This window comes from Novosphingobium aquae (genome assembly GCF_037572715.1).
Taxonomy (GTDB): Bacteria; Pseudomonadota; Alphaproteobacteria; order Sphingomonadales; family Sphingomonadaceae; genus Novosphingobium; species Novosphingobium aquae.
The window spans coordinates 671520-727576 of record NZ_JBBHJY010000001.1 but is presented as its reverse complement, the minus strand read 5'-3'; the positions used below and the strand labels follow the sequence as shown (position 1 = coordinate 727576).

Annotated in this window: 54 protein-coding genes and 1 tRNA gene (2 of these 55 cut by a window edge); 26 read left to right on the top strand and 29 right to left on the bottom strand. The window is 63.1% G+C overall.

Features of this window, described 5'->3' with window-relative positions; genetic code table 11:
- On the top strand, positions 1–150 hold the 3' end of the coding sequence (locus WG900_RS03650; protein ID WP_339964735.1) for a CinA family protein. Its footprint begins 357 nt before the window's first position; 150 of the gene's 507 nt are visible here — the last part of the coding sequence; its start codon lies beyond the left edge, outside the window; its stop codon occupies positions 148–150.
- Here the strand turns inward: WG900_RS03650 and WG900_RS03645 are convergent.
- Together WG900_RS03645 and lipA are read right to left on the bottom strand one after the other, a co-directional pair.
- Positions 111–572 carry a type II toxin-antitoxin system RatA family toxin gene (locus WG900_RS03645; protein WP_339964732.1) on the bottom strand — a complete coding sequence of 154 codons (462 nt, stop codon included), beginning with the start codon at positions 570–572 and terminating at the stop codon, positions 111–113. The genes WG900_RS03650 and WG900_RS03645 overlap by 40 nt on opposite strands.
- Positions 572–1528 (bottom strand): lipoyl synthase, encoded by a 957-nt coding sequence (gene lipA, locus WG900_RS03640; RefSeq protein WP_339964730.1) that lies wholly within the window; start codon positions 1526–1528, stop codon positions 572–574. Before lipA ends, WG900_RS03645 begins: the two co-directional genes overlap by 1 nt.
- A 67-nt stretch (positions 1529–1595) precedes the next feature.
- Between lipA and WG900_RS03635 the strand changes: the two genes are divergently transcribed.
- Positions 1596–2249, top strand: coding sequence for a carbonic anhydrase (locus WG900_RS03635; RefSeq protein ID WP_339964727.1), 654 nt, complete (start codon positions 1596–1598; stop codon positions 2247–2249).
- A gap of 60 nt (positions 2250–2309) precedes the next feature.
- On the opposite strand, the gene WG900_RS03630 is transcribed toward WG900_RS03635, so the two are convergent.
- The gene (locus WG900_RS03630) at positions 2310–3728 is read right to left on the bottom strand and encodes a hypothetical protein (RefSeq protein ID WP_339964726.1); all 1419 of its coding nucleotides are present in this window, start codon (positions 3726–3728) and stop codon (positions 2310–2312) included.
- A gap of 272 nt (positions 3729–4000) precedes the next feature.
- On the opposite strand from WG900_RS03630, the gene gyrA reads away from it, so the two are divergent.
- Together gyrA and WG900_RS03620 are read left to right on the top strand one after the other, a co-directional pair.
- A complete protein-coding gene (gene gyrA, locus WG900_RS03625) occupies positions 4001–6754 on the top strand; it encodes a DNA gyrase subunit A (protein WP_417596801.1) in 2754 nt (917 codons plus the stop codon).
- Positions 6751–7104 carry a DUF952 domain-containing protein gene (locus WG900_RS03620; RefSeq protein WP_339964724.1) on the top strand — a complete coding sequence of 118 codons (354 nt, stop codon included), beginning with the start codon at positions 6751–6753 and terminating at the stop codon, positions 7102–7104. The genes gyrA and WG900_RS03620 overlap by 4 nt, the downstream gene beginning before the upstream one ends.
- 192 nt (positions 7105–7296) lie before the next feature.
- Here the strand turns inward: WG900_RS03620 and WG900_RS03615 are convergent, their stop codons facing one another.
- On the bottom strand, positions 7297–7956 hold the full coding sequence (locus WG900_RS03615; protein ID WP_339964723.1) for a lysoplasmalogenase family protein: 660 nt from the start codon (positions 7954–7956) through the stop codon (positions 7297–7299).
- A gap of 53 nt (positions 7957–8009) precedes the next feature.
- Here WG900_RS03615 and trmFO point away from each other — a divergent pair, with 53 nt between their 5' ends.
- Positions 8010–9380, top strand: coding sequence for a methylenetetrahydrofolate--tRNA-(uracil(54)-C(5))-methyltransferase (FADH(2)-oxidizing) TrmFO (gene trmFO, locus WG900_RS03610; RefSeq protein ID WP_339964721.1), 1371 nt, complete (start codon positions 8010–8012; stop codon positions 9378–9380).
- A gap of 101 nt (positions 9381–9481) precedes the next feature.
- Here trmFO and WG900_RS03605 read toward each other — a convergent pair whose 3' ends face one another.
- Together WG900_RS03605 and WG900_RS03600 are read right to left on the bottom strand one after the other, a co-directional pair.
- Positions 9482–10024: an EF-hand domain-containing protein gene (locus tag WG900_RS03605; protein WP_339964720.1), complete on the bottom strand. Its 543-nt coding sequence runs from the start codon at positions 10022–10024 to the stop codon at positions 9482–9484.
- Between the two features lie 36 nt (positions 10025–10060).
- Complete coding sequence (locus WG900_RS03600; protein WP_339964719.1) at positions 10061–10723, bottom strand: hypothetical protein; 663 nt, start codon at positions 10721–10723, stop codon at positions 10061–10063.
- A 188-nt stretch (positions 10724–10911) separates the two neighbouring features.
- On the opposite strand from WG900_RS03600, the gene WG900_RS03595 reads away from it, so the two are divergent.
- From WG900_RS03595 to WG900_RS03570, 6 genes are all read left to right on the top strand, one after another.
- Positions 10912–12522, top strand: a complete 1611-nt coding sequence (locus tag WG900_RS03595) for a pilus assembly protein TadG-related protein (RefSeq protein ID WP_339964718.1) — start codon at positions 10912–10914, stop codon at positions 12520–12522.
- On the top strand, positions 12522–13004 hold the full coding sequence (locus WG900_RS03590) for a TadE/TadG family type IV pilus assembly protein (protein ID WP_339964716.1): 483 nt from the start codon (positions 12522–12524) through the stop codon (positions 13002–13004). The genes WG900_RS03595 and WG900_RS03590 overlap by 1 nt, the downstream gene beginning before the upstream one ends.
- Positions 13001–13435: a TadE family protein gene (locus tag WG900_RS03585; protein WP_339964713.1), complete on the top strand. Its 435-nt coding sequence runs from the start codon at positions 13001–13003 to the stop codon at positions 13433–13435. The genes WG900_RS03590 and WG900_RS03585 overlap by 4 nt, the downstream gene beginning before the upstream one ends.
- Positions 13436–13592: 157 nt before the next feature.
- Positions 13593–15524, top strand: a complete 1932-nt coding sequence (locus WG900_RS03580; protein ID WP_339964712.1) for a TadE/TadG family type IV pilus assembly protein — start codon at positions 13593–13595, stop codon at positions 15522–15524.
- Complete coding sequence (locus tag WG900_RS03575) at positions 15521–16105, top strand: TadE/TadG family type IV pilus assembly protein (protein WP_339964711.1); 585 nt, start codon at positions 15521–15523, stop codon at positions 16103–16105. The genes WG900_RS03580 and WG900_RS03575 overlap by 4 nt, the downstream gene beginning before the upstream one ends.
- The gene (locus WG900_RS03570; protein ID WP_339964709.1) at positions 16105–16758 is read left to right on the top strand and encodes a TadE/TadG family type IV pilus assembly protein; all 654 of its coding nucleotides are present in this window, start codon (positions 16105–16107) and stop codon (positions 16756–16758) included. The genes WG900_RS03575 and WG900_RS03570 overlap by 1 nt, the downstream gene beginning before the upstream one ends.
- On the opposite strand, the gene WG900_RS03565 is transcribed toward WG900_RS03570, so the two are convergent.
- The 7 genes from WG900_RS03565 to grxC form a co-directional block, all read right to left on the bottom strand.
- Positions 16759–18072, bottom strand: coding sequence for a pyruvate dehydrogenase complex E1 component subunit beta (locus tag WG900_RS03565; RefSeq protein ID WP_339964707.1), 1314 nt, complete (start codon positions 18070–18072; stop codon positions 16759–16761).
- On the bottom strand, positions 18072–19136 hold the full coding sequence (pdhA, locus tag WG900_RS03560) for a pyruvate dehydrogenase (acetyl-transferring) E1 component subunit alpha (RefSeq protein ID WP_339964704.1): 1065 nt from the start codon (positions 19134–19136) through the stop codon (positions 18072–18074). Before pdhA ends, WG900_RS03565 begins: the two co-directional genes overlap by 1 nt.
- A 143-nt stretch (positions 19137–19279) precedes the next feature.
- A complete protein-coding gene (locus tag WG900_RS03555; RefSeq protein WP_339964702.1) occupies positions 19280–19591 on the bottom strand; it encodes an FtsB family cell division protein in 312 nt (103 codons plus the stop codon).
- Positions 19592–19777: 186 nt separating this feature from the next.
- Positions 19778–19854: transfer RNA gene (locus WG900_RS03550), tRNA-Arg, on the bottom strand.
- A 218-nt stretch (positions 19855–20072) separates the two neighbouring features.
- The gene (locus tag WG900_RS03545) at positions 20073–20558 is read right to left on the bottom strand and encodes a DUF1178 family protein (protein ID WP_339964699.1); all 486 of its coding nucleotides are present in this window, start codon (positions 20556–20558) and stop codon (positions 20073–20075) included.
- Positions 20555–21385: a carbon-nitrogen hydrolase family protein gene (locus tag WG900_RS03540; protein WP_339964698.1), complete on the bottom strand. Its 831-nt coding sequence runs from the start codon at positions 21383–21385 to the stop codon at positions 20555–20557. The genes WG900_RS03545 and WG900_RS03540 overlap by 4 nt, the downstream gene beginning before the upstream one ends.
- Positions 21385–21642, bottom strand: coding sequence for a glutaredoxin 3 (gene grxC, locus WG900_RS03535; RefSeq protein ID WP_339964695.1), 258 nt, complete (start codon positions 21640–21642; stop codon positions 21385–21387). Before grxC ends, WG900_RS03540 begins: the two co-directional genes overlap by 1 nt.
- Before the next feature lie 152 nt (positions 21643–21794).
- Here grxC and WG900_RS03530 point away from each other — a divergent pair, with 152 nt between their 5' ends.
- Complete coding sequence (locus WG900_RS03530; protein WP_339964692.1) at positions 21795–22265, top strand: Hsp20 family protein; 471 nt, start codon at positions 21795–21797, stop codon at positions 22263–22265.
- A 325-nt stretch (positions 22266–22590) separates the two neighbouring features.
- On the opposite strand, the gene WG900_RS03525 is transcribed toward WG900_RS03530, so the two are convergent.
- The 3 genes from WG900_RS03525 to tpiA form a co-directional block, all read right to left on the bottom strand.
- Positions 22591–24225 carry a CTP synthase gene (locus WG900_RS03525; RefSeq protein WP_339964690.1) on the bottom strand — a complete coding sequence of 545 codons (1635 nt, stop codon included), beginning with the start codon at positions 24223–24225 and terminating at the stop codon, positions 22591–22593.
- Positions 24226–24357: 132 nt separating this feature from the next.
- Positions 24358–24723 carry a preprotein translocase subunit SecG gene (gene secG / locus WG900_RS03520; protein ID WP_339964687.1) on the bottom strand — a complete coding sequence of 122 codons (366 nt, stop codon included), beginning with the start codon at positions 24721–24723 and terminating at the stop codon, positions 24358–24360.
- A gap of 100 nt (positions 24724–24823) precedes the next feature.
- On the bottom strand, positions 24824–25594 hold the full coding sequence (gene tpiA, locus WG900_RS03515) for a triose-phosphate isomerase (protein ID WP_339964685.1): 771 nt from the start codon (positions 25592–25594) through the stop codon (positions 24824–24826).
- A gap of 248 nt (positions 25595–25842) precedes the next feature.
- On the opposite strand from tpiA, the gene WG900_RS03510 reads away from it, so the two are divergent.
- From WG900_RS03510 to lexA, 10 genes are all read left to right on the top strand, one after another.
- Positions 25843–27771, top strand: coding sequence for a peptidylprolyl isomerase (locus tag WG900_RS03510; protein WP_339964683.1), 1929 nt, complete (start codon positions 25843–25845; stop codon positions 27769–27771).
- 17 nt (positions 27772–27788) lie between these two features.
- The gene (locus WG900_RS03505) at positions 27789–29303 is read left to right on the top strand and encodes an anthranilate synthase component I family protein (RefSeq protein ID WP_339964681.1); all 1515 of its coding nucleotides are present in this window, start codon (positions 27789–27791) and stop codon (positions 29301–29303) included.
- The gene (locus tag WG900_RS03500; RefSeq protein ID WP_339964679.1) at positions 29300–29821 is read left to right on the top strand and encodes a YcxB family protein; all 522 of its coding nucleotides are present in this window, start codon (positions 29300–29302) and stop codon (positions 29819–29821) included. Before WG900_RS03505 ends, WG900_RS03500 begins: the two co-directional genes overlap by 4 nt.
- Before the next feature lie 11 nt (positions 29822–29832).
- Positions 29833–30417 carry an anthranilate synthase component II gene (locus tag WG900_RS03495; protein WP_339964678.1) on the top strand — a complete coding sequence of 195 codons (585 nt, stop codon included), beginning with the start codon at positions 29833–29835 and terminating at the stop codon, positions 30415–30417.
- A gap of 24 nt (positions 30418–30441) precedes the next feature.
- Positions 30442–31233: a phosphodiester glycosidase family protein gene (locus WG900_RS03490; RefSeq protein WP_339964676.1), complete on the top strand. Its 792-nt coding sequence runs from the start codon at positions 30442–30444 to the stop codon at positions 31231–31233.
- Positions 31230–32213: an anthranilate phosphoribosyltransferase gene (gene trpD / locus WG900_RS03485; protein WP_339964675.1), complete on the top strand. Its 984-nt coding sequence runs from the start codon at positions 31230–31232 to the stop codon at positions 32211–32213. The genes WG900_RS03490 and trpD overlap by 4 nt, the downstream gene beginning before the upstream one ends.
- Positions 32210–33013: an indole-3-glycerol phosphate synthase TrpC gene (gene trpC / locus WG900_RS03480; RefSeq protein WP_339964673.1), complete on the top strand. Its 804-nt coding sequence runs from the start codon at positions 32210–32212 to the stop codon at positions 33011–33013. Before trpD ends, trpC begins: the two co-directional genes overlap by 4 nt.
- A gap of 146 nt (positions 33014–33159) precedes the next feature.
- Positions 33160–33633, top strand: coding sequence for a cyclic pyranopterin monophosphate synthase MoaC (gene moaC, locus WG900_RS03475; RefSeq protein WP_339964672.1), 474 nt, complete (start codon positions 33160–33162; stop codon positions 33631–33633).
- Positions 33630–34832: a molybdopterin molybdotransferase MoeA gene (locus WG900_RS03470; RefSeq protein ID WP_339964670.1), complete on the top strand. Its 1203-nt coding sequence runs from the start codon at positions 33630–33632 to the stop codon at positions 34830–34832. Before moaC ends, WG900_RS03470 begins: the two co-directional genes overlap by 4 nt.
- A 104-nt stretch (positions 34833–34936) precedes the next feature.
- On the top strand, positions 34937–35623 hold the full coding sequence (lexA, locus tag WG900_RS03465) for a transcriptional repressor LexA (RefSeq protein WP_339964669.1): 687 nt from the start codon (positions 34937–34939) through the stop codon (positions 35621–35623).
- Here the strand turns inward: lexA and WG900_RS03460 are convergent.
- Both WG900_RS03460 and WG900_RS03455 read right to left on the bottom strand, forming a co-directional pair.
- Positions 35617–36546 carry a ComEC/Rec2 family competence protein gene (locus WG900_RS03460; protein WP_339964667.1) on the bottom strand — a complete coding sequence of 310 codons (930 nt, stop codon included), beginning with the start codon at positions 36544–36546 and terminating at the stop codon, positions 35617–35619. The two genes, lexA and WG900_RS03460, sit on opposite strands and share 7 nt — an antisense overlap.
- Positions 36547–36583: 37 nt before the next feature.
- Entirely contained in the window at positions 36584–37867 is a 1284-nt protein-coding gene (locus tag WG900_RS03455) for a ComEC/Rec2 family competence protein (RefSeq protein WP_339964666.1), read from the bottom strand.
- A gap of 28 nt (positions 37868–37895) precedes the next feature.
- On the opposite strand from WG900_RS03455, the gene gltX reads away from it, so the two are divergent.
- The 3 genes from gltX (at position 37896) to WG900_RS03440 (ending at position 41061) form a co-directional block, all read left to right on the top strand.
- Entirely contained in the window at positions 37896–39338 is a 1443-nt protein-coding gene (gene gltX / locus WG900_RS03450) for a glutamate--tRNA ligase (RefSeq protein WP_339964665.1), read from the top strand.
- Positions 39339–39351: 13 nt separating this feature from the next.
- The gene (locus tag WG900_RS03445) at positions 39352–40635 is read left to right on the top strand and encodes a citrate synthase (protein WP_339964663.1); all 1284 of its coding nucleotides are present in this window, start codon (positions 39352–39354) and stop codon (positions 40633–40635) included.
- Between the two features lie 222 nt (positions 40636–40857).
- Entirely contained in the window at positions 40858–41061 is a 204-nt protein-coding gene (locus WG900_RS03440) for a hypothetical protein (protein ID WP_339964661.1), read from the top strand.
- On the opposite strand, the gene WG900_RS03435 is transcribed toward WG900_RS03440, so the two are convergent.
- The 4 genes from WG900_RS03435 to WG900_RS03420 all read right to left on the bottom strand — a co-directional run bounded on the left by WG900_RS03435 (position 41062) and on the right by WG900_RS03420 (position 45018).
- Complete coding sequence (locus WG900_RS03435) at positions 41062–42435, bottom strand: sensor histidine kinase (protein WP_339964659.1); 1374 nt, start codon at positions 42433–42435, stop codon at positions 41062–41064. It abuts the gene before it with no gap.
- 3 nt (positions 42436–42438) lie between these two features.
- Positions 42439–43395, bottom strand: a complete 957-nt coding sequence (locus tag WG900_RS03430; protein ID WP_339964658.1) for a hypothetical protein — start codon at positions 43393–43395, stop codon at positions 42439–42441.
- 24 nt (positions 43396–43419) lie between these two features.
- Complete coding sequence (locus WG900_RS03425) at positions 43420–44607, bottom strand: hypothetical protein (protein WP_339964656.1); 1188 nt, start codon at positions 44605–44607, stop codon at positions 43420–43422.
- A 108-nt stretch (positions 44608–44715) separates the two neighbouring features.
- Positions 44716–45018: an Hpt domain-containing protein gene (locus WG900_RS03420; RefSeq protein ID WP_310530599.1), complete on the bottom strand. Its 303-nt coding sequence runs from the start codon at positions 45016–45018 to the stop codon at positions 44716–44718.
- Between the two features lie 72 nt (positions 45019–45090).
- Here WG900_RS03420 and WG900_RS03415 point away from each other — a divergent pair, with 72 nt between their 5' ends.
- Entirely contained in the window at positions 45091–47718 is a 2628-nt protein-coding gene (locus tag WG900_RS03415; RefSeq protein ID WP_339964654.1) for a coiled-coil domain-containing protein, read from the top strand.
- 31 nt (positions 47719–47749) lie between these two features.
- Here WG900_RS03415 and WG900_RS03410 read toward each other — a convergent pair whose 3' ends face one another.
- The 7 genes in view from WG900_RS03410 to nuoL are tightly spaced (at most 12 nt apart) and all read right to left on the bottom strand, a layout consistent with a single transcriptional unit that may run on beyond the window.
- Entirely contained in the window at positions 47750–48031 is a 282-nt protein-coding gene (locus WG900_RS03410; protein ID WP_339964653.1) for a DUF1467 family protein, read from the bottom strand.
- A complete protein-coding gene (locus WG900_RS03405) occupies positions 48028–49662 on the bottom strand; it encodes a ribonuclease J (RefSeq protein ID WP_339964652.1) in 1635 nt (544 codons plus the stop codon). Before WG900_RS03405 ends, WG900_RS03410 begins: the two co-directional genes overlap by 4 nt.
- Entirely contained in the window at positions 49659–50456 is a 798-nt protein-coding gene (locus tag WG900_RS03400) for a type III pantothenate kinase (protein ID WP_339964651.1), read from the bottom strand. Before WG900_RS03400 ends, WG900_RS03405 begins: the two co-directional genes overlap by 4 nt.
- 12 nt (positions 50457–50468) lie before the next feature.
- On the bottom strand, positions 50469–51230 hold the full coding sequence (locus tag WG900_RS03395) for a biotin--[acetyl-CoA-carboxylase] ligase (RefSeq protein ID WP_339964650.1): 762 nt from the start codon (positions 51228–51230) through the stop codon (positions 50469–50471).
- Entirely contained in the window at positions 51185–52654 is a 1470-nt protein-coding gene (gene nuoN, locus WG900_RS03390; protein WP_339964649.1) for an NADH-quinone oxidoreductase subunit NuoN, read from the bottom strand. Before nuoN ends, WG900_RS03395 begins: the two co-directional genes overlap by 46 nt.
- A complete protein-coding gene (locus tag WG900_RS03385; RefSeq protein ID WP_339964648.1) occupies positions 52654–54219 on the bottom strand; it encodes an NADH-quinone oxidoreductase subunit M in 1566 nt (521 codons plus the stop codon). The genes nuoN and WG900_RS03385 overlap by 1 nt, the downstream gene beginning before the upstream one ends.
- Positions 54220–54223: 4 nt before the next feature.
- A protein-coding gene (gene nuoL / locus WG900_RS03380) for an NADH-quinone oxidoreductase subunit L (RefSeq protein WP_339964647.1) crosses the window boundary here: on the bottom strand, positions 54224–56057 show its 3' portion. It continues 206 nt past the right edge of the window; 1834 of the gene's 2040 nt are visible here — the last part of the coding sequence; the start codon falls outside the window, past its right edge; its stop codon occupies positions 54224–54226.

Genomic DNA, 56057 nt, shown 5'->3' with positions numbered 1-56057 from the left:
CGGGAAAAGCCGGTCGGCACAGTCGTCTTCGCCAGGGCAATTCGCGGCGAAGATGATTCGAACTCGGAGGAAAAGCACTTCGAACCCGGCACCCGGGCGCAGGTGAGGCTTCAGGCGGCGCTGGTGGCGCTGGAATTGCTGTTGCCGTAAAGATGTTCAGCCCGCGTCTCAAAAGCGGTGACCATCTTTCTGAAAGCCTTGTCGAAATATTGGCCGGCAATCTTTTCGAACAGGGCATTGCGAAAGCTGAACTGGACCGAAAAGTCCACTTCGCAACCACCTTCGGGCAGATCGCGGAACTGCCAGCGGTTGTCGAGGTCCTTGAGCGGGCCGTCTTCGTAGATCACCTCGATCGCATCGGGCCGGTGCTTGAGCACGCGTGAGGTGAACTTTTCCCGGATCGCCGAGAAGCCGACGAGCATGTCGGCGATCATTTCCTCTTCAGAATCTGATCGCACGCGCGTGGCGATGACCCAAGGCAGGAACTCGCCATAGCGCGAAACGTCGGCCACCAGATCGAACATCTGCTGGGCGCTCCACGGCAACCGGCGGATTTCGGCAATCCCGGGCATCAGGCCTTCGCCGTTTCCTTGGCCAGCTTGGCTTCGCGCGCGGCGCGCATCGCCTTGAAATCGTCGCCGGCGTGGTACGAGGAACGAGTCAGCGGGGTCGATGCGACCTGCAGGAAACCCTTGGCCCGGGCGATCGCGCCATAGGCGTTGAAGGCCTGCGGGGTGACGAATTCCTTGACCTCGGCATGTTTCGGCGTCGGCCGCAGGTATTGTCCCATTGTGAGGAAATCGATGTCGGCACTGCGCATGTCGTCCATCACTTGATGAACTTCGAGCCGCTGCTCGCCAAGGCCGAGCATGATGCCGCTCTTGGTGAAGATCATCGGGTTGTGGTGCTTCACTTCCTCAAGCAGGCGCAGTGAGGAATAGTAGCGCGCGCCGGGGCGGATCATCGGGTAATTGCGCGGCACCGTTTCAAGGTTGTGGTTATAGACGTCCGGCCCTGCCGCGACGATGGCTTCGACAGCTGCGCGCATCTTGCCGCGAAAATCAGGGGTGAGGATTTCGATCGTCGTCGACGGCGTCATACGGCGCAGCGCCTCGATCACCTTGACAAACTGCCCGGCCCCGCCATCGGCAAGGTCATCGCGGTCGACCGAGGTGATGACGATATGTTCAAGGCCCAGCTTGGCCGCGGCTTCGGCAACGTGTTCGGGTTCGAGCGGATCAACCTTGCGCGGCAGGCCGGTCTTGACGTTACAGAAAGCGCAGGCCCGCGTGCAGACGTCACCCAGGATCATCATCGTGGCGTGCTTTTTCGACCAGCATTCCCCGATGTTCGGACAGGCCGCTTCCTCGCACACCGTGGTGAGCGAGAGGCCGCGCATCAGATCGCGAGTCGCGGCATATTCGCGGCTTGTCGGCGCCTTGACTCGGATCCAGTCCGGCTTGCGCTGGCGTTCGGCCTCACCTTCCCCGGCAGGGGCAGGATTCTTTGGTGATGACATGTCGTTCATTGCCGCCGCCCATAGGCCTCAAAATCCCCTCTTGCCAGAGGCAATCGGCTTGCGCATGGGACTCCGCATGGCCGATGCAAACTCCCCCCAACTCGACCGCCTGCTAGCAGGATACCGCCGCTTTCGTGAATCTGGTTGGAACCCCAACCGCGAACGCTGGGCCGCCCTGCGCGAAGGGCAGGAACCCGAAATCATGGTCATTGCCTGCTCGGACAGCCGCGTTGACCCCTCGCAGATCTTCGACTTCGATCCGGGCGAGGCTTTTGTCGTGCGCAATGTCGCCGCGATGGTTCCTCCGTTCGAGACAACGCCCGGACGTCACGGCGTGTCCGCCGCGCTGGAATTTGCGGTGCAGGTGCTCAAGGTGAAGGAAATCGTCGTCGTCGGTCACGGCATGTGCGGTGGCTGCAAGGCGGCCCTGACTCAGGAACTGCGCGGAACCGAACCGGGCGAAGGCGGCTTCGTGGCCGACTGGATCGCCCTGCTCGACGATGCGCGCGATGAAGTCGCCGCCCGGCATGGCACCGAGGGCCGCGTGGCCGAGCGGGCGATGGAGCAGGCCGGCGTCAAGGTCAGCCTGGAAAACCTGCGCACCTTCCCCTGCATCCAGCGCAAGGAAGCCAAAGGCGAGCTTACATTGCGCGGCGCGTTCTTCGCCATTTCGGACGGGGTGCTCCACGTCCTTAACGAGGCTGACGGCCACTTCCACCCCGCCGATTGAGCGGATACGAAAAGGGCGACGGTTGCCCGCCGCCCTTTCGATTTTGGCAGTGCCCCGTTCTTAGGCGGCGGGCTTCATCTTCTGCACGGCATAGACCGACCACAGGCGTGCCATCGGCTGGCGGATGCCGGTGACCCCGTCAAACATGGCCTTGGCTTCTGCATATTTGCCTTGATCGAACAGGGTGATGCCGATGCGGGTGTTCACGCGCTGAACGTCAACGCCGCCCTTCTGCAGGGCCATCCGGTACAGCGCTTCAGCCTTGGCCGACTGGCCATAGGACATCAGCGCGTCAGCCGTTGCCGAGATCGAATTGCCCGTCGCAGTGGGCACCATCGCGCTCTTTTCGAGGCCCGGCAGCGTCGGCGTTTCCGCCTTAACTCGCTCGTTCGCCTGTGCCAGCGCCTCGGAAACCGAGATGTCGCTGCGCTGCAGCTTGCCAGCGGCGAGGCCGGCGTTCATCACCGTGAGCACTTCCTGCGGCAGACGGCGAGGATCGGCAGCCTGGATGAATTCGAAGTAGTCGGTGCTGTCGCTGAAGCTGTCCGTCCGCTGCATCAGGCGCATCAGGTCAAGCCGTTCCTGCACTTCGTACTTGGCGACAAGGCGCAGGATCGAAATAGCGCCGGCCCAATTTTCCTTGGTCGGATAGGCTTCCACCATCCCGTTCGAAAAGGCGCTGGCCTGATCGAGCATCTTGGCCTTGTAGGCCGCCGACAGGCCGCGGCGATACCATTCCTGCGGCGCGGAGGTGCCAGCGGCGTTACGCGCCTTGATGCTCGACATCAGGCGATCGAGACCAGTCTGGACCTGTCCTTGCTGAATGTAGGAATCGGCCAGCAGCGCTTCAGACGTATCGCCCTTGTAACCCGCCTTCACCGCAGCATCGAGCTGTGTGACGGCGCAGGCGAAATCCTTGAGGTCATAGCAGATCGAACCGATGGCGTTCTGCAGCTTGGGCGTATCCGCCGCCGGGTACTTGCCAGAGACCAGCATGGCTTCGTAGCCGCTGCGCACGATCTTCATGTCCTGAGCGGCAAGACCGAGGCCCGAAAGCAGCTGGCCGGCGACAAAGTTGTCATCCGGAGTCGTCGCAGCGCCCTTGAGCGCTTCGATCTGGGTGCGTTCGGCCGAGAAAGCGGTAAGCAGGTTGGCCAGCGCAGCTTCCCGCTGAGTCATCGCAGCCTTGCGAGCGGCTGAACCCTGGGCAGCGTTATAGGCATCTGTCGCCGTCTTGACGGCCTGCTGGGCAGCGACAACGTCAGGCCGCACCTTAGCCGTGTCGAGGCTCTTCTGTGCGGCAATTGCGAGCGGCTGGAAGGCCTTCGACATCTGGATCTTGGAAGCGGCAGGCGCAGCGGCCTCCTTTTCCTTCTTGGCGGCATTGGCCGGCAGAGCCACCGTTGCCGAAGCAGCGGCAAGCGCGAGGGCAATGGCACCGCGCGAAAGCAGGCCTGAGCGCCGGGAAATGGCGGACATGGGCAGTATTCTCCTCCAAAGTGCCCGCCGCGATTGTCGTGGCGGACTGCAAGACTTCAATCCCAGCATTGGCCGGGAAATGGGCCTTTTGCAATGCTGGCGTGCCTAGATTTTGCCCGGTGAACGCCGATTGAATGGCCGCTTCAGCTACCAGACTGCAAAGTGTGGAAAAAGGGGGGGCAAAAGACCGACAAAGGCACGCCGCGCTGGCCCTTTGCGGCGCATTCGCCTAGGGCCACGAAACCGAAAACAGAACAAAGATTACCGCAGCAGTGAGCGACGAAACCGAAATGCCTGTAACGCCGCAACCGGCAGAGGAATTCACCCGGATCGACATCGTCGACGAGATGAAGTCCAGCTACCTCGATTACGCGATGAGCGTGATCGTAGCGCGCGCCCTGCCTGACGTTCGCGACGGTTTGAAGCCGGTTCACCGCCGCATCCTGTTCGCCGCGCAGGAAGGCGGCATGGTCGCCGGAAGGCCCTATCGCAAGAGCGCCAAGATCGTCGGCGACGTAATGGGCAACTACCATCCGCATGGCGACAGCGCGATCTACGATGCGTTGGCCCGCATGACGCAGGACTGGTCGATGCGCCTGCCGCTGATCGACGGTCAGGGCAACTTCGGCTCGATGGACCCCGATCCGCCGGCATCGATGCGCTACACCGAAGCGCGCCTTGCCCGCGTGGCCAATGCGCTGCTCGACGATCTCGACAAGGATACCGTCAACTTCATCGACAACTACGACGGATCCCGCCAGGAACCGTCGGTCCTCCCGGCCCGCTTCCCCAACCTGCTGGTCAACGGCGCAGGCGGTATCGCGGTCGGCATGGCGACCAACATCCCGCCGCACAATCTGGGCGAAGTGATCGACGGCTGCCTCGCCTATATCGAGAATCCGGCGATCACGACCGAGGAACTGATCGAGATCATTCCCGGGCCGGACTTCCCGACCGCGCCGATGATCCTTGGCCAGGCGGGCGCGCGTTCCGCTTACCTGACCGGGCGCGGTTCGGTGCTGCAGCGCTGCCGCTACGAGATCGAGGAAGGCCGCGGTGATCGCCGCTCGATTATTCTCACTTCGATGCCCTATCAGGTCGGCAAATCGGGTCTGGTCGAAAAGATCGCCGAAGCCGCCAAGGACAAGCGGATCGAAGGCGTTTCAGACATCCGAGACGAATCGAGCCGCTTGGGCGTGCGCGTCGTCATCGAACTGAAGCGCGATGCGACGCACGAAGTGGTGCTCAATCAGCTGTGGCGGCACACGCCGGCGCAGTCGAGCTTCCCGGCGAACATGCTGGCGATTCGCGGCGGCCGCCCCGAAACGCTAACCCTGCGCGAATTCATCAGCGCCTTCATCACCTTCCGCGAGGAAGTGATCACCCGCCGCACCAAGTTCGAACTGAACAAGGCGCGTGACCGCGCACACATCTTGCTCGGCCTCGTCATCGCGGTGACCAACCTTGATGAAGTCGTGCGCATCATCCGCGCCGCGCCGAATCCGGCGGCGGCCCGCGCGGCCCTCGTCACCCGCGAGTGGCCGATTGGTGACATCGCGCAGTACATCCGCCTGGTCGAAGCGATCGAGCCCGATGCCGAGCAGAGCGGCGGCACCTATCGTCTTTCCGAAGCGCAAGTGAAGGCCATCCTCGACCTGCGCCTGCACCGCCTCACCGCGCTGGGCCGCGACGAGATCGGCGACGAGCTCAAGATTCTGGCGATCGCCATCGAGGAATACCTCGCGATCCTTGGCGACCGGGCAAAGCTTTACGCGGTCATGGTGCAGGAGCTCACCGATATCCGCGCCGCCTATGCCACGCCGCGCAAGTCCGAGATCGCCCCCGCATGGGACGGCATCGACGACGAAGACCTCATCGAGCGTGAGGAAATGGTCGTTACCGTGACCATGGACGGCTATATCAAGCGCACCCCGCTTGCCACTTTCCGCGCGCAGAATCGCGGCGGCAAGGGCCGCGCCGGTATGGCGACCAAGGACGAAGACGTGGTGCAGACCATGTTCGTCTGCTCGACTCACAATCCGGTGCTGTTCTTCTCGACCGCCGGCAAGGTTTACCGCCTCAAGGTCTGGAAGCTGCCCGAAGGCGGCCCGGCCACGCGCGGCCGCCCTATCGTCAACCTGCTGCCGGCACTCGACAAGGACGAGACGATCCAGACCGTCCTCGCCCTGCCCGAGGACGAAGCAGAGTGGGGCAACCTCTCGGTCGTCTTCGCCACGGCCAAGGGAAATGTCCGCCGCAACTCGATGGACTCGTTCGCCAACGTGCCATCGAACGGCAAGTTTGCCATGCGCTTTGAAGAGGGCAGCGAAGATCGCCTGATCGGCGTCGCCCTGCTCGATCCGACCGACGATGTCCTGCTCGCCAGCCGCTCTGGCAAGGCGATCCGCTTTGCCGGCGACGAAGTGCGCGAATTCACCAGCCGCACCTCCACCGGCGTGCGCGGCATGTTGCTCAAGGGCGACGACGAGGTGATCAGCCTGTCGATCCTTCACCGCGTTGGCACCAGCGCGGAAGAGCGCGAACAATATGTCCGCTTCGCCCCGTGGAAGGGCGAAAAGGAAGGCGAGCCTTCGCTCACGCCTGAGCGCATGGCCGAACTGGCGGAACGCGAGCAGTTCATCCTGACTGTCTGCGCCAATGGTTATGGCAAGATGAGCTCGGCCTACGAATACCGCCGCACCGGCCGCGGTGGTCAGGGCATTACCAATATCGACAACATCGGTCGCAACGGTCCGGTCGTCGCGAGCTTCCCGGCGGTTCAGGCCGACCAGCTGATGCTGGTCACCGATCAGGCCAAGCTGATCCGCTTGCCGCTCGAATCGCTGCGAGTGATCGGGCGCGGGTCTGCCGGTGTCCGCCTGTTCAGCGTTGCCGACGCGGAACATGTGGTCAGCGCCGTGCGTTTGGCGGATTCAGGCGAGGATGAAGCCGAGGTCGAGGATATCGAAGCGACCGAGGCTTCCCCCGAAGCCCCAACTGACGATGCGGAACCCGCTGCCGAATGAGTGATCTTCCCCTCACTGCCTACAAGGTCCTGACCGGGCCGCAGATGGCTGAACTGGAAGAGACCGGCGCGTTCAAGGGCGCGCCGGTCGATCTCGCCGATGGCTACATCCACTTGTCGACTGCAGCGCAGCTGACTGAAACGGTCGACAAGCATTTCGCCGGGCAGTCGGACCTGCATGTCGTCGCGGTTGATCTTGAAGCGCTGGGCGATGCTGTGAAGTGGGAACCTTCACGTGGCGGGCAACTGTTCCCGCATATCTATGGCGACCTGCCGCTGTCCGCCGCCGTGGTCTACAGCCCCCTGCACCGCGATGAGGATGGTGCGATCAGGTTGCCGGTCGCGGGCTAGGTTTAGGCTCGCATCCCTTCAAAACCATCGTCATGCTGAACTTGTTTCAGCATCTATCGGGCCGCACGCGCGGCGCGGTGAACGAAATGCAGCCTCGCGACCGTTCTTCGTAACGAGACTTCGGGGCGAAACGAGAAATGGATGCTGAAACAAGTTCAGCATGACGTGCTGGTCAAGGAGCGATTGACCCACTCAACGAACTGACCCGAGCCGCAAGACGCTCAGCACTCCAAGGCAGATCATCAACTGCCCTATATAATAGAGCGGCCAGATCAGCAGGTGCGGCAAGGCGCTATCGGCCAGCGGGCCGCCCTCCGCAAAGATCAGCAGGTCGGACAGCACGAACAGCACTGCGCCGATCCCGACTGAATAGCGGGAGAAGCGGCTGGTCCATGCAGCTGCCGCCATCAGTCCAAGCGCCAGTGCATAGACCAGAACCATCGCGGCCGATGCGCGGTCGGCGGGCAGGCTCCAGCCGGCAAGGGGCACGGCGACGAGGATCACCAAGGCGAGCATCATCTGGCTGGTCGTCAGCCGGTCGCGCCGGAACCCGAGATAGAGTGCCACAGCGAGCAGGTGGCCGATCAGGAAGGCGGCGGCTCCGGCGACCGTGTCGAACTCGATCACCATGTCGCCCAACGCGCCCAGCGCCATGACGCCCGCCAACATCGCGCCGCTTCGTCCGGGTCCGTACAAAAGAGCGAGCAAAGCCAGCATCCCGACTCCGGTGCCTTTGAGGATGATAAGCGCCAAAGGCATGGGGTCAGCAGATCGCAGCAAGTAAAAGGCGAGCGCCCCGGCAACGCTCGCTGCGATCAAAGCCTTGCCGCGGGTGTCAAAGGTCGATGTCATCGTGCCAGCTAACCCCTGTCCAAGCAGGCCCGCAAGGGCTAGAGGCTGCCCCCATGCAATATGACGTGCACATCATCGGCGGCGGGCTCGCCGGAAGCGAGGCAGCGTGGCAACTCGCGCGGCGCGGGCTCAAGGTTCGCTTGTCGGAAATGCGAGGCTCCGGAGAGCGCTCGCCGGCGCACCAGACCGATCAGCTGGCCGAACTGGTTTGCTCGAACTCGTTCCGCTCGGACGACGATACGTCGAACGCCGTCGGCCTGCTGCACCACGAAATGCGTGCGCTCGATTCGCTGGTCATGGCCGCCGCCGCGAAGGCGCGGGTGCCCGCCGGATCGGCGCTGGCGGTCGACCGCGATTTTTTCTCGGCCGAGGTCGAGGCAGCGCTGGCCGGCCTGCCCAACCTGACCGTGGTGCGCGAACGCATCGATACTCTGCCAGATGCCGGCCTGACCATCGTCGCCACCGGGCCGCTGACAGCAGAGAGCCTCGCCGGGTCCATCGGCCGCGCGACCGGCGCCGACAGCCTCGCCTTCTTCGATGCCATCGCGCCGATCGTCTATCGCGACTCCATCGACATGGACGTCGCCTGGATGGCCAGCCGCTGGGACAAGGGCGCCGAAGCAAGCTTCGAGATGGGCGGCGACGGGCGCGATTATATCAATTGCCCGATGACCCGCGAGCAGTACGAGGCATTCCACGCCGGGTTGATGGCGGGCGAAAAGACCGAGTTCAAGGAATGGGAGGCAAACACCCCCTATTTCGATGGCTGCATGCCGATCGAGGTCATGGCATCGCGCGGGGTGGAAACGCTGCGCTTCGGGCCGATGAAGCCGGTTGGACTCGATAATCCCCACTGGGCCACCGAAGAACACCCCAATGGCCGCTGGCCCTATGCCGTGGTCCAACTGCGGCAGGATAACAAGCTGGGCACGCTGTGGAACATGGTCGGCTTCCAGACCAAGCTGAAGCACGCAGAACAGGTGCGCCTGTTCCGCACGATACCGGGCTTGGAAAACGCCGAGTTCGCGCGGCTGGGCGGGCTGCACCGCAATACGTTCCTCAATTCGCCGACCTTGCTCGACCGACAGCTGCGGCTGAAGTCTGCGCCGCACATTCGCTTTGCCGGGCAGATCACCGGCTGCGAAGGCTATGTCGAAAGCTCGGCCGTCGGCCTGATTGCCGGGTTGATGACGGCCTGCGAATTGGCGGGCACCGATTGGCAGGCCCCGCCAGCCACCACGGCGCTGGGGGCGCTGCTCTCACATATCACCGGCGATGCCGAGGCGGACAGCTATCAGCCGATGAACGTCAATTTCGGCCTGTTCCCGCCGCTGCACGATGTGAAGAAAAAGGCGCGCAAGGCGGCCTATACGGACCGGGCAAAGACTGATCTGTCAGATTGGAAGCAGGCCGCTGCGCTGTAATGTCGTCCCGGACCTGACCCGGGACCGGTGGAGAGATTACGCGATCTTGAAAGGCCGCGCAATTTGGCCAGCGGTCCCGGGTCAGGTCCGGGTCGACGAGTCTATTCCTCGCCATCTTCCTCGGCTGCATCCGCAACCTCGGTCGCCGCAGCGCGGTTGTTGGCTGCGCGCGCTTTCGTTGTCGGGCCGCAATTGCACGCCGGTTTCGCTTTCGCCTTGGGCTTGGTTTTGGTGAACTCGCCGCGATCAAGTTTGCCGTCGCCGTTGCCGTCCGCGCCCTTGAAGCGGTTGGAGGTTTTCACCGCCCATTCTTCAAAGCTGAGCAGGTTGTTCCCGTCGGTATCAAGTTTGCGGAAGCCGGCGATGCGCGGGGTGAGCATTTCGATGCGGGTGATCTTGTCGTCGCGGTTGCGGTCGAGCCGGTCGAAGCGGCGCTGTTCCTTGGTCGCTTCGCTGGTCGCTGGCGGCAATGCCCCGAGCAGCCCTTGCCCGGTCGCGTCGGGCAGGCCTTCGTCCGCCGGCAGCCCCCCCGGCACGGCTGGCAGCGGCTCGCCTATGTCGAGTGCGGCGCGGCCCTGCCACCAGAACAAGCCCGTAGCGACAAGCAGCAGGGCGGCGAAGGCTCCCAGGACTGTGCGATTCATCGCTGATTCTCCGTGAAAGCCCTTAGTGCCAAGTCCTTAGCAGCCTAGCAAGCCCGCCCGCATGGCTGTGAACAGCGCCGCTGGCGTGGTCAGGTGCGCCGCCCCGCCCTTGCGCGCCGCGCGCGTGGAAACACGCTGAAGCACGAGCAAGGGGCGCAGGGCCCTGGGCAGGCCCGCAGGCGCAGGGCAATCCGCCAGCCCCTTCAGCGCCAGCGCCTGTTCGCGCGGATCGCCGAGGTGGCAAGCGAGGTCCGCCATCGCCCAGGAACGGGCAAGATCGGGTGCTGGGTCGGCCAGTCCCATGCAGGCCGCCAGCGCGGATATTCCTGCCGCCCTGCCCTGCGCAAAGCTTTCCAGTGCAGCCAGCGGCAGGGGAGGATCGCCCAGCAGCGCCTCCCAGCCATCCACCAGCGGTGAAAGCGCGCTGCCGCCGTCCGGCCAGTCAGCAAACCTTGCAAGCAAGGGCTCGCCGCGTGGACGATCGCAGGGCGCTTGCTCCAGCCGCTCGCGCCACCAGGCCAGCCGGATCTGCGCCAGCACCGGATCGCGCGCCTGCCGAAGCAGTCCCGCAAGCCGGGTATCGAGGGAAAGAAAGCTAAGCCAAGCCGGCTTGGCGGGTCCCGGAGCATATGCCAGCGCCAGTCGGTAAAGCGGCGAAAGCCCGTCGATCAGCACAGCATCCATGGCCAGCGCGTTCATGCCTTGGCCGCAGACTGTCAAGTGCGGCGAGGCCGCTCAGCCAGAATCGCCGGCCGCTTGGCCAGATTCGAGCCAATCTGCCACCTTCCCCAGCGTTAACCGAACCTTTGCAATGAAACGTTTACCAGCACCTACGTATTAGGGCCAATACGCCACGTGCCAAAAATGGGCCTGAGCAAGGTAATCCGATGTTTGACAGAGCGCGAAAGATTTTCCGGGATCTGGTCAGCAACGCCAGTGGTAATGCGGCTCTGGTTGTGGCGATCAGCATGCCGGCAATCATTGGCGGTGGCGGGCTTGCTGTCGATACGGCCCAGTGGTTCCTGTGGAAGCGCGAGTTGCAGGTCGCAGTCGATCAAGCGGCAATCGCCGGAGCGTGGGCACGCACCAGCTCCGCGACGATCTCAACCTATCAGACCCGCGCAATCCAGGAATACAACGCCAACATCCAGACGGTTGCGGACTTTGATTCCACGCCGACGGTCACGCTGGGCAACCATGGCAGCGGATTGAATAATGCTGTCACCGTCGAAGCTTCGGCGAGCAAGGCGCTGCCGTTTTCGAGCTTCCTGACCGGTCGCTCAGTGACGGTAAAGGTCAGCGCGAAGGCTGCCACCTCGGCTGGAACGAACTATTCCGGCTGTATTGTCGCGCTGCATCCATCGATGCAGGGCGCCTTCACCCTGGGCGGCAATGCCAGCGGTTCGGCAACCTGTGGCGTTGTCGCGCTTTCAACGCACGCGACGGCGGCGATGGTCAAGAATGGCTCCTCCACGGCGCAGTTGGGCATGCTGGTTGCGGGCGGCGGCATTGACAGCGAGTTCTCCAGCAATGGCACCATGCACCCCAACAGCGGGGGCCTGACCAACCCCCTTGGCAACATCGGCCAGCCAAACCCCAGCCCCAGCCCGGCCCAGACCTATTCCTGTCCTGCTGTCACTGCTGCCAGCACGACCACCACGGCGACCAAACGGGTTTCGACGGTCACGACCTATCAGTACCACACCGGCAACAATTCGAACCAGGCACTGGCGTCCGCCAATGCCGGAACCAATACGACAACGTATTCGCCAGCTACTGCCGGTTCGTCCAACGCCGGAACTGCGATCAGCAATGTCGAAGTTCCGTCAGGTTCGGTCAATGGGTCAACCAGCACAACCAGCTACACCTATGTGCGGCAGGTCAGCACCTCGCCCAAGAAGTATGAAATCAAGAAGGTTGTCACGACAACGACCCTCAGTGATGTCACCACAACCACGACGCCGGCCTCAGACGGCATCGCCCGCCCCGAGCCAGGCACATATGGCACGATCAACGTGACGTGCGAGACCCATTTCCAGCCGGGAATCTATGTCGTCGACTCTATCGATTTCGGTCAGAACCATGTTGTGACCGGCACCGACGTGATGTTCGTCATCAAGACGTCGAACGGCATGCATATCAATTCGACTTCTAACGTGACGCTGAGCGGAATCACCAAGGAAACCTTGGTGAACACCTATGGCTATACCAACGCCGTCGCCGACACGCTCGCTTCGCTCGTTTTCCATGACAAGGATTCCACCGAGCAGATCAAGCTGAACGGCAATTCCACCGTCGTGCTGAACGGGATCCTCTATATGCCAAAGCGGGAAATCTGGTTCAACGGTACGACCGCCGTTTCCGGTGTCTGCATGATGGTGGTGGCCAACAACGTAACAATCACTGGCGCGACCGACTTCAACAACTTCTGCATTCCCGCAGGTGCCAACATCCTGGATGCTGGCGGCGCGGAATCCGTCGTGACACTGGTATCGTGATGGGCCTGATGCGAATATTCTTTGCGCTGGCCGGTGACCGGAACGGTGCGGTTTCGCTGGAGACCGCGCTGATCGCGCCGGTGCTGCTTTCCATGTCGGTGGGTTCCTATGAAGCCAGCCGGATCGTGGCCCGGCAGTCAGAACTGCAGATTGCCTCTGCCGAAGCATCGTCCGTTGCGCTGGCATCCGAACCGACCAGCCCTTCTCGCCGGGCAACCCTGAAAGGCATCTTGCAGACATCGACCGGACTTGATCAGGACCATGTCGCGGTCGATGCCGCCTATCGGTGCGGGTCGACGACTCAGTACGCTACCGATGCAACCGGGTGCGGCACGAACCTCATCAGTTCCTACGTCAAGATCACGCTGAGAGACACTTACACGCCGGTCTGGACGAAGTTCGGCATTGGCAATACGGTTCCGCTCAACGTCACGCGCTATGTCATGATCAAGCAGCAGACCACAGCGTCGGACGCGATATGATCAAGCGCACCACACTTGGCATTGTCCGCGATGCAAGCGGATCGGTGGCGATCGAGTTCGCCCTGCTCATCCCGGTTCTGATCACGATGATGCTTGGCGTCTTCCAGATCGGCATCACGATGAACAGCTACAACGCCATGCGCAGCGCGTCGGCCGATATTGCCCGTTACACCGTGGTTCAATACCAGAACGGCAGCTTCCGGGATACCAACGACCTGACAACGACAGCGCGGACGATGGCGACTTCGGCGCCCTATATGCTCGATACGTCGCGGCTGACGATCAGCGTAAGCCGGCCAGAGACTCAGCGCGTTGCAGGCACGACCGAATTGTCGGTATCGATCAGGTACAACGCGCCTTCGGTCATGAACCTGATCGGCGTCAGCGACATACCACTCAGCTATTCGCAGCCGGTGTTCCTCGTCGAATAGACCCAGTGTGTAAATCCCCGAGTGTCGTTTCGGGCGTTTCGTTGCGGGTGATATGTAAAAACACGCAGCGTCAACAAATTAACCCTCCGAATTAACGAAGCCGTTACGGGCCCTCGTCTATTGCGGCACCGTACCGGGAAACCTCAGGTGGGGGCGCATGCGCTTTTTGAGCGGAAGGGATATGGCACGACAGGCAGCGCGATTCATCGCGCGGCTTTCGCGCGACCAGGCTGGCAACACCCTGATGATCGTCGCCTTCTCGCTCGTCCCGATCCTTGCCATGATCGGCGGCGGGATCGACATGGGCCGCGGCTATCTCTCGCAAAGCCGCCTGCAGCAGGCCTGCGATGCCGGCGTGCTTGCCGCGCGCAAGAAACTGGCAAACACCACTGTCAGCGGAGCCATACCGCCAGTGGACGTCAAGACTGTGGGTGACAGGTTTTTTACCGCAAATTTCAAGACCGGATCTTACGGCACTGGAACGCGTAAATTCCAGATGGCCATCGAACCCGACAAGTCAGTCTCAGGGAATGCAGACGTCAAGGTGCCTACTACCTTGATGGCACTTTTTGGTTTTCGCGAACTCAACATAGCTGTGACCTGCCAAGCGAAGGTTAGTTTCTCGAATACCGATGTCATGATGGTGCTTGATGTCACGGGGTCGATGAACGAAACCAATCCCGGTGACACCAAATCTCGGATCAAGGTTCTCCGCGACGTCGTAAAGTCATTTCACAGTCAGCTCGAAAAAGCAAAAAGCACGGGCGCGCGGATGCGCTATGGATTTGTGCCTTATGCGACCAACGTCAACGTTGGATATCTTCTGAAATCGGGATGGATGGTCGACAAATGGACGTACGAAGGTCGCGAAGCTCATGATACCGGACTGATCGTCGATAGTCAGAAGTACCAGACAAAAAATACTTACGAAAGCGGCACTTTCTCTTACGGCTCAACATATGATGCGCCGTCATGCCCGGCAGGGGGACTGACTTGGAATACTATCAACAATTGGACTGATCCCGACGGAACCGAGAACTGGCGCGTCCAAATCGATGGGACCGACTACAACTGCGAGACCAGCGGTGAAGGCGATACCACAATCACTCCGTTCACGTATGTAGCCTATACCTATGTGTATTCTCAAAAACCATTAGGCACAGTAAAAGAAAAGCTCTTCGACTGGCACTATCGGCCCATCAGCGTTGACGTCAGTACTTTCAAATCCGTTTTTCCGGATTTGCCGCCCGTCGGCGGAAAGCTTCAACTCGATATGGGTGGGATCCCGTCCAAGACTTCTAAAATCGACGCTCGATTCAACGGCTGCATTGAAGAGCGGAAGACCTACGATATCAGTGATTATGCAAATGTCGACCTGAGCAAAGCGCTTGATCTCGATATCGACATGGTACCTGTCGATACAGACCCCGATACGCAGTGGAAACCGCAACTACCCGAAATTTCTTGGGAACGAAGCCTCACTTGGACAAATTACTCTCTGTGGAACTGGACACCGAACGGAGATTTTTACCAAGGCGATTTCATTAACGCGGGAGCGAACGGTTTTGCATCATGCCCGAAATCCGCTCGCAAGCTCGCAGAAATGACCAACGGCGAAGTATCCACGTATCTTGATTCCTTAACCGCCGCCGGAAACACATACCATGACATTGGTATGATCTGGGGTGGGCGACTTCTCTCTCCTACAGGTCTATTTGCTTCAGAAAATGCGGACACTGGGGGCGTGGTGACGAACCGGCATCTTATTTTTCTTACCGACGGCCTGACTATGCCTAACGAGCTATCGTACGGAGCTTATGGCCTTGAAAGTTTGTCGCGGAGGCGTTGGTCGCCCTCTTCACAGTATACTCTGACAAAGGTCGTTGAAAATAGGCTCGCAGTTGCGTGCAAAGAGATAAAGAAAAAGAACATTTCTGTATGGGTAATTGGTTTTGGGGTCGCTCTCAATCCTACACTGACTGATTGTGCTGGAAAAGGGCATTACTTCGAAGCATCGAATGCAGCATCTCTTTATACTGCATTCGATCAGATCATTGGCGGCATGGGTGACTTGAGAATATCGAAATGACCTTCTGGAAAAACCTCGCTTCGAACCAGGACGGCGTTACCGTCATCGAATTCGCGCTCATTTCGCCCGTGCTGATCATGCTGCTGATGGGGACCTACGACGTCGCCTATCAGCTCTACGCCAGTTCGGTCCTGCAAGGTGCAATACAGAAAGCAGGTCGCGACTCCACTATCGAAGGCGCGGCGAGTTCGATTTCAACAATCGACCAAAAAGTCGCAGATACGGTCCGCTTCGTAGTGCCGAATGCGACGATGACGTTCCAACGCAAGTCATATACCAATTTTAGCAATGTAGCGAAGCCTGAAGATTTTACCGATGTGAACAACAACGGGAGCTGTGATTTGGGCGAGGTCTATGAAGACGCCAATGGAAATGGCATCTGGGATGCTGATCGCGGAAAAACCGGACAAGGCGGCGCAAAAGACGCGGTGCTTTACAGCATTACCGTGACTTATCCCCGCCCACTTGCAGTCGCTAAACTGATTGGATTGTCTGAAAACATAACAATCAAGACGGAGACCGTGCTTAGAAACCAGCCTTACGGAAGCCAAGATGTCACTAAGTTGGTCAAGAACTGCTAATGACGCGCCTACGCTCCTTTCTCTTTTGGCTAAGACTGTCTGAACGCGGCGTTGCCGCAGTTGAGTTCGCGATCATCGCGCCAATTTTGCTCACTTCGCTCCTCTATGGAGGTGAAATGGCTTGGTACATGATGGTACAGTTGCGAGTGAGCCAAGTCACCCTCCAGGTGGCCGACAACGCTTCGCGCATCGGCGATTCGTCAACACTCACCAATCGAAAAATCTACGAAGGCGACATCAATGACGTGATGATGGGCGCAAACCTCGATGGCGGATCGACGCTAAACCTATTGTCAAACGGCAGGGTCATAATATCGAGCCTCGAGGTAAACACCTCCAACCAGCAGTTCATCAAGTGGCAGCGTTGCAAGGGCGCGAAGAACGTGCCGTCCAGCTACGGTATCCAGGGCGACATCAAGACCGGCGGCATTGGCCCGACCGGTCAGGAAGTAACAGCCCCGACCAGCGACGCGGTGATCTTTGTCGAGGTCATTTATGACTACAAGCCGCTGATTTCCGGCGCGCTGTTCTCGAACAAGACGATCAAGTCCACTGCCGCGTTCAACGTGCGCGACAGCCGCGACCTGACGCAGATCTACCAAACCAACCCGGTCGGCATCGTCGCCAGCTGCTCGACCTTTTCGGCCAGCTGATTACTTATAGCAGACCTTGCGCACCGCCGCGGCAATCCGCGCCGGATCGATGATCGCCGCCTTTTCCAGGTTCGCCGCATATGGCAGCGGCACATCCTCGTTGCAGACACGCAGAACCGGCGCATCGAGGTGGTCGAAGCCCTCCTCCATGCAGATCGCCATGATTTCGGAGGCAATGCCGCAGACCGGCCAGCCTTCCTCTGCAATGACGAGGCGGTTGGTCTTGGCCAAGCTTTTCAACACAGCCTCACGGTCAAGCGGGCGCAGGGTGCGCAGGTCGAGCACTTCGGCGTCGATCCCCTCACCCGCCAGCACTTCTGCTGCTTCGAGTGACCAGCCGACGGCAATAGAGTAGGACACGATCGTCACGTCCTTGCCTTCACGGATGACGCGGGCCTTGCCGATGGGGATGACGTGGTCATCTTCCTCGGCAATCTCGAAGTTGCGGCCATAGACCAGTTCGTTTTCGAGGAAGACCACCGGGTCTTCGCTGCGGATTGCCGCCTTGAGCAGGCCCTTGGCATCCGAAGCATCGAACGGCGCGATCACGATCAGGCCCGGGACCGAGGCATACCACGGGCCATAGTTCTGGCTGTGCTGCGCGCCGACGCGGCTGGCGGCGCCGTTGGGTCCGCGAAACACGATCGGGCAGCGCATCTGGCCGCCGGACATGTAATTGGTCTTGGCCGCCGAATTGATGACGTGGTCAATCGCCTGCATGGCGAAGTTGAAGGTCATAAATTCAACGATCGGACGCAAGCCGCCCATCGCTGCGCCGGTGCCGATACCGGCAAAGCCATATTCGGTGATCGGCGTATCGATCACGCGCCTTGGCCCGAATTCGTCGAGCAGGCCCTGGGTGACCTTATAGGCGCCCTGATACTGCGCGACTTCCTCGCCCATGACAAAGACGCGGTCGTCGCGGCGCATTTCCTCGGCCATGGCGTCGCGCAGGGCCTCGCGCACGGTGATCGTTTTCATGTTCGACTTGGCGGGCGCAGGCGCAGCTTCAACCGGAGCGGCTTCATCGACAGGTGCTGGCGCAGGCGCCGCAGCGGTAGGCGAACCTACATCGCCCTCACCGATAACGGCGATCACGGTGCCGACCTTCACGCCTTCGGTGCCTTCGGCCACGAGGATCTTGCCGATTGTGCCTTCGTCGACGGCTTCGAATTCCATCGTCGCCTTGTCCGTCTCGATCTCGGCCAGAATGTCGCCCGACTTCACTTCGTCGCCTTCCTTGACGAGCCAGCGGGCGAGCTTGCCCTCTTCCATAGTTGGCGAGAGCGCGGGCATCTTGAGTTCGACGGCCATCAGTAACGCTCCACCAGAACGTCGGTGTACAATTCGCCCATTTCCGGCTCTGGCGAGCTTTCGGCAAAATCGGCGGCTTCGGAAACGCGGGTGCGGATTGCCTTGTCGATGTCCTTGAGCTTGTCTTCGGACATGCCTCGGGCGATCAGTTCAACCTTCGCGGCTTCGATCGGATCGTGCTTTTCGCGCATTTCCTGCACTTCGTCGCGGCTGCGGTACTTCGCCGGATCGGACATCGAGTGGCCGCGATAGCGATAGGTGTGCATTTCCATCAGCACCGGGCCGTTGCCGGCGCGGACAAATTCCAGCGCGACTTCGGTGGCCTTGCGCACTTCCAGCACGTCCATGCCGTTGACGCTCATGCCCGGAATGCGGAATCCTGTGCCGCGGCGGTAGAAATGCGTTTCCGCCGAACCGCGCGTGACCGCCGTGCCCATGGCATAGCCGTTATTCTCGACCACGAAGATCACCGGCAGCTTCCACAGCGCCGCCATGTTGAAGCTTTCATAGACCTGCCCCTGGTTGGCCGCGCCGTCTCCGAAATAGGAGAGGCACACGCCGCCGTCGCCCCGGTACTGGCTGGCAAAGGCAAGGCCTGCCCCCAGCGGCACCTGCGCGCCGACGATGCCGTGGCCGCCGTAAAACCGGTGCTCGGTGCTGAACATGTGCATCGAGCCGCCCTTGCCCTTGGAAATCCCGGCGGCGCGGCCCGTAAGTTCAGCCATGATCACCTTGGGTTCGATGCCATAGGCGAGCATGTGGCCGTGATCGCGGTAGCCGGTGATGACGCTGTCCTTGTCATCATCAAGCGCTGAAAGCATGCCCACGGCAACCGCTTCCTGTCCGATGTACAAGTGGCAGAACCCGCCGATCAGGCCGAGGCCGTAAAGCTGGCCCGCCCGCTCTTCAAAGCGGCGGATGAGCAGCATCTGCTCATAGAACTTCAACAGTTCTTCGTCGCCGGCCTTGTAAAGCTTGTCAGCTTCAAAAGCGGTCTGGAGCGAACGAAGCTCGAAGGTTTCGCCGCCCGATTGAGCGGAGGTCTTTTTAGCGGCTTTGGCCAATGATGGTCCCCTGGGGAAAGAACTCGCTCCCGTATAGAGAGCGATCTCGACAAGGGGAACCGGGGCTGTGCACTTTTATTGCCGCCCTACGAAATTCTGATAGCCGGATGGGTAACCGTACTCGGACCTTTTCCGCCGGCAGGTTACTTGAGGATCAGGACCATTTCGTCCTCATGGACGACGTTGAGGTCGCGGCGCACCAGTTCACCCGCCAGATCGGGGTCGGCGCCATTGGGATCAAGCCGCTCAACCCGGTTTTTCAGCGCGTCGCGCTCAACTATGGCCTGCTTCAGTTCGGAATTGCGCTGATCGAGCATGTGGAGGTTTTCACCCCAGGCCAGCAGCCCACTTGGCCCGGCAACGGCCAGTCCCGACATGATGAGAAGCAGCGACAGGGCACCCAGCTGGGTGATCTTCTCGCTCTTCAGCCGGGGCTCGCTCCGCATCCTTTGCATGCCTCCAAGAATCATATTCGATTGGGCCATGCAAGCATAAAATGTGTTGGATTCTCACGACTTTGGCTGGCGATTTGGAAGCGGCAAAACAGGACTATCGCAAGGCCCTGAAATGATTCACTTTTGTTACAACTGCAACAGGAGAGGCATAATTTTGATTGGACGTAAACTGACTGGTGCAAAGGATGGTGCGCCCGACGGGATTCGAACCCATGGCCCCCAGATTAGGAATCTGGTGCTCTATCCTGCTGAGCTACGGGCGCACTCGATGCGGCTCTAAGCGGCGCAGCATGATCTCGCAAGCCCGACGGGATTGGCCTTCGCTGCGCTACGGCCGGCTCCGCGCCTTTGGCGCTCCGGCTTCGAACCCATGGCCCCAGATTAGGGAAGCGCAGCTGACCGAAGGTCAACCTGGTGCTCTATCCTGCTAAACTACGGGCGCACGCGCAGCTTCCGTAGGCAGGCGACAGCGGCGATGCAATCAGTTCGCTTCGCTCGGCGGAACTACCGGGAACAGGATCGGCGCGATCTCAACACCCTCTTCGAACAGCTCGCGCGCTTCGTCGGGTGTCGCGCTGCCGTGGATCGGTTCGGCGTCCTGTTCGCCGTAATGAATCGCGCGGGCCGTATCAGCGAACTTGTCGCCGACATAGGTCGATGACTTGAGTGCTTCGGCCTGCACCGTGGCAATCGCGCGGAACAACTCGGCTGCTTCGGGCGGGATCTGCGGGCCAGAATTGGTCACCGGCGCAGGCGCACGCGATTTCGCAGGCATGGCCACGTCGGGCAACTGGTTGCCCTTGCGCGCCACATTAGGGGCCTGCACCGCCTTCACGACATCGCGGGAATCACAAAAAGGACAGGAAACCAGCCCCCTGCCCTGCTGACTGGCGAAATCGTCCGAAGAGGCGAACCAGCCCTCGAAACGATGTTGCCCTGCCCGGCATTCAAGATCGTAGACAATCATATCCCGGCCCAAGTGGGAATTTCGCGGCGATTGGCAAGGCTGGGCAATTGCGCGCGCACTTCGGCGATGCGCGCCGGATCGATCTCGGCAAAGCCGATGCCAGGGGCCTCACCGCCCATATCGAGGAGGACCTCGCCCCAAGGATCGACGACGAGGCTGTGACCGTAAGTTTCGCGCCCGTCCTCATGCCGGCCGACCTGCGCGGCGCTGACTACGAAAGCGCTGGCCTCGACGGCGCGGGCGCGCTGCAGGAGGTGCCAGTGGTCGCGCCCGGTGGGCACGGTGAACGCCGCAGGTACTGCGATGGCATCGCACTTGTGCCGACCAAGCGCTTCAAACAGCGCGGGAAACCGGATGTCGTAACAGATCGCCAGACCGAGCCGGCCCAGCGGCGTTCCATCAGCGATGCCCAGCGCCTCGCCAGGGGCATAGGCATTCGATTCCCGCCAAGATTCGCCGGTCGCAAGATCGACATCGAACATGTGGAGCTTGTCGTAGCGGGCCGCGATCTCACCATTTGCGTCGATCACCAACGCGCGGTTGGCATAACGGCCGTTCTCGCGCGAAACGGCAATCGATCCCAGAGCCAGCCACAGGCCATGCTTTGCCGCCGCATCGCGGCAAGCGGCCAATAGGCGATCGTCCTGCTCGGCAACGATACTGGCACTCGCCCGGCGGCGATCCCGGTCGATGATATTCGACATTTCGGGGGTGAACAACATCTGCGCTCCGCCCGCCTTCGCTTGTGCCAAGGCCTCGACGATGGTGCGCGCATTGGCGCCCGGGTCGATCCCCGAACACATCTGGAGCAGCGCAATGCGCGTCATCAGATGCCCAGTGCCTCGTCCAGCTTTCCGGCGCGGTCGAGCGCGTGGATATCGTCGCTGCCGCCATAGGGGACGCCGTCAATAAACACCTGCGGCACGGTGCGCGCTCCCGGTTTACGTTCTGTCATTTCCGCGCGCTTCTTCGAGTCCATTGTCACGTCATATTCGACATATTCAACGCCCTTGGAGTCAAACAGTGCCTTGGCACGAACGCAGTAGGGACAGCCCCATTGGGTGTAGATCTCGACCTGTGGCATGATGTTCCTAAAATGGAGACTTGAAAGTCTGATCGGCTAACATATCTCTGGTCACGTGTCATGCGCCCCAAAGGGCATGGCGCGAAACCGGCGGGACGCCCTTTTCGGGGTCTCGTTCTGAACCGAAAATTGCTCAACAGAGGATTTTTGCCATGAACCGTTTTGATTTTTCCCCCTATCGCCGCAGCACCGTAGGCTTTGACCGCCTGTTCGACCTGCTGGAAAATGCGGGCCGCAGCAGCGGCGACAATTACCCCCCCTTCAATATCGAGCGCCGCAGCGACGATTCCTATCGCATCACGCTGGCCGTCGCCGGCTTCAAGCCCGACGAGCTCGACATTACCGCTCAGCAGAACCTGCTCGTGGTTTCGGGTCGCAAGGCACCGGAGGCGCAGGATGCGGCGCAGTTCCTCCATGTCGGCATTGCCCAGCGTGGCTTTGAGCGCCGGTTCGAACTGGCCGATTTCGTCCGCGTGGAAAATGCCAACCTGGAAGACGGGCTTCTGCTGATCGATCTGGTGCGCGAAGTGCCCGAGGCGATGAAGCCGAAGAAGATCGGCATTGCCGGGCAGAAGACGCTGAGCCTGGTCGAGGGTGACAAGGACGCCGGAAAAGCGGCTTAACGTTCCATACCGTCAAATACGGGGGCGGACCCGGGAAGGTCCGCCCCCACGACGCTTGCGCGCCGTCTTGTCTTTCCTGATCGTCCGGGTCGCAGAAGACGATCAGTTCAGAACAAGCTTTAATACCTTGAGGCGCCCCCGCCTTATGGCCACGTAGCCTTACGTACCCATCGATATTCGAGAGTGCGACTCTGCTATTGCCCGAAACCACCTTGGGCCGCAATCACCTGTCGAAACGTTTTCGAAAAAGGTTAATTCCTTAAGGCCTTGGTCAAAAGAAATGAGGCGTCAAAAGGAATGAGGGCCTTTCGAGGGGGCCGCGAAATCAGACCAGTCGCGACTGCGCGAGCGCCGCGCCGATGAAACCGGCGAACAGCGGGTGCGGATCAAAAGGCTTGCTCTTCAGTTCAGGATGGAACTGCACGCCGACGAACCAGGGATGATCCGGCCGCTCGACGATTTCTGGCAGCAGGCCATCGGGCGACATGCCCGAGAAGACGAGTCCGCCCTGCTCCAGCCGCTCGCGGTAAGCGCCGTTGACTTCGTAGCGGTGGCGGTGGCGCTCCCAGATCGTCGTCGCGCCATAGATCGCGGAAACGTGACTGTTGCCAGCGAGCTTCGCTTCATAGGCACCCAGCCGCATCGTGCCGCCAAGATCGGATTCGGCACCGCGCTGCTGCAGGCCTTCGGGGCCCATCCATTCGGTGATAATGCCGACCACCGGCTCGCTCGGCTCGCCGAATTCGGTCGAGCCCGCGCCTTCGATCCCGGCCGTGTTGCGCGCCGCTTCGACGCAGGCCATCTGCATGCCAAGGCAAATGCCGAAGAACGGCACCTTGCGTTCGCGCGCGAAGCGGACCGACGCGATCTTGCCTTCGGTCCCGCGCACGCCGAAGCCGCCGGGGACAAGGATACCGTGGAGCGGTTCGAGCCGGGCAGCGATCTCGCTGTCATCGCCTTCGAACACTTCGGCGTCGATCCAGCGGATATTGACCTTGACCCGGTGGGCCATGCCGCCGTGGACCAGCGCTTCGTTGAGGCTCTTGTAGGCATCGGGCAGGCCAACATATTTGCCGACAACGCCGATGTTCACTTCGCCTTCGGGATGCTGGTAGCGATCGACGATGTCGTCCCAGCGCGAAAGGTTGGGCGCGACACTGCTGTCGATGCCGAAGTGGCGCAGGACTTCTGCGTCGAGGCCTTCGGCGTGATACTGCAGCGGCACCGAATAGATCGACTGGGCATCGAGTGCCGGGATCACGGCTTCCTTGCGGACGTTGCAGAACTGCGCGATCTTGGCGCGTTCGTTGTCCGGAAGCGGGTGTTCGCAGCGGCACAGCAGCACGTCGGGCTGGACGCCCAGGCTGGTCAGTTCGCGCACCGAATGCTGGGTCGGCTTGGTCTTGAGCTCACCGGCAGCCTTTACATAGGGCACTAGGGTGACGTGGATCGAACAGGTCTGATCGCGGCCGAGTTCATTGCGCAATTGGCGCAGTGCCTCGATAAAGGGCAGGCTTTCGATATCGCCCACTGTTCCGCCAATTTCGCAGAGCACGAAGTCGAGGTCGTCAATTTCGGCGCGGGCGAAGTTCTTGATCGCGTCGGTGACATGCGGGATCACCTGCACGGTCGCGCCAAGATAGTCACCGCGGCGTTCCTTAGCGATGATGTCGCGGTAGATTCGGCCCGAGGTGATGTTGTCCGCCTGCCGCGCCGAGACGCCGGTGAAGCGTTCGTAATGGCCGAGGTCGAGGTCGGTTTCCGCCCCGTCGTCAGTCACATAGACTTCGCCATGCTGGTACGGGCTCATCGTGCCCGGATCGACGTTCAGATAGGGATCGAACTTGCGGATGCGGACCTTAAATCCGCGCGCCTGCAGCAGTGCCGCGAGGCTTGCCGCCATGAGACCTTTGCCGAGCGAGGAGACCACGCCGCCGGTAATGAAAATGAACCGCGCCATGGGAGTTGGGCCTTAAGCGAGTGTAGGGGGGTTGGGCAAGCGACTAGCGGCGAAATCCACACAATTGCCGCGCGGCAATTCACCCCTCCCCGCCACAGAGTGACGGTAGGGACGCAGGTCTGCCTTTGTCGATTACTTGGTAGCGGGAGCTGCCGGGTTGGCCGCAGGAGCCGCCGGATTGGCGACCGGCGCGCCCGGATTTGGCACTACGGGACCCTGCTGGACCGGCGCGGGCGCCGAACGCTGCAGCGAGGTATCGATCTTCTGACCGCTCGAATGGCCCGCGGCCAGCGCCGCCAGTACGATCGACAGGCCGACGAAGATGACCGCCAGCACGGTCGTCGCCCGGGTCAGGAAGTCCGCCGCGCCGCGCGCCGACATCAGGCCGGTGGGGCTGCCGCCAACACCAAGGCCGCCGCCTTCGGACTTCTGCATGAGGATAACGCCAACGAGCAGCGCGCCTACGATAGCCTGGAGGACGGTAAGGAAGAGAAGCATTATGTCGGGCCTTTGACCTTGGTTGAGGCGCATCTAGGCGCGCGAGGGCGCTTTCGCAACCCTTGCCGCACCCCCATTGCCGCTTCAGGAGTCGGCGCGATCAGGCGACCGATTCGGTTCCGGCCGCCGCGATGATCGCGACGAAGCTTTCCGCGGCAAGGCTCGCCCCGCCGACTAGCGCCCCGCCCACGCCCTCTGCAGCGAGCAGAGCGGCAGCGTTTTCGGCATTGACCGAACCGCCGTAAAGGATGCGCACGCCTTCGCCCTTGTCTCCGTAAGCAGCCGTGATGCGAGCGCGGATAGCCGCATGCATTGCGACAACGTCCTCGACCTCGGCAACGCGACCGGTGCCGATTGCCCAGACCGGTTCATAGGCAACCGAAATGCGGCCGGGAGCCAGCTCGGCAATCGCTTCGGCAGAGGGAAGCGACTTGTCGACCTGCTTGGATACGACGGCTTCGGCCTTGCCTGCATCCCGCTCTTCCAGAGTCTCACCCACGCAGACGATCACGCCAAGTCCGGCATCGATGGCAGCCTCGGCCTTGGCCTTGACCAGCGCATCGCTTTCGCCGTGGTCCTTGCGGCGCTCGCTATGGCCGACGATAACGAAGCTGGCGCCGCAGTCGGCCAGCATGGGAGCGGAAATATCGCCCGTGTGTGCGCCCTTGGCGGCCACGTGGCAGTCCTGACCGCCAGTGGCGATGGCCTGCGCGGCTTCGGCGAAGGGCTGAATCAGGGTGAACGGCGGGGCCAGCGCCACCTGCACGCCCGGGTAGCGCGCAGCGGCGCGATCAATCGCGCGGGCCTCGGCAAGCATGGCACGCGTGCCATTCATCTTCCAGTTGCCGACAATATAGGGGGAAGCGGACATGATGAGAAACTAACTCCCTGTTTTTCAAGAAGGCCCGCCCGACTCTCCCGGATCGAGGGCACGGCCATTTGCCGCGCCAGCTAGGGAGCCGCGGCGATCTTGTCAAAACAACCTGCGACGAATCGAGTGACAACCGGCCCTGCTTGCAAGGCGCGGCGACACGTTTTCCTGCGCGGATGGCCATTGCCGTATGCGGACAAGCGCCGTAAAGCCGCGCCTCTGTTCAAGTCCCAGGTGAAGCTGTCACAATGCTCGAGTTCTTCCGCAAGTTCATGAAATCCAAGGTCGGACTGACCATCACCTTGGGCTTCGTCGGCCTGATGGCGCTGGCTTTTGTACTGGCGGACGGTGTCTCCAGCCTTGGCGGCGCCAGCGCCAGTGGCAAGGTTGCCACGGTCGGCAGCCGTTCGATCGATGCCCAGCTACTGTCATCGAATGCGCTCAATACGGTTGAGCAGACCCGCAAGCAGAACCCCACCGCCACGATCAAGCAGTTCATCGAAGCGGACGGGCTGAACCAGTTGCTCGACCAGTTGATCGACGTGGCGGCCATCGCGGTCTGGGGTGATGACCACGGCATGGTCGCGGGCAAGCGGCTGGTGGACAGCGAACTGCTTAAGATCCCGTCGTTCCGCGGCACTGACGGTAATTTCAGCGAAGCCAATTTCCGCGCCGCCCTGGCTCAGGCCGGCATGAACGAAGCGCTGTTCCGCGAACAGGTGGCCGATGATCTGATCGCCAAACAGGTGCAGATCCCCGCCGCATTCGGCGCGCGCGTGCCGCTTGATCCGATGCTGCGTTATGCCGGTCTGCTGAGCGAGACCCGCGAAGGCGCGATTGCCTTGATCCCGTCTGCTGCTTTCGCCCCGGCCGGTGAACCCAGCGCGCAGGAACTGGCGACCTATTACGCGGCCAACCGCAACACCTACATGCGGCCCGAACGCCGCGTGGTGCGCTATGCCATGTTCGACGACAGTGTGATCAAGTCGGTTCCCGCGCCGACCGAGGCGCAGATTGCCGAGCGCTACAAGGCTGATGCCGAGAATTACACCGCCACCGAAGCGCGCAAGCTGACTCAGGTCATCGCACCGACCGAGGCTGCGGCACGCGTCATTCTCGCTGATCTTGGCAAGGGCATGACGCTTGACGCCTCGGCGCGCAGCAAGGGCCTGTCCGCCGCTGCCATCCCGTCGATCGACAAGGCCGATTACCAGCTGCAAAGCTCGTTGGCGACGGCCGATGCCGTGTTCGCGGCCAAGCCCGGCACCGTGGTTGGCCCGCTCAAGGGCAGCCTTGGCTGGTTCGTCGTCCGCGTTGAAGGCGATGCCGGTAAGGCGGGCAAGACACTTGATCAGGCGCGCGGCGAAATTGTCGCGGCGCTCAATGAAGAAGGCAAGCGTCATGCCCTCGCCGAATTCTCGGCCAAGATCGAAGACGGCTTCGACAATGGCGGATCGCTGACTGACATTGCCAAGGACCTCGGTCTGACGCTTAAGCAGTCGCCACCGCTGCTGTCGAACGGCGCGGTCTATGGCAGCGAAGCCAAGGCACCGGCGGAAATCGCCCGCGTGTTGCAGGCCGCCTTCTTCATGGAAGGCGAGAACCAGCCCCAGCTTGCCGAGGTCGATCCGGGCAAGTCGTTCATCGTCTTCGATGTGACCAGCATCCAGCCAGCAGCTCCCGCTCCGATCGAAGAGATCCGCGCGCAGGTGGTTGCCGACCTGATGCTGCAAAAGGGCTCTGCCGCCGCAAAGGCTGCCGCCGAGCAGGTTATGGCCGCAGCGAAGAAGGGTACCGACATGCAGGCCGCGTTGGCCGCGCTGGGCAAGCCGCTGCCGCCGGTTGACCGGGTGACCATGCCACGCGCCCAGTTGGCGCAGATGGGCGGCCAAATCCCGCAGCCGATCGCGCTGCTGTTCTCGATGGCGCGCGGTTCGGTCAAGCTGATGCCGGCACCGCGCAACCGGGGCTTCTATGTCGTGTCGGTCAAGACCATCACGCCGGGCAAGATCGATCCAAAGGATCCGGAACTCGCCCGCGCCCGCCGCGATTTCGGCAGCATTTCGGGCCGCGAATATGCCCAGCAGCTGCGCAGCGCGATCAAGGCCGAAATCGGCGTCAAGAAGAACACCTTGGTGCTGGACGCGGTCAAGCGCCAGCTGCTCGGCGGCAGCTGACCGGACGGAACAGGCAGATGGCCGGCGCACGCCCTGAAAACTGGGATAAGGCTCATGCCCAGCTGGCGGCCGGCCAGCCGGCGCTGATCTGGCGCAAGCTGGTTGCCGATACGGAAACGCCGGTCAGCGCGGCAATCAAGCTGATCGAACCGGGCCGCGGCGACTTCCTCCTCGAATCGGTTCAGGGCGGTGAAGTTCGCGGGCGCTATTCGATGCTCGGGATTGACCCGGATCTGGTGTTCCGCGCCACCGGCCATGCGGCAGAGGTCAACCGCACATGGCGGACGGACCGCGATGGCTTCGAAGCCTTGCCGGGTGACGCGCTGAGCGAACTGCGCGCGCTGGTTACGGCTTGCCGCATCGAAGTGCCCGATGTCCTGCCCAAGGCGCTGGCCACTTTCGTCGGATATTTCGGCTATGAAACGATCGGCCTCGTCGAAAACCTGCCCCGCGCCCCGCAATCGGCGCTTGAGCTGCCCGACATGCTGTTCGTGCGACCGGCGTTGGTGCTGGTGTTTGACCGGCTAACGGATGATCTGTGGTGCGTGGCCCCGGTCTGGCCGGAAGGCACCGCCGAAGCCCAGCTGGATAGCGCCGCCGATCGCATCGACGAAGCCCTGCGCCGGATTGCCCAGCCTGCCCGCGCGACCACCGCGATAGCCGATCTCGCCGAACCGGCGCTCACTCCGGTGCTGCCCGAGGGCCGCTACCGCGACATGGTGCTGAAGGCGAAGGACTACATCACCGCCGGGGACATCTTCCAGGTCGTGCTGGCCCAGCGTTTCACCACGCCCTTCGCGCTGCCGGCGTTCAATCTGTACCGCGCGCTGCGCCGGGTGAACCCTTCGCCGTTCCTTTACTTCCTCGACCTGCCGGGCTTTGCCGCCGTGGGATCGAGTCCGGAAATCCTCGTGCGCGTGCGCGACGGTGAAGTGACGATCCGCCCGATTGCCGGCACGCGCCCGCGCGGTGTCAGCCTCGAGGAAGACCGCGAGAATGAGGCAAGCCTGCTCGCCGATCCGAAGGAACGCGCCGAACACCTGATGCTGCTCGATCTGGGCCGCAATGACGTTGGCCGGGTGGCGCAGGCGGGCTCGGTACGGGTGACAGAGAGCTACACGATCGAGCGTTACAGCCACGTCATGCATATCGTCAGCAATGTCGTTGGCCAACTCGACACGGCGAACCATGACGCCATTGACGCGCTGTTTGCCGGCTTCCCAGCAGGTACAGTCTCGGGCGCGCCCAAGGTCCGCGCATGCGAGATCATCGCAGAACTGGAACACGAAACGCGCGGGGCCTATGCCGGCGGCGTCGGCTATTTCGCACCTGACGGCTCGGTCGACAGCTGCATCGTGCTGCGAACCGGGATCGTCAAGGATGGCACACTGCACGTTCAGGCCGGCGCGGGGATCGTCTCCGACAGCCAGCCCGATTACGAACAGCGTGAATGCGAGGCCAAGGCCGGCGCGCTGTTCGCCGCCGCGCGCGAAGCGGTTCGGGTCGCTTCGGAGACCGGCTTCGGGCAATGAGCGGCGCGGGGGCAGGCCGCTCCTTTTCGTTCGAACTGACCGCGCAGGACAATGCGCAGTCCGCCGCGCTGCTCGCCGGGCGGCATCCGATGCGCAAGGCAGGGCCGTTGCTGGTCATTGCGGTCTCGCTGCTGGTCGGCGGACTGGTGGCGCTGGCTGCCGCGAAGTTCTCGCCGGGCGGTGATGCGCGGCGGATATTCGGACTTGCCACGGCAATGTGCGCGCTGTTCCTCGGTTTTCAATACCTCATGCTGCTGCGGATCGCGCTGAACACCACGCGCGCTTCGATCGAGAGCCTTGGCTGGACCGGACGGCGGATCAACGCGCTGATCGATCAGGCCGGCGCAAGCTTCGATGGCGGACAGGTGCGCCTTGAATGGCAGGACTTGCGGCAGGCAATCGAAGGCCCGGCCCACATTGTCCTCCTGTCAAACACCCTCGCCCCTATCGTCATCCCCAAACGCGCTCTGAGCCCGGAAGCGCAAATTCTGTTGCTCCGCCCGCAAGTCCGCGCTTAAGGCGTCGGCCCATGATCCTCGTCATCGACAATTACGACAGCTTCACCTGGAACCTCGTCCATTACCTGATGGAGATGGGGGCCGAGGTCGAGGTCGTGCGCAACGATGCGATTTCGGCGGGTCAGGCGATCAGCTCGGGCGCACAAGGCTTCCTGATCTCGCCCGGCCCCTGCACGCCGAACGAGGCCGGGATCAGCCTTGAACTGGTCGGCGCGGCAGCGGAAGCGGGCAAACCCTTGCTTGGCGTGTGCCTCGGCCACCAGTCGATCGGGCAGTATTTCGGCGGCAAGGTGGTGCGCGGCGGGCTGATGCATGGCAAGACCTCGCCCGTCACCCACGACGGCACCGGGCTGTTCGCCGGCCTGCCCTCACCCTTCACTGCCACACGCTATCACTCGCTGATCGTCGAGGACATTCCCGAAAGCCTGATCGTCAACGCGCGCTCGGACGATGGCCATGTCATGGGCTTCCGCCATGCGAGCCTGCCGATCCACGGCGTGCAGTTCCACCCGGAATCGATTGCGACCGAACACGGCCACGCCATGCTGGCCAACTTCCTCAAGATCTGCGGCGTCGACGCGCGCCTGCCGGCCTGATCGGTCGCCAAGCAGGGTCCGATCATGAACCTGCGCCGCATCCTGATCGCCGCGCTCGCCCTGCTGGTCGGCGTCCTGCTCTATCGTAACGTCGGCAGCGCCCCCGCGCCCAAGTCCGCACCCGTAGGCGATTGCACCGCGACCCGCTTCGAGGATGCCGCCTTCACCGAATGCCTCGCCGTCCCTGGAAAGCACCAGATCGCGCTGCGTCTGAAGGGCCAGAACGGCGTGATCTTCCGCGGTTTCCCGACTCTCGCGCAGGCCGCCGACCGGGGAGATATCGCCTTCGCCGTCAACGGCGGCATGTACGACACCGGCAGCCGGCCCATCGGCTATTACGTTGAAAATGGGGAGCGGCTGCGCAAACTCAATCAGGCCGATGCCGAGGGCAATTTCTACCTCAAGCCCAACGGCGTGTTCTTCGGCGATGCGGCGGGCAACTGGCGCGTGCTCAGCAGCGAGGATTTTGCCGCAACCGTCACCAAGCGCCCGCAATTCGGCACCCAGTCCGGCCCGATGCTTCTGATCACCGGCAAGCTTCACCCCAGCCTTGCCCAGAACGGTGCCTCGCTGAAACTCCGCAATTCCGTCTGCGTCGATGCCAGGGGTACCGCGCACTTCGCTATATCGGACGAGCCGGTCTCCTTCGGCCAGATCGCCCGGCTGATGAAGCGCGCCTGCGGGGATGCCAATGCCTTGTTCCTCGACGGCACGATTTCATCACTGTGGAATCCCGCCGGCGGACGAATGGACGTGCGCTTTCCGCTCGGCCCCTTGATTGTCGTGACGAGTCTGCGCAAGGAGCCGGGCAAATGACCATTACCGCCACGCCCCTGACGTTTGACGAAACCCATGCCCTGTTCGGGCAGATGCTCGATGGCGCTATGCTCGACGAGGATATCGCCCACCTCCTGATCGCCATGACCGAACGCGGCGAGACGGCAGAGGAAATTGCCGGCGCAGCGCAGGCGATGCGCGACCGGATGATCGCCGTTGCCGCTCCGGACAATGCCATCGATGTCTGCGGCACCGGCGGCGACGGGCAGCACACGCTCAACGTGTCCACCGCCGTTGCCATCGTCGTCGCAGCCTGCGGCGTGCCGGTCGCCAAGCACGGCAACCGCGCCGCATCCAGCAAATCGGGCGCTGCTGATACGCTCGAAGCGCTGGGCCTCGACCTGTCCCGCGCCGCCCAGACCGCCGAAGCAACCCTCGGCGACATCGGCATCTGCTTCCTGTTCGCTGGCGCGCACCACCCCGCGATGGGCCGGATCATGCCGATCCGCCGCGCCATCGGCCGCCGCACGATCTTCAACCTGCTCGGCCCGCTGGCCAATCCCGCAGGGGTCAAGCGCCAGCTCGTCGGCATTGCCCGGCCGGCCTATGTGCCGATCTATGCCGATGCCATCGCCCGGCTCGGCACGGAACAGACTTTCGTGGTCTGCGGCGATGAAGGTCTGGACGAACTGAGCCTGGCAGGCGGTAATGAACTGGCCATCGTCACCGGCGCCAACGTATCGATGCGGCGCATCACGCCCGGCGAGGCAGGCCTTGCCAGCGCACCGATCGAAGCCCTGCGCGGTGGTGATGCCGCCCACAATGCCGCCGCCCTGTCGCGGCTGTTGATGGGCGAAACCGGACCCTACCGGGATGCCGTGCTGTTCAATGCCGCCGCCGCGCTGATGGTCGCGGGTGAGGCCTCAGGCTGGCACGAAGGCGTCGAGGAAGCCGCCGAAGCCATAGACAAGGGGCTCGCCAAGGGCCTGCTCGATTGCTGGATTGCGAGCGTGAAATGACCGACAAGCTCACAGAAATCTGCGACACCACCCGCGCCGAAGTGGCCCGCCGCAAGCCGCTGCGCTCGCTGTCTGAGCTGGACGCCGCCGCGCAGCAGCAGTCCGCCCCGCGCGGGTTCGAAGCGGCGCTGCGGGCCAAGGCCGCCTCTGGCTTTGCCCTGATCGCCGAAATCAAGAAAGCGAGCCCGTCCAAAGGCCTGATCCGTGCGGATTTCGATCCGCCCGCCCACGCCCGCGCTTATGAAGCCGGAGGCGCGGCCTGTCTTTCGGTGCTGACTGACGCGCCCTATTTCCAAGGCCACGAGGACTACCTGATCGCCGCCCGCGCCGCCTGCACTCTGCCGGTGATCCGCAAGGATTTCATGATCGACCCATGGCAGTGCGCCGAGGCGCGCGCGATGGGGGCCGACGCCATTCTGATCATCGTCGCTGCGCTGGATGACGGGCTGATGGCCGAAATCGAGGCCGCTGCAACCGAACGCGGCATGGACGTGCTGGTAGAGGTCCACAACGAGGCCGAAATGGAACGTGCCGCGCGGCTGAAATCGCGCCTGATCGGGGTCAACAACCGCGACCTCAAGCGCTTCGTCACCGACCTCGGCACTACCGAACGCCTCGCCCCGCTGGCGCCGGAAGGCACACTGCTGGTGGGTGAGAGCGGGATCAACAGCCATGCCGATATCGCACGGCTGGCCAATGCCGGGGTGCGGACGTTCCTCGTCGGCGAGAGCCTGATGCGGCAGGCTGATGTCGAAGCGGCGACACGGGCATTGCTCACGGGCGAAGCGGCGCTGTCCTAACGCCCGCGAATCTGGCAGGTTGGCGTGATGACAGAGCCTGAAACTCGCCCCGGAATGCCGCCCTCTGCCGCCCAATGCGCGGCGCGTGCTTTCTCCCATGGACTGTGTGCAGTGTGTCCAGTCCATTCATCGGCTAAGGCTTGAACATGAACCAGCTCACTCACCTCGACGAATCGGGCAAGGCGCGCATGGTCGATATCGGCGGCAAGGCCGAGACGCGCCGGGTGGCCGTCGCCAGCGGCTTCATCGCCATGTCCGCCCCCGCGCTCGCCGCGATCCGCGATGGCGACGTGCCCAAGGGCGATGTCCTCGCCACCGCGCGCATTGCCGGGATCATGGCGGCGAAGAAATGCGCCGAACTGATCCCGCTGTGCCACCCGCTGGCACTCGATTCCGTGACGGTCGATTTCGCGCTTGAGGATGGCGGCGTGCGGGTCACCGCCAGTGCCTCGCTCAGCGGGCGTACCGGCGTGGAAATGGAAGCGATGACCGCATGCTCGATTGCCTTGCTGACAATTTACGACATGGCCAAGGCGATCGACAAGGCAATGGTCATCGGCGAAGTCCGCCTGCTCTCCAAAAGCGGTGGCAAATCGGGCGACTGGACCGCTCCGGAATGAGCGCGATGCTGACGCTGGAAGATGCACAGGCGCGCCTGCTCGCGCTGGCACCTGTTCTACCGATCCAGAACGTCGACGTGCCGGGAACACTCGGCCGCTACCTTGCCGAGCCACTAAAAGCGCGCCGTACCCAGCCTGCCGCGCATGTTTCGGCAATGGATGGTTATGCCGTGAAGGGCCCGGACCTTGGCGGGCCGTGGACCATCATCGGCGAAAGTGCCGCCGGACATCCCTTTTCCGGCACGGTCGCTGGCGGCCAAGCCGTGCGCATTTCCACCGGGGCGCTGCTACCTGCAGGCGCGGATGCCGTGATCGTTCAGGAAGACCTTGTCCGCAATGGCGACCATTTGTCGCTCACCGGCACCCCGCCATCGCCGCCGGGCAAGCATATCCGGCTTTGCGGATCAGATTTCGGCATCGATACCGAGCTGCTCTCCGCCGGCACGCGCATCGGTCCGGCGCAACTGGCACTCGCCATCGCCGCCGGGCACAAGCACCTCGCCGTGCGGCGCGTCCCCCGTGTGGCGATCATCGACAGCGGCGACGAACTGGCGAGCGATCCCGAGGACTGCGCCGCGCATCAGGTGCCCGCCAGCAATGGCGCGATGCTGGCCGCGCTGCTCGCCTCGCTGCCTTGCGAGGTCGACCGGATCGGCCCGGTGCGCGACGACCTCGTCCTGCTGACCGACGCGTTCCATCTGGCCCGTGATGCCGACATTATCGTCACCACCGGCGGCGCATCGGTGGGCGATCATGACCTGATCCGCCCCGCCATCGAAGCATGGGGCGGCACAATCGATTTCTGGAAAGTGGCGATCAAGCCGGGCAAGCCCCTGCTCGTCGCCACGCGCGGGTCGCAGGTCGTCGTCGGGCTGCCAGGCAATCCGGTGTCGAGCCAAGTCACTGCGCTGCTGTTCCTGCTGCCCCTGCTGCGCGCCGCGCTGGGCGCCGCCGATCCCCTGCCCCGGACCATCGACCTTCCGCTGGCCGCGCCGCTACGCGCTGGCGGCGACCGGCGGGAGTTCCTGCGCGGAAGGCTGGTGGCCGGCGGTGTCGAGGTTCTCACTCAGCAGGACAGCGGCGCGCTGGCAGCGATGGCCGCCGCGCAAGTGCTGATCGATCACCCCGTTCAGGCACCCCGGCAAGAAGCTGGCGAAACGGTATCGGTGATTTTGCTCGGAAATGGCGGCATTGCGTGACCATGTTCTTGACTTGGTCCGAATCGTTGCTTAATTGTTCCGCATTCGTTCACTGAACGGCGCAGGAATACCCCAGGCGCGTTCCGGTTGAGGAGTGACGCAAGATGCTGACCCGCAAGCAGCACGAATTGATCCGCTTCATCCAGGTCAAACTGGAAGAGACCGGCATTTCCCCGAGCTTTGAGGAAATGAAGGAAGCGCTCGACCTGAAATCGAAGTCGGGCGTGCACCGCCTGATCTCGGCGCTTGAGGAACGCGGCTTCATCCGCCGCCTGCCCAACCGCGCCCGCGCATTGGAAGTGCTGCGCCAGCCGGACAACATCGGCCAGACCGCGCCCAAGCCGGCGAATACCAACACGGTGGCTCCGCCGCTCCGTGCTCCGGCTGCTACTCCGCGTCCGGCCAACGACGTCATCGAAATCCCGCTCCACGGCAAGATTGCCGCCGGCATGCCGATCGAGGCGCTGGAAGGCCAGTCGAGTCTGCCGGTTCCGGCGGCGCTGCTCGGCCCCGGCGAACACTTCGCGCTTGAGGTATCGGGCGATTCGATGATCGAAGCCGGCATTCTCGACGGCGACTTTGCGCTCATCCGCAAGACGAACACCGCGCGCGACGGGGAAATCGTCGTTGCGCTCGTCCACGGCGAGGAAGCAACGCTCAAGTACCTGCACCGCGAACAGGGCGGTGTGCGGCTGGATCCGGCCAATGCGGCCTACGATCCGCAGCACTTCGGCCCGGGTGAGGTTGAGGTTCAGGGCAAGCTCGCCGGCCTGCTCCGTCGCTATCACTGAGGCAGCGGACTGCTGCTGTTCGAACCGCGCGGCGAGACTTTTCGAGGTCTCGCCGCAGCCGGTTCCTGCCACCAGCCATGTGCCCCCTGCCCAGAGGCGACGGTGGTGACTGCCTTGCTTTCCAGATCAATCACCAGTCCGCCCGTGCGGTAGAGCAGCGACTTATCGGCCTTCAGAAAACGCGGGCGGCAAGAGCGCGGTAACCAGCGGTCGGCGACGACGATGTCGCTTGCCGCGCAGGCTGCGGCCAGCTCATCCTTGGGCGCCCAGTCGGTCCCGCGGCCCATCAGCAAGTGCCAGGCCCTCCCGCCACGCTCGATGTCCAGCGCACAGAATTCCGGCGTACAACGGGCCTGCGGCAGGCTCTCGACGCTGCGAACCTCGCCGTTCATTCCCGCGAGTTCGGTGAGGTTCTGGCGGATATAATCGCTCTTCGATTCGCGCAGCACCACCAGTTCACTCTCCGCCAGTCCGGAAATGCCGACATGGCGGCCGTCACCCGATACCAGCAGGTCCGGCGGAGAAGTCATGGCAACCACACCATAGCCGATCATGACCGGCACGAGCCCCAGCAGGCGCTGCCGCCCGCGCCAAAGCGCCAGCCACATCCCGCCAACAACGAAGAGCGCGAAGCAGCCCTGCGTCATGGCGGGCAGATAAGTCACCGATCCGGGTTGCCCGGCCACCCAACGGGCAAGCCAGAGCAGAAGGTCCAGCGACAGCCCGGCGAGCCACCAGAATGGCGCGCCCGCTCCCACCGTATCGAACAGCAGGGCCAGTGCGATCAGCGGCATCGAGGCGAAAGTCGTCAGCGGGATCGCGATCACGTTGGCCAGCGCTCCATAGACCCCGGCGCGGTGAAAGTGGAACAGACCGATCGGCATCAGCGCCAGCTCGATCACCACGCCAGTGAGGACCAGCATCGCCAGCTGGCGCAGGAAGCCTTGCCACCAAGGCTCTTCACGGGGTGCCAGAAAGGCGCGGACCGGTGCAGTCGTGCAGCACGACGATGGCGATCACCACGGCGAAGCTCATCTGGAAGCTTGGGCCGACAACCGCCTCGGGCCAGAACACCATGACGATGAAGGCCGCCACCGCAACCATCCGCAAGCTCAGTGGCTCACGCCCCAGAGCCAGTGCCGCGAGCACGAGCAAGGCGCCAAGGCACGAACGCACCGTCGGTACTTCGGCGCCGGTCAGCACCGTATAACCGATGCCCGTCAGCGCAGACGTCGCAGCGGCGAGCAAAGGCAAGCGGAACCGCAGGACCAGCCAAGGCCATAGCCCGAACAGCCGCATCGCCAGAAACCACGTCGCGGCGATGACCGCGCTGACATGAAGCCCGCTGATCGACAGCAAGTGCGTCAGCCCCGAATCGCGCATCGCCTCTTCGTCGGCGATATAGATGCCGCCGCGATCACCGCTGGCAAAGGCTCCGGCAATGCCCCCTGCCGATCCGGGAAGCGACGTGCGTTCATGGTCCGAAATCTGCCACTGCAGCTTCGCCACCGACGAGCCTGCACCCTGCGCCGGTGCCGTCACCTCGATCGGACCGAGCGCCGAACCCGTCGCCGAAAGCCCCTGAAACCACGCGGTGCGGGCAAAATCATAGCCGCCGGGAAGCATTGGCGGGGCCGGCGGAACTAGTCTGGCACGCAGCCGGACCTTGGCGCCCTCCCCCGCCGCCTCCTGATCATGGTCAATCGGCACGTTGACCCGCACCCGCACCGGCCTGCCAGAGACACTGTCCCAATCCGCAATCACCAGCCGGACCCGCTCCTGCGCCGGCTGCTCGGTTCGCTGGATGACGGTCCCGTCAAGTTCGGCAACAATCGCCCGCGCAATTGGCGGGGCGCCGACCAGTTCGGATTTCGTCCAGACCAGCGCGCACCCTGCTGCAGCCACCAAAAACAGCGAGGCAAATGCCTGTCTGAGATAGGGAAAGCGGCCATCCTCGCGCATGAACAGCAGCGCACAGGTCGCGGCGATCGACAGCAGGGCTATGAATGCAACCCATTGCCAAAGCTGCAAAAAGACGAACCACGCGCCAATTCCGGCGGCAAAGGCAACAGCGAGCCAGGGCGCCCGGTCAAACCCGGCGCGGCACAGAAAGTGCTCAAGTGCATCAAGCCCGCTGGACAAGCGCCCTGCTACGCGGCAAAGGCGATGTTGCAGTGCAGCGCGCCCCGCCAAATCCGGCAGGGAATCGCTGGCAATTGCCGGGATTTCGGCGTTCTGCATCATGGACTTATAGGACAGGAAGGCGAGGGTAATGGCAAGCGGGAGCGGTAACGACACAGCAGCGACTGAGGGTCGCACGCCTGTCGTCACGCGTTTCGCGCCGTCACCCACTGGTTACCTGCACATCGGCGGCGCCCGCACGGCACTGTTCAACTGGCTGTTTGCCCGTCACCACGGCGGCAAGTACCTCGTCCGCATCGAAGACACCGACCGCGCCCGCTCGACCGAGCCTGCAATCGAAGCGATCTTCGACGGGCTCGGCTGGCTCGATCTGCTGGGTGATGCCGAGCCGGTATTCCAGTTCGCCCGCAGCCCGCGCCATGCCGAAGTGGCCGCCGCGCTGCTGGAAGGCGGCCACGCCTATCGCTGCTACCTGTCGTCCGAAGAACTCGCGGGACGGCGCGAAGCCGCCCAGGCCGAACGCCGCCCTTTCCGCATCGAGAGCGAATGGCGCGATGCCGATCCGGGCACCTGGCCCGCCGAAACGCCTTACGTAGTGCGCATGAAAGCCCCGCGTGAGGGTGAGACGGTGATCGAGGACCAAGTGCAAGGCACCGTCCGCGTCGCCAATGCCGAGATCGACGATTTCGTTATCCTGCGCAGCGACGGCACGCCGACTTACATGCTGGCCGTGGTTGTCGACGATCACGACATGGGCGTGACTCACGTTATCCGCGGCGATGATCACCTCAACAACGCTTTCCGCCAGCTCTGCATCATTCGCGGCATGGCCTGGCCTGAGCCGGTCTATGCCCATGTCCCGCTGATCCACGGGTCTGACGGAGCAAAGCTGTCCAAGCGCCACGGCGCGCTGGGCGTCGATGCCTATCGAGACGAGATGGGCGTGCTGCCCGAGGCGCTGTTCAATTACCTCCTGCGGCTCGGTTGGGGCCACGGCGACGACGAATTCATCAACCGCGAACAGGCGATCGAATGGTTCGACATTGCCCATGTCGGCAAGAGCCCGTCGCGGTTCGATCTGGCCAAGCTGCTCAACCTCAACGGACACTATTTGCGCGAGGCCGACGATGCGCGGCTCGCCTCGCTGGTCGCGCCGCGCATGACCGGCGCGGTTGACGAAGCGCTGCTGGCCAGGGCCATGCCTGTGCTGAAGGTTCGCGCCAAGAATCTCAATGAACTCGCTTCCGGAGCCGCCTTCCTGTTTGCGCAGCGCCCGCTGACGATCGAGGAGAAGGCCGCCGCGCTGCTCACTGACGATGCGCGCGGGCTGCTGGCAGGTATCGCCGAAGCGCTGCGCGATGCAACGGACTGGACAACCGAGGCTCTCGAAGTAAGGGTCAAGGCCTTGGCCGAGGAATGGGGACTGGGTCTGGGCAAGCTGGCGCAGCCGTTGCGCGCCGCCTTGACCGGGCAGACGACATCCCCGGGAATTTTTGACGTTTTGGTACTTCTGGGGCGGGGGGAAAGCCTGGCGCGTATCGACGCGCAGGTGATTCCGGCCGAACCGGCATGATCTGAGGAGATAGATGGTGGGCAACGCAAAGCTGATTGCAGGCGGTCAGGAAGTCGAATTCCCTGTGCTGAGCGGATCGATTGGTCCGGACGTGGTCGATATTCGCAAGCTCTACGGCCAGACGGGAATGTTTACCTATGACCCCGGCTTTACCTCGACGGCGTCCTGCGAGAGCGGGCTGACCTATATCGATGGCGAGGAAGGCGTGCTGCTGCACCGCGGCTATCCGATCGGCCAACTGGCCGAGAATTCCAACTTCATGGAAGTCAGCTACCTGCTGCTCAACGGCGAACTGCCGAGCGCGGCCGAGCTGGAGAACTTCACGTACACGATCAGCCGCCACACGATGGTGCACGAACAGCTTTCGACCTTCTATCGCGGTTTCCGCCGTGATGCACACCCGATGGCGATCATGTGCGGTGTCGTTGGCGCGCTTTCGGCGTTCTATCACGACAGCACCGACATCGCCGATCCGGTGCAGCGCAAGATCGCCAGCCACCGCCTGATCGCCAAGATGCCGACGATTGCGGCGATGGCCTACAAGTATTCGGTCGGCCAGCCGTTCCTCTACCCGGACAACAAGCTGAGCTACACGGGCAACTTCCTGCGCATGACCTTTGGCGTGCCGGCGGAAGAGTACGAAGTGATTCCCGCGGTCGAAAAGGCGATGGACCGCATCTTTATCCTCCACGCCGACCACGAACAGAACGCCTCGACCTCGACCGTGCGCCTCGCCGGTTCGTCGGGCGCGAACCCGTTTGCCTGCATCGCGGCGGGCATCGCCTGCCTGTGGGGCCCGGCACATGGCGGCGCGAACGAAGCTGCGCTCAACATGCTCAAGGAAATCGGCACGCCCGACAAGATCCCGCACTACATCGAGCGTGCAAAGGATAAGAACGATCCGTTCCGCCTGATGGGCTTCGGCCACCGCGTCTACAAGAACTACGACCCGCGGGCGACTGTCATGCAGTCGACCGTGCGCGAAGTGTTCGACGCGCTGAAAGTCAACGATCCGCTGTTCGAAACCGCGCTGCGGCTTGAGGAAATCGCCCTCAACGATCCCTACTTCGTTGAAAAGAAGCTGTTCCCCAACGTCGACTTCTATTCGGGCATCATCCTCAACGCGATCGGTTTCCCGACGACGATGTTCACCGTTCTCTTCGCCCTTGCCCGCACCGTCGGCTGGGTCGCGCAGTGGAACGAAATGATCAGCGATCCCGGCCAGAAGATCGGGCGTCCGCGCCAGCTCTACACCGGCCCGGCGGCGCGTGACTACGTCGGTATCGACAAGCGCTAAGAGAGCGAAGGCGCGGCCGAGTGCTGGACGCCGGTTTCTCAAGAGAAACCGGTTGGCCGCGCCAGCTCTACCCCGGCCTGGCGGCGCGTGATCATGTCGGCATCGACAAGCGTTAAGCGCGTCTGGTTACGTAATTTCACGTAATCGTCGACAAAGGCTGATTTTTCCCGTTACATGTGTTTCGGAGCCGGGTCGGTTCCGAAACACAGGGGGAAATCACCAATGCTTCGTACAGCTCTCATGCTTGTCGGCGCCGTGCTCATGATCATGGGCATGTTCTTTACGCTGCAAGGTGCAGGCGTCATCATGTGGCCTGCAGACAGCTTCATGCTCGCCGATCGCGGCTGGGTCACCAAAGGTCTGATGATCGCGCTGGCTGGCGCAGCAGTCATTCTGATTGGCCGGCGCGCCGGAAAGAACGCCTGATCAGGCAGCGTTATCGGCGGGGACTGACAGGATGAAGCGCGCACCGTGTCCCGGTGCGCTTTCCACCCGAAGGTCGCCGCCCATGGCGCGGGCCAGCTTGCGCGAAATATAAAGTCCAAGCCCCGAGCCGCCATCACCACTGCGCCCCAGACGTTCGAACTTCTCGAAGACCTTGACTTGTTCGTCGAGCCCGAGCCCCGGGCCCTGATCGGCGACGATCACCTTGGCCGCGCCGCCCTCCTGCTCAAGCCGGATCCACACCTGCGAATTGGGCGGCGAATAGCGGATCGCATTGCCCAGCAGGTTGAGCAGGACCTGCAGGACCCGGCGGAACTCCGCCACGGCGGGCAGGCTTTCACCGGCCCGCGGGGCATCGACGATCACACCCTGTTCGCGCGCGCGTACGCCAAGAATTCCGGCAGCCCGGCGAGCAATGTCAGCCAGGTCAACATGATCGGGCGCGGTGGCGAACTCTTCCGATTCGACCACTTCGAGGTCGGTCAGGTCGTCAATCAGCGCCAGCAGGTGCTGGCCGGCGGCGGCAATATCGGCGGCATAGTTCGAATATTCCTCGGCCAGCGGCCCTGAAAGGCGCGTCCGGATCGTTTCGGCATTGGCGATGATCCGCGAAATCGGCTGGCGCAACACCGGAGCCACATCGCGGCCAATCAGCCGGGTCTCCGACGTGCGCATCTCCGGCGAAAGCGTCGGTGCCTGTACAGGGGGGGCAACATCCGAGGTCAGCGACAGGGTGAAGCCCGCAGGCTTGCCAAGCGTGCCACCCTGTGGCGAAATCAGCGCGCGCCACGGCCGGCGCGACCCGGCGACCTTGACGTTCACTCCGTCAAGCAGGCGCCAGTGCATGTCCTTGCTCGAAACCCCGCCTTCAACCTCGACATAGCCGGTCCATGTCTTCCCCGGCATCGCGACCATCGCGCCGGCCAGCGGCTTCAATTCGTCATTGGCGGCTTCGGCAGTCAGAACGCGCTGGTCGGCATCGAGAACGGCGTGGAACTCGGCGCTTTGCCGCTCGATCTTGGCGACCCGGCTGCCCAGCGACACCTGATCTTCGGGCGGCAAGGCGCGCGATTGCCAGTGGCGGACACGGATCGCACAGCCGCCGTCCGGCGCTGGCTCGACTTCAGCAAGCGCCGAGATTGCATGGGCGCCATCGTTGGCCATGATCGGCCGCACCAGTTTCATCGAAAAGCGGCGGCACTTGCGGACAAGGTCGAGCAGCGCCGGAATCGCCACCACGCCCGGCACGTCGCCGCCGCAGCGCAATTGCAGCGAATGCAGCAGCTCGTCGGCGGAGACCAGCCGGTCTTCCGCGTCGGTGCGCGCTGTCGTCACTCCGGGTGCGCTGTCCGCCATGGCTTAACGCGGGTAGCCCGTTCCGACCGACAGGATCGCGGCGGCGCGGTCTGCGCCCAGTCCTTCGAAGCCTTCGGGAAGCGAAATTTCGGGATGGATGGCAACGAATTGCTGCTCGACGCTCGCCGGCTTCATGCCTGCGGACGACAGCGCCAGCGCCAGTCGGGCGACCTGACCTTCGTTGGTCGTGAGCGTGGCCAGCGTGCGGTCCTGCCCGGTCGCAATCGACAGCGCGGTAATGAACATGCCGACGCCGGCGTGTTCGATCGACAAGGCCGACTGGGCATTGCCGCCCATGCCCATGATCAGCCGCGCCATCAGCCCGAGCCGGCTGCGGCCTTCGTCATAGCTGTCGCAAAGGGCCTTTTCCGCCAGAAGCGCGCCTTCGTCGCCCGGACCGGCGTGCTCGCCCAGCGCGATGATCGCCGCGTGGAGGATCTCCGCCGGCAGTTCAGTCAGCGCCAGCTTCATGCGGCGCTGGGCCTGCGTAAAGCGGGTCTGCGATGCCAGCAGGCTCATGCCGGCGGCGGCAACGGCTGGCTCGGATGAAGCGATCAGTGCCTGCAGCAACGGCGACAGTACCGGATCAAGGCCAAGGCGGGCGTGGAGCCGCTCGGTCAGTTGCCATTCGACGGCGAGCCCGTGAAGGTGCGCGAGCAGCGCGGCATCGCCGCACAGCGCAATGACCATGGCCTGTACTTCGGCTGCATCAAGGTTGCGAGCATCCTGCACCTGCAAGGCCTCGCCGCGCGCAATCAGCAACTGCGAGGAAATGTCCTCAAGCATGGCCCGCGTGCGTGCGACGATCTCTTCGGAGAACACCGAATGGTCATCGCTGGCCAGCAAGTGGCGCATGATCGGAATGATCGTGCCGATCATGGCATCGCCATGATTGAGCTCCTCGCGCAGCACGGATTCGATCGGCTCGCCGGAAGCGGAATGGAAGGACGCGTCAGTCATGACAAAGGCAATAGCGCCCCATGGTTAAACTGACGTTAGCTCACCGCGCCGCCGTGAAAGGATGATTCCGGCCACGATCAGCACGATAGACAGGCCCGGGACGGCGTAGGGCAGCAGCCCCGCCAAGCCCAAAGCCGCAAGGGCGAGGGCCAACAGCAGCCGGTCCTCGAACCAGGCGGAAAACCGCTCTGCCAGAACCTGCGACAGCAGTCGCAGCAGACCGATCAGCACAAGCGGCGCAAAGGCGCGCAGCCATGTCGGTTCGCCGGGCACCAGCGACGGGACGGCAATCAGAACGCCTACCAACACAATATCCAGCAAGGCACCGAACGGCTCGGGGCGTGATAGCATGCCGCGACCCAGCCCGAGCGAATCGGCCTGCGCCCCGGTGATGATCGTGCCGACCCGTTGCACCAGCCAGGCAGCGCCCAGCAGCGCCAGCCCGAGCGTCGGAACTTCCAGCCAGGCCGAGCCCGCCGCCATGGCCAGCAAGGTCAACCCCGCAATACCGGTCGCGCTGCCGCCGCTGCCGGCATGGAGCATCGCCGCGCCAAACCGCCGCGAGAGCCAGGCGGCCAGCCCCATTCCCAGGCTATGCCCCAGCCCGGAGGTCTGTCGGTCCATCCACCGGTCTTCAGCGGCCTGGGCCTGAGCCTCATCCTGAACGAGGAGCCAGCGCCCGTCATTGCTTACCGATTGCGGCACCATCCGCTGGCTGATTCCCGCCTGAAGCGCGATGCGCAGGAGGGCCGAGGCCGGATCAGCGTCGGGCGGCAAATCGTTCAGACGCTCCACCAGACGCCCCGGCAGCAGCATCAGCCCCGCCCCGGCATGGTTGATGTCGATCCGTTCAAACCCTTGCGGAACCGCCGCTTCCGCCGGCAAAACGAGCACGGCCGGAGCCTGCGCGATCAATTCCAGCGCATCGACCGGAGAGACGATGACCCCCTCGCCCAGCACCAGCAATTCGTCACTGGCGGTCACCAGCCCCGACAGGGCACGGCCGCCTGAAATCATGTGAAACCGCGCCCCGGCCCGTTCGGCCTCGCGCTGCAAGGCGGCGAGTTCGGGATCGAAGGCCTTGGCCAGGCAGGCAATACGTTCGCATCCGGCGGCCAGCGCGAGGGCCAGCTGATGATGGGCAAGAGTCGCCCCGCCAAGACGCAGATAGGCGCGCGGCACGTCAAACCCGGCGCTGGCCGGTTCCATCATCGTGAGCAATGCGACCCGCAGCTGTCTTCTCCTCGCAGGCAGCTCCGGTGAATAGTCGCTCGGCCCGCCCCTGCCAAGGGACAGCTTGTCTAACCGCTGCCAAGCCGATCAGGCGGAGGCGAATTCGTCGATGAAATGCTGCATGCGGCGCAGCACGCTGGGATCGCCGGGGGCGCCTTCTATGGCCTCTTCGGCCAGATCGCACAGCGGCGAGGCGTGGAAGCTTGCCGCGACGCCCTTCAGCCGCAAGGCCGCTACCTGCCAGTTCCCGTCGCAGCGCGACCGGCGCATGAGGTCGATTTGCCGCAGGACGCTGTCGGTAAACGCCGTCTTGAGCTCTGCAAAGAGCCCCGCGTCGTCGCCTGCCGCAGCTGCCAATGTGGCGTCGAGTTCACCTGCTTCATAAGCCATGCCGTGCGCTATAACGGCCTTGTGGTTAAACTGGGGTTTATCCACAGGCGGAAACCGTGATACCTTCGACCCATGACCGGGGGATCACGCATTGTCGCCATCGGGTCCGGGGCCGAACAGGCCTCCGCACCTGCCGAGCAACCAGACGAGCTTCTGCTCGATACGGCAGCTGATTATCCTGCTGAAAACCCCGGATATGCCGACTGGGAAGATGAGCCCGCCCCGCTTCCGGCACGCCGCTGGCAGGTGCCGGCGCTGGCCGGCGTTGCTGCAGTCGGCTGGACGGCGTTTTTCGGCTGGGCCAATCAGTGGGCTCTCGCCGGAACGACGGCACAGCAGGCCATTTCGCTGCTGACATCGTGGGCCGTCCCGGTCCTGCTAGTGATCGCCCTGTGGATTCTGGCGACGCGCAACAGCCGCGAGGAAGCCCTGCGGTTTGGCCAGACGGCGCGTCTGCTGTCGGACGAATCCGCCGTGCTGGAAGCGCGGCTGACCGTGATCAACCGCGAACTCAGCCTCGCGCGCGAATTCCTCGCCTCGCAGTCGCGCGATCTTGATTCGCTGGGCCGGGTTGCCACCGAAAAGCTGTCCATTCACGCCGAGCGGCTTGAGGCGCTGATCATCGGAAACGGCGAACGGATCGATACCATTGCCTCGGTCAGCAGCAATGCGCTCGACAATATGGAGAAGCTGCGCGGGCAATTGCCGGTTATCGCCAGTTCGGCGAAGGACACAGCCAATAATATCGCCAACGCGGGCCGCACCGCGCAAGGGCAGCTTGGCGAAATGATTACGGCTTTCGAGCGACTCAACGAGTTCGGACAGGCCGGCGAGCGCCATGTCGAATGGATGAAGACCAAGGTCGATTCGACGCTGGAACAAGCCGAAGCCAGGATTGAATCGTTGCAGGAGGCAACGCAGGTCCGCTTTGCTGCGATCGAGGACAAGGGCCGCGAACTTCGCGATGCGCTTGATCTGCATGAAGTTGATGCGCTGGCGGCCATTCGCAGCCGTTCCGGGGCATTGATGGAAGAACTTGAAAGCCTGCGCTCCGCACTGGAAGGGCAGGAAACGCAAAGCCTGGCCTCCCTTCGCGCGCGATTGGGCGCCCTGCGTGACGAGGCCGGGCAGCTCGCTAAATCGATGCGTGACAGCGAAGCCACGGCCATGCAGTCAGTCTCCGCTTCGCGCGAGCGGCTGGAAGCTTCGGTCCGCGAAACCCTCGAACGGCTCGACGCGCTTGACCAGCGCGCCTTGCAGGCCTCGCGCGAACGCATTGCCGCACTCTCCGAAGAAGCGCTCGAACTCGACACGCGCATCGCCGAGCGCAATCGCCTGTTCGACGAGGAAAGCCAGAAACGCGCCGAAGAAGCCGCCGAACGCGAAAGCGCGGCCATTGCCGCCTTGCGCGAACAGATTGCCGAAATGGACGGCCTGCTGGCCGAGCGCCTGTCAGCCCAGCAGCAGCGCAGCAAGGAAATGGCTGCCCTCGCCCAGAAAATCTCCGGAGACCTCACGGACGCCGGTAACCGAATCGACGCCCTCGCGGCCCGCGCCGGTGAGAGCGAAGCGAACCTTGCGGCGCAGGTTCAGGTCCTGAGCGGTCACCTTGCCAACAGCGAACAGGCAATGTCGGCGATGGGCGGATCGGTCGCCCGGTTGACTGATGACAGCGTTCGCCTGCTGGAATTGCTTCAGGCCAGCAACAAGCAGACCAGCGAGGATCTGCCCACGGCCATCGCCAGCGGGGCGCAGCGCCTTTCGGAGATCGAAACGCGCATCCACGAACTGGAAGAGAGCATTTCGCGCGCTGCCGGCCGCGCCGAGGACATGTCGGCGCAGGTTGCCGATACCCGCACGGCCATCGGCCAGTCGCTTGGCGAAATCGGCACGCTGCACGATGGGCTGGAGGCCAGCGCCGCCAGTCACGCAGCGGCGCTTGTCCAGTTGCGCGGCGCGGTCGAGGCACTTGATGCCGACAGCACCCGTCTTGCCACCTTAAGCCGCGATGAAATGGCCGGCGCTCTGGCCAAACTGGGCGAAGCGACCCGCGACGCCGCAGCCGCCCTGGAGGAAGCGGGCAAGCGCTCGATCAGCACAATGGCAGACCGTCTGGCGAGCGAGGGCACCCGCGCCTTTGACGAAGCCTTGCAACGCCGCATGGCGGAAGCCATCGGCGAACTTGATACCGCAGCCGCCCGCGCTTCCGACGCAAGCCAGGAATCGGCCCGCCGCTTGCGCGACCAGCTCGCCCGGATCAGCGAACTGGCCGAAAACCTCGAACGCCGCGTGGCGCAGGCCCGCGAACGCGCCGAGGAGCAAGTCGACAACGACTTCGCGCGCCGCGTTGCCCTGATCACCGAGAGCCTCAATTCGAACGCCATCGACATTGCCAAGGCCATGTCGAGCGAAGTCACTGACGTTGCCTGGGCCAGCTACCTGCGCGGCGATCGCGGCGTGTTCACCCGCCGCGCCGTGCGCCTGCTCGATACCGCCGAGGCGCGTTCAGTGGCGCAGATCTATCGCAATGATGACGAGTTCCGCGAACACGTCTCGCGCTATATCCATGACTTCGAGGCGATGCTGCGCCAGCTGCTCGCCACGCGCGACGGCCATGCGCTCAGCGTGACGCTGCTGTCTTCGGATATGGGCAAGCTTTACGTGGCGCTGGCTCAGGCGATCGAGCGCCTGCGCGACTGATCCGCGCGCCGCGGATCAGCGAGGCGGTCGTTTAGCGAGGTGGGGGCCGGAAGCGCTGGACAATGTCCAGATCGTCAACCGTGACCCAGCCAAACGTATAATTGAGGTAGAACAGGGCGAAGAGGATGAGCGACAAAATGGTTGCCCGCTTCGCAATCCGCCTTGGCGAGAAATTGACCGGCGCGGAATGCGCGTGGCCCACTTCCGGCTGCGAGCCCTCATCCGCGTGAGTCCGGACGCCGAACGGCAGGACCACGAAAGCGCTCATCACCCAGAACAGGCAATAGATTGCCAGGATCGAGGTGATCTTCATCCCTCGACCACCATGACCTGCACTTGCGGCTTCTTCCCGCTCCAGCGCTGGGCGGCGCGGCGCGCGGCGAGGCGCGCGGCTTCGGTGACTTCGTCGCGGTCGCGGGCTTTCGCGCCCTTGAGCTTGGCGAGCGCGGTGAGGATGTCCTGCTCGGCTTCGTGCCGGAAATCCTCGTAATCTTCCTCGAGCGGCAGACCGAGACCGGCAACTTGCGCGCGCTTGCCGGGGCCGACGACGACCATCAGCACGCCATTGTGCGCGAGCCGGCGGCGCATGACCATCGCGGGACCATCGGCCGGCGTAATGATGTCGCCATCGAGAATCAGTCGCCCGGCACGGACGACGCCGAACTTGCCCGGCTTGCCGGGCGCTAGCCTGACAAGATCACCGTTCTTCTGGAACACCTGCGAAGGAATGCCGCACTTCGCGCCAAGCTTCGCCTGTTCGAGCATGTGGCGCAGCTCGCCGTGGACCGGCACGAGGATTTCGGGACGGAGCCAGGAGTAGAGTGCTTCCAGCTCGGGCCGGCCGGGGTGTCCGGAGACGTGGATATAGGACTGGCGGTCGGTAACGATGGACACGCCCTGCTCGGCCAGCCGGTTCTGGATGCGGCCGATGGCAATCTCGTTGCCCGGAATCTGACGGCTGGAGAACAGCACGACGTCGCCCGCAGAAAGGGCAATGTCGTGGTTGCCTTCGGAAATGCGGCCCAGCGCGGCGCGAGCTTCACCCTGCCCGCCGGTGGCAAGGAACATGACCTCGCCGCGCGGCAGGCGCATGGCCGACTGCGGATCGATTATGTCCGGCAGGTCCTTGAGGTAGCCACTCGCCTGCGCGACCTGGATAATCCGGTCGAGCGAGCGCCCGGCCACGCAGAGCTGACGCCCCGACGCCACGGCGACTTCAGCCAGCGTCTGGAGGCGCGCTACGTTGGAGGCAAAGGTCGTGACCAGCACGCGCCGACCCTTGTGCTTCGCGACTTCCTCAAGCAGCCCGCGCCGGACTTCGCCCTCGGAGCCTGACGCCTCGGGATTGAATACGTTGGTCGAATCGCAGACCATCGCCAGCACGCCTTCATCACCGATGGCGCGAAGTTCGGCCTCGGTGGCAGGCGTGCCGACCAGCGGCTCGTCATCGAGCTTCCAATCGCCGGTGTGGAATATCCGGCCGAACGGCGTCTCGATGACCAGCGCATTGCCCTCGGCAATCGAGTGCGCCAGGGGCACGTAGCGGATGCTGAAATCGCCGATCTGGAAGCTGTCGAAATGGTCGATGACGCGCAGTTCGACCTTGCCGACCAGCCCGGCCTCTTCCAGCTTCGAGTGGACGAGCCGCGCGGTGAACGGCGTGGCATAGAGCGGCACGCCCAGCTCTTCCGCGAAATAGGGGACCGCGCCGATGTGGTCTTCGTGGGCATGGGTCAGCACGATGCCGAGCAGGTCCTTGCGCCGGTCCTCGATAAATTCGAGGTCGGCAAAGACCAGTTCGGTGCCGGGATATTCGGACGCGCCGAATGTCATGCCGAGGTCGACCATCAGCCACTTGCCACGGCAGCCGTAGAGATTGACGTTCATGCCAATCTCGCCCGAGCCGCCAAGGGCGCAGAATATCAGTTCATCTTGCGGTTTCACGAGGCGGCCTTAGCCCTCTGTGCGAGGATAGCCAGCCCTTCCAGCATCAGATCCGGATCCACCGCGTCAAAGATGTCGGTATGTTCGTCAAACAACACGGCGAGGCCGCCCGTGGCGACCACCTTGGCCGGCCGGCCGATCTCTGCCCGCATCCGGGCGATCAGGCCTTCCATCATCGCGACATAGCCCCAGAACACACCGATCAGCATCTGGTCTTCGGTGTTGGTGCCGATCACGCTGTCGCTATCGGGCGCGCGGATGGCGATACGCGGCAGCAGCGCCGTGTTGCCGACCAGCGCGTCGAGCGACAGGTTGATCCCCGGCGCGATGATGCCGCCCTTGTAGGCGCCGTTGAAGTCAATCACGTCGAAGGTCGTCGCCGTGCCAAAATCGACGAGGATCAGGTCGCCGGCGTGCTTGGCATGGGCGGCGACGGCATTGACCGCCCGGTCCGCGCCAAGCGAACCGGGCTGGTCGACATCCATATCGAAGCCGTAAGCGGCGGCTCCTTGTCCGGCGATGATGGGCTCCAGGTCAAAGTAGTGGCGGGCCAGCACCTCGATATTGTGGAGCGCGCGGGGCACCACGGTCGAAACGATGATCTGGTCAATCGCCTCGCGCCCGATGCCGCGAATTTGCAGCAGCTGCATCAGCCAGACGGCATATTCGTCACCCGTGCGGCGCGGATCGGTGGCGATCCGCCAGCGCGCTTTGATGCGATTTCCGCCCTGCCCGTCATCGTCGATCACGGCGAAGACGACGTTGGTATTCCCGACATCGATGGCGAGCAGCATGGCTGGTGTTCCTCAATCGTCCGCGCCCAAGCGGACTTCGCCGGCGTGGATCGTGCGTTTCGTGCCGTCTGGCAGGGCAAGGATCAAGGCCCCTTCCTCGTCCATTCCGGCAAAAGTGCCTTCCAGCGGCGCATCACCGAGCTCCCCGACGCAAAGGCGCGTTCCAAGCGGGTGTGCCGCCGCGCACCAGCGGCGCACGATCGGAGCCAGACCATAGGTCCGCCAGCGATCGAGATCGAGCGCGAAGGCCGAGGCAAGTTGCTGGGCGAAATGATCGCGGTCCGGTGCGGGGCCGAATGCGGTGAGCGCGATAGTGGCGCGGTCAGCAAAATCGGGTGCCGAGGCGAGGTTCACGCCAATGCCGATCACGACGGCATCGCCCTTACGCTCAAGTAAGATACCGGAAAGCTTCGCGGTACCAATAAGGATGTCGTTCGGCCACTTGAGCAGCGCCAACTGCGGCGGCGGAACCAGCGCGCTGACGACATCGTGGACCGCCAGTCCCGCGACCAGCGCAAGGCTGGCCAGTGGGGGATCACCCTCCCGGGCGTGAACCACGGTCGATCCCATGAAGTTGCCGATGCCATCAAACCATTCACGGCCGCGGCGCCCTCGCCCTTCCGACTGACGATCTGCGACCAGCCAATCGCATTCAGCGATATTTTCCGAGGCGGTGAGCCGCGCCATCAGCGCAGCATTGGTCGACCCGACGAGGGAAATCCGCTCGATCAAACGCCCATCGGCAGCAGCGAGGCTATCGCCGCGCCCGACCATTCAGCCAGCGCCTTGGATGCCAGATAGCCCAGCGGCGAGATCGCCAGCGCACAGACCGCGAGAATTGCCTGGTGGATCCAGTCGCTCTTGCCGGTGGCCTTCATCGCCGGTTCGTCAAAATACATGATCTTGACGACCTTGATGTAATAGAAGGCACCGATCACGCTGGCGGCGATACCTACGGCAGCGAGCGAGAAGAACCCGGCCTGAACCGCCGCCTGGAAGACCACGAACTTGCCCCAGAAGCCGAACAGCGGCGGGATGCCGGCAAGGCTGAACATGACCATCATCAGGCAGGCGGCGAGCACCTTGCGGTGGCGCGAAAGCCCGGCGATGTCGCGGATATCATCAACCGGGTTGCCCTTCTCATCCTTGAGCATGAGCACGGTGATGAAACCGCCCACAGTCATCGGCACGTAAATCGCGAGGTAAACCAGCATGGCCGAAGCGCCCTGCGCGGTACCGGCGGCAAGGCCGATCAGCATGAAGCCGACGTTGTTGATCGAGGAATAGGCCAGCAGGCGCTTGATGCTCGTCTGGCCGATAGCACCAACCGCGCCCCAGATGATCGAGGTCAGCGCGGCAAAGATCACGATCGGGCGCCAAGCCTCAATCTGGGTGCCGAATGCCTGCAGCGCGACGATCATCGTCAGCACCATGGCGGCGACCTTGGGGGCCGAAGCGAAGAAAGCTGTGACGGGTGTCGGCGCGCCCTCGTAAACGTCCGGGGTCCACATGTGGAACGGCGCCGCGCTGATCTTGAATGCAAGACCGACGAGAACGAAGACAAGGCCAAACACGGCGCCGGTGGGCATCGTGCCGGTCAGCGCCTGCCCGACAGCGACGAAATCGATCGCGCCGGTAAAGCCATAAACCAGGCTGATGCCGAACAGCAGCATGCCGCTCGCCAGCGAGCCGAGCACGAAGTATTTCAGGCCGGCTTCGGCCGAACGGTCATCGTTCTTGAGAAACGCAGCGAGCACGTAGGATGCGAGCGAGTTGAGTTCAAGACCGATGTAAAGCGTCATGAAATTGGTGGCCGAAACCATCAGACCCATGCCGAGCACGGCGAGCACGACCAGCACCGGATATTCCGCACGGTAAGCGGCGTAGCGGCTGAAATACTGCGGTGCGACCAGCAGCGTGGCGACGGCGGCAAAGGCGATCAGCACCTTTGCGAAGGCCGCAAGCGCATTGGCGGCAAAGAGGCCGGAAAAGGCCAGTGTGCCCGGTCCGGAGGCCCCGGCGCAGAGGTCGATGGCGGAAATTCCGCCGGCTACGGCAATCGCGCCAGCAGCGAGCCAAGTGACGAGCCGCGCGGCACCTTTACCGCGCATCCACGCCGACATGATCAGCAAGACGAGCGATGCAATCGTCAGCAGCTCTTCAGGTGCCGCGAGGCGGAACGAATGGGACCAGTCCATCAGTGCGCTCCCCCATGCGCTTCAGGCGCCTGCGCTTCGGATTTGTGCTCACCGTGACCGGCAGCAGGCTTGGCCGCGGGCGCGCCCACCTTGAGCTGAGCGTCGCCTTGCGGCTTGGCACGGGCTACGCGGGCGTCGAGCATGGCGATATCGTTGCGCATCGGTGCAAGGAAACTTTCCGGGTAAACGCCCATCCACAGGACGGGCAGCGCCAGCGCGACGACCATGGCCAGCTCGCGCTTGTCGAGATCGGGCATGGCGGCGGCATCGGCGTTCTTCTGTTCGCCAAAAGCCACACGGCGGTAAAGGTAGAGCATGTAGGCTGCGCCGAGGATGATCCCGGTGCCGCAGACGAAGGCCACCCAGCTCGACACCTGATAGATGCCGGTAAGGCTGAGGAATTCGCCGACGAAACCGGCGGTTCCAGGCAGGCCGACCGCCGCCATCGTGAACAGCATGAAGAACAGCGCATACTTGGGCATGTTGATCGACAGGCCGCCGTAACGGTCAATCTCGCGCGTGTGCAGCCGGTCGTAAATGATGCCGACGCAAAGGAACAAGGCACCTGCAACCAGACCGTGGCTGAGCATAACGATCATCGCACCTTCCAGCCCCTGCTGGTTGAACGCGAACAGGCCGATGGTGACGATGCCCATGTGGGCGACCGATGAATAGGCGATCAGCTTCTTCATGTCGTTCTGGACCAGCGCGATCAGTGAAGTGACGACCACCGCGACCATCGACAGGCCGAAGATCAGCGGCGCGAACTGGGCGCTCGCTTCGGGGAACATCGGCAGCGAGAAGCGGATGAAACCGTAGCCGCCCATCTTCAGCAGGACGCCGGCAAGAATGATCGAGCCTGCCGTCGGTGCCTGAACGTGCGCGTCGGGCAGCCAGGTGTGGACCGGCCACATCGGCATCTTCACCGCGAAGCTGGCGAAGAAGGCGAGCCACAGCCAGGTCTGGGCTTCGGGCGCGAAATTGTATTCCATCAGCGTCGGGATGTCGGTGGTCCCCGCCTCGTTCACCATCCACATCATCGCGATCAGCATCAGCACCGATCCGAGCAGCGTGTAGAGGAAAAACTTGTAGCTGGCGTAGATGCGGTCCGCCCCGCCCCAGATGCCGATGATCAGGTACATCGGGATCAGGCCGGCTTCGAACATGATGTAGAACAGGAACAGGTCCTGCGCCGCGAACACGCCGATCATCAGCGTTTCCATCAGCAGGAACGCGGCCATGTATTCGCCGACGCGCTTGTCAACCGAATGGCTGGCGAGCACGCAGATTGGCATCAGGAACACCGACAGCTCGATCAGCAGCAGCGCGATGCCATCGATGCCCAGTTTCCACGAGAAGCCAGCGAACAGCGCGACATTTTCCTGGAACTGCCAGCGGTCACCGCCGACCTGGTACTGGCTCCAAAGCCAGACACCGAGGGCAAGGTTGAACAGCGTGGTCGCCAGCGCAATCTGGCGCGCGGCCTTCGCGCCGCTGAACAGGCAGGCAACGGAACCGGCAAGCGGCACCAGCAGCATCAGCGAGAGGATGGGAAATTGGTTCATCGTCTTATCCCACCATCACCCAGCTGATTGCCGCGACAAGGCCGAGCAGCATGATCAGCGCATAGGAGTAGAGGTACCCGGTCTGCACCTTCTGCGCGACGCCGGCGGTGCGAGCGACCAGCCATGCGGCGCCGTTCGGGCCGAAGCGATCGATCAGGCCGACATCGCCCTGCTTCCAGAACACCTTGCCCAGCCAGAAGGCGGGACGGACGAACAAGAAATTGTACAGCTCGTCGAAGTACCACTTGTTGAACACGAACTTGTGCACGACCGAGAACTGCTCGACGAATGCCGCCGGTGCCTTCGGATTGCGCAGGTAGTTGTTGTAGGCGATCAGCAGGCCGGTGAGCATCACCGCGAACGGCGCCCATTTCACCCAGGTCGGCACTTCGTGCATCGCGTGGATGGTGTGCTCGGTGAAGGCGACGGCGCCCTGCCAGAAGTGGCCGGTACCTTCGCTGATGAACGAGTGGTGGAAGACGAAGCCGGCAAACACCGCGCCAAGCGCCAGCACGCCGAGCGGTACAAGCATCGGCAGCGGGCTTTCGTGCGGGTGATAGCCGGCCGTGCCGTCTGCGTGCGCATCATGGTGCCCCTGATCGTCATGCGCGTGGGCATGATCGTCATGGCCGTGCGCATCGTGGACCGCGTGCTGGATATGCTCAGACTGGTCCCAGCGCGGCTTTCCGTGGAAGGTCAGGAAGATCAGGCGCCACGAATAGAAGCTGGTGAGCAGCGCGGCGGTGATGCCGGCCCAGAAGCCGAACATGCCGGCGCTCGTGCCGCTGGCATAGGCCGCCTCGAGGATCGAATCCTTTGAATAGAAGCCGGCGAAACCGAACACGTCGACAATACCGACGCCGGTGATTGCCAGCGTGCCCGCCATCATCGCCCAATAGGTCAGCGGGATCTGCTTACGCAGGCCGCCGTAATAGCGCATGTCCTGTTCGTGATGCATCGCATGGATCACCGAGCCTGCGCCCAAGAACAGCAGCGCCTTGAAGAAGGCGTGGGTGAACAGGTGGAACATCGCCGCACCCGGCGCGCCGACGCCGGCGGCAACGAACATGTAGCCGAGCTGCGAGCACGTCGAATAGGCGATGACGCGCTTGATGTCCCACTGGCAAGTGCCGATAGTGGCGGCGAAGAAGCAGGTTGCGGCGCCCACATAGGTCACCACGGTCATGGCGGTTTCGCTGGTCGCGAACATAGGCGAAAGGCGGCAGACCATGAAGACGCCGGCGGTGACCATGGTCGCCGCGTGGATCAGCGCGGAGACCGGGGTCGGGCCTTCCATCGCGTCAGGCAGCCAGGTGTGCAGGCCCAGCTGAGCCGACTTGCCCATCGCGCCGATGAACAGCAGGATGCAAAGGATCGTCATCACGTCCCAGCGGCTGCCGAGGAAGCCGATGGTCGATCCGGCCATGACCGGCGCGGCTTCGAGGATCTCGGGAATCGAGACCGTGCCAAACACCAGATAGGTGCCGAAGATGCCGAGCATGAAGCCAAGGTCGCCCACGCGGTTGACCACGAAGGCCTTGATCGCGGCGGCGCTGGCCGATGGCTTGCGGAACCAGAAGCCGATCAGGAGGTAGGACGCGAGGCCCACGCCTTCCCAGCCGAAGAACATCTGGACCAGGTTGTCGGCCGTCACCAGCATGAGCATGGCGAAGGTGAATAGGCTGAGATAGGCAAAGAACCGCGGCTGGTCCGGGTCCTCGTCCATATAACCCCACGAATAGAGGTGGACGAGCGCCGACACCGTGGTGATCACCACCAGCATGACTGCGGTCAACGTATCAACGCGCAGTGCCCAGTCGACAGTCAGCGTGCCCGAC

Excerpts from the sequence above, each read along its gene's own strand:
- nuoN (WP_339964649.1), bottom strand. The coding sequence starts at position 52,654 with ATGGACTGGTCCCATTCGTTCCGCCTCGCGGCACCTGAAGAGCTGCTG.
- WG900_RS03500 (WP_339964679.1), top strand. The coding sequence starts at position 29,300 with ATGAGCGGCGCGGGGGCAGGCCGCTCCTTTTCGTTCGAACTGACCGCG.
- WG900_RS03580 (WP_339964712.1), top strand. The coding sequence starts at position 13,593 with ATGCGCTTTTTGAGCGGAAGGGATATGGCACGACAGGCAGCGCGATTC.
- WG900_RS03440 (WP_339964661.1), top strand. The coding sequence starts at position 40,858 with ATGCTTCGTACAGCTCTCATGCTTGTCGGCGCCGTGCTCATGATCATG.
- WG900_RS03395 (WP_339964650.1), bottom strand. The coding sequence starts at position 51,230 with ATGGTCGGGCGCGGCGATAGCCTCGCTGCTGCCGATGGGCGTTTGATC.
- WG900_RS03645 (WP_339964732.1), bottom strand. The coding sequence starts at position 572 with ATGCCCGGGATTGCCGAAATCCGCCGGTTGCCGTGGAGCGCCCAGCAG.
- WG900_RS03565 (WP_339964707.1), bottom strand. The coding sequence starts at position 18,072 with ATGGCCGTCGAACTCAAGATGCCCGCGCTCTCGCCAACTATGGAAGAG.
- moaC (WP_339964672.1), top strand. The coding sequence starts at position 33,160 with ATGAACCAGCTCACTCACCTCGACGAATCGGGCAAGGCGCGCATGGTC.
- WG900_RS03630 (WP_339964726.1), bottom strand. The coding sequence starts at position 3,728 with ATGTCCGCCATTTCCCGGCGCTCAGGCCTGCTTTCGCGCGGTGCCATT.
- WG900_RS03590 (WP_339964716.1), top strand. The coding sequence starts at position 12,522 with ATGGGCCTGATGCGAATATTCTTTGCGCTGGCCGGTGACCGGAACGGT.
- WG900_RS03415 (WP_339964654.1), top strand. The coding sequence starts at position 45,091 with ATGACCGGGGGATCACGCATTGTCGCCATCGGGTCCGGGGCCGAACAG.
- lipA (WP_339964730.1), bottom strand. The coding sequence starts at position 1,528 with ATGAACGACATGTCATCACCAAAGAATCCTGCCCCTGCCGGGGAAGGT.
- WG900_RS03385 (WP_339964648.1), bottom strand. The coding sequence starts at position 54,219 with ATGAACCAATTTCCCATCCTCTCGCTGATGCTGCTGGTGCCGCTTGCC.
- WG900_RS03595 (WP_339964718.1), top strand. The coding sequence starts at position 10,912 with ATGTTTGACAGAGCGCGAAAGATTTTCCGGGATCTGGTCAGCAACGCC.
- WG900_RS03620 (WP_339964724.1), top strand. The coding sequence starts at position 6,751 with ATGAGTGATCTTCCCCTCACTGCCTACAAGGTCCTGACCGGGCCGCAG.
- WG900_RS03460 (WP_339964667.1), bottom strand. The coding sequence starts at position 36,546 with ATGCTGGTCCTCACTGGCGTGGTGATCGAGCTGGCGCTGATGCCGATC.
- tpiA (WP_339964685.1), bottom strand. The coding sequence starts at position 25,594 with ATGTCCGCTTCCCCCTATATTGTCGGCAACTGGAAGATGAATGGCACG.
- grxC (WP_339964695.1), bottom strand. The coding sequence starts at position 21,642 with ATGCCACAGGTCGAGATCTACACCCAATGGGGCTGTCCCTACTGCGTT.
- WG900_RS03495 (WP_339964678.1), top strand. The coding sequence starts at position 29,833 with ATGATCCTCGTCATCGACAATTACGACAGCTTCACCTGGAACCTCGTC.
- gltX (WP_339964665.1), top strand. The coding sequence starts at position 37,896 with ATGGCAAGCGGGAGCGGTAACGACACAGCAGCGACTGAGGGTCGCACG.
- WG900_RS03585 (WP_339964713.1), top strand. The coding sequence starts at position 13,001 with ATGATCAAGCGCACCACACTTGGCATTGTCCGCGATGCAAGCGGATCG.
- WG900_RS03575 (WP_339964711.1), top strand. The coding sequence starts at position 15,521 with ATGACCTTCTGGAAAAACCTCGCTTCGAACCAGGACGGCGTTACCGTC.
- WG900_RS03445 (WP_339964663.1), top strand. The coding sequence starts at position 39,352 with ATGGTGGGCAACGCAAAGCTGATTGCAGGCGGTCAGGAAGTCGAATTC.
- WG900_RS03555 (WP_339964702.1), bottom strand. The coding sequence starts at position 19,591 with ATGCAAAGGATGCGGAGCGAGCCCCGGCTGAAGAGCGAGAAGATCACC.
- trpD (WP_339964675.1), top strand. The coding sequence starts at position 31,230 with ATGACCATTACCGCCACGCCCCTGACGTTTGACGAAACCCATGCCCTG.
- WG900_RS03600 (WP_339964719.1), bottom strand. The coding sequence starts at position 10,723 with ATGAACGCGCTGGCCATGGATGCTGTGCTGATCGACGGGCTTTCGCCG.
- WG900_RS03540 (WP_339964698.1), bottom strand. The coding sequence starts at position 21,385 with ATGACGCGCATTGCGCTGCTCCAGATGTGTTCGGGGATCGACCCGGGC.
- trmFO (WP_339964721.1), top strand. The coding sequence starts at position 8,010 with ATGCAATATGACGTGCACATCATCGGCGGCGGGCTCGCCGGAAGCGAG.
- WG900_RS03490 (WP_339964676.1), top strand. The coding sequence starts at position 30,442 with ATGAACCTGCGCCGCATCCTGATCGCCGCGCTCGCCCTGCTGGTCGGC.
- WG900_RS03400 (WP_339964651.1), bottom strand. The coding sequence starts at position 50,456 with ATGCTGCTCGCCATCGATGTCGGGAATACCAACGTCGTCTTCGCCGTG.
- trpC (WP_339964673.1), top strand. The coding sequence starts at position 32,210 with ATGACCGACAAGCTCACAGAAATCTGCGACACCACCCGCGCCGAAGTG.
- WG900_RS03530 (WP_339964692.1), top strand. The coding sequence starts at position 21,795 with ATGAACCGTTTTGATTTTTCCCCCTATCGCCGCAGCACCGTAGGCTTT.
- WG900_RS03420 (WP_310530599.1), bottom strand. The coding sequence starts at position 45,018 with ATGGCTTATGAAGCAGGTGAACTCGACGCCACATTGGCAGCTGCGGCA.
- WG900_RS03615 (WP_339964723.1), bottom strand. The coding sequence starts at position 7,956 with ATGACATCGACCTTTGACACCCGCGGCAAGGCTTTGATCGCAGCGAGC.
- WG900_RS03435 (WP_339964659.1), bottom strand. The coding sequence starts at position 42,435 with ATGGCGGACAGCGCACCCGGAGTGACGACAGCGCGCACCGACGCGGAA.
- WG900_RS03455 (WP_339964666.1), bottom strand. The coding sequence starts at position 37,867 with ATGATGCAGAACGCCGAAATCCCGGCAATTGCCAGCGATTCCCTGCCG.
- WG900_RS03525 (WP_339964690.1), bottom strand. The coding sequence starts at position 24,225 with ATGGCGCGGTTCATTTTCATTACCGGCGGCGTGGTCTCCTCGCTCGGC.
- WG900_RS03570 (WP_339964709.1), top strand. The coding sequence starts at position 16,105 with ATGACGCGCCTACGCTCCTTTCTCTTTTGGCTAAGACTGTCTGAACGC.
- WG900_RS03510 (WP_339964683.1), top strand. The coding sequence starts at position 25,843 with ATGCTCGAGTTCTTCCGCAAGTTCATGAAATCCAAGGTCGGACTGACC.
- secG (WP_339964687.1), bottom strand. The coding sequence starts at position 24,723 with ATGCTTCTCTTCCTTACCGTCCTCCAGGCTATCGTAGGCGCGCTGCTC.
- lexA (WP_339964669.1), top strand. The coding sequence starts at position 34,937 with ATGCTGACCCGCAAGCAGCACGAATTGATCCGCTTCATCCAGGTCAAA.
- WG900_RS03545 (WP_339964699.1), bottom strand. The coding sequence starts at position 20,558 with ATGATTGTCTACGATCTTGAATGCCGGGCAGGGCAACATCGTTTCGAG.
- WG900_RS03410 (WP_339964653.1), bottom strand. The coding sequence starts at position 48,031 with ATGAAGATCACCTCGATCCTGGCAATCTATTGCCTGTTCTGGGTGATG.
- WG900_RS03635 (WP_339964727.1), top strand. The coding sequence starts at position 1,596 with ATGGCCGATGCAAACTCCCCCCAACTCGACCGCCTGCTAGCAGGATAC.
- WG900_RS03430 (WP_339964658.1), bottom strand. The coding sequence starts at position 43,395 with ATGACTGACGCGTCCTTCCATTCCGCTTCCGGCGAGCCGATCGAATCC.
- WG900_RS03605 (WP_339964720.1), bottom strand. The coding sequence starts at position 10,024 with ATGAATCGCACAGTCCTGGGAGCCTTCGCCGCCCTGCTGCTTGTCGCT.
- WG900_RS03470 (WP_339964670.1), top strand. The coding sequence starts at position 33,630 with ATGAGCGCGATGCTGACGCTGGAAGATGCACAGGCGCGCCTGCTCGCG.
- WG900_RS03505 (WP_339964681.1), top strand. The coding sequence starts at position 27,789 with ATGGCCGGCGCACGCCCTGAAAACTGGGATAAGGCTCATGCCCAGCTG.
- WG900_RS03425 (WP_339964656.1), bottom strand. The coding sequence starts at position 44,607 with ATGATGGAACCGGCCAGCGCCGGGTTTGACGTGCCGCGCGCCTATCTG.